Origin of the sequence: Nocardiopsis alba DSM 43377, assembly GCF_000341225.1 — a bacterium.
Taxonomy (GTDB): domain Bacteria; phylum Actinomycetota; class Actinomycetes; order Streptosporangiales; family Streptosporangiaceae; genus Nocardiopsis; species Nocardiopsis alba.
In genome coordinates this window covers 1-57,058 of sequence record NZ_ANAC01000002.1, presented here as the reverse complement: position 1 = coordinate 57,058, position 57,058 = coordinate 1, and the positions used below count along the sequence as shown (strand labels likewise).

53 protein-coding genes (1 of these 53 cut by a window edge) are annotated in these 57,058 nt (G+C 68.8%); 20 read left to right on the top strand and 33 right to left on the bottom strand.

Annotated elements, in window-relative coordinates; translation table 11 throughout:
- Positions 1-286, bottom strand: the start of a protein-coding gene (gene ptsP / locus D451_RS0101885; protein ID WP_017533220.1) for a phosphoenolpyruvate--protein phosphotransferase. Its footprint begins 1,427 nt before the window's first position; the window shows 286 of its 1,713 coding nt (coding positions 1-286); it begins with the start codon at positions 284-286; its stop codon lies beyond the left edge, outside the window.
- A gap of 462 nt (positions 287-748) precedes the next feature.
- Here ptsP and D451_RS0101880 point away from each other — a divergent pair, with 462 nt between their 5' ends.
- Complete coding sequence (locus tag D451_RS0101880) at positions 749-1,018, top strand: HPr family phosphocarrier protein (RefSeq protein ID WP_014909910.1); 270 nt, start codon at positions 749-751, stop codon at positions 1,016-1,018.
- Between the two features lie 45 nt (positions 1,019-1,063).
- On the opposite strand, the gene D451_RS0101875 is transcribed toward D451_RS0101880, so the two are convergent.
- The 3 genes from D451_RS0101875 to D451_RS0101865 form a co-directional block, all read right to left on the bottom strand.
- Positions 1,064-2,692: an AMP-binding protein gene (locus tag D451_RS0101875; protein ID WP_017533219.1), complete on the bottom strand. Its 1,629-nt coding sequence runs from the start codon at positions 2,690-2,692 to the stop codon at positions 1,064-1,066.
- A gap of 169 nt (positions 2,693-2,861) precedes the next feature.
- Positions 2,862-3,485, bottom strand: coding sequence for a dihydrofolate reductase family protein (locus tag D451_RS0101870; protein ID WP_017533218.1), 624 nt, complete (start codon positions 3,483-3,485; stop codon positions 2,862-2,864).
- A gap of 26 nt (positions 3,486-3,511) precedes the next feature.
- A complete protein-coding gene (locus D451_RS0101865) occupies positions 3,512-4,099 on the bottom strand; it encodes a dihydrofolate reductase family protein (RefSeq protein WP_017533217.1) in 588 nt (195 codons plus the stop codon).
- A 222-nt stretch (positions 4,100-4,321) separates the two neighbouring features.
- Between D451_RS0101865 and D451_RS0101860 the strand changes: the two genes are divergently transcribed.
- Positions 4,322-4,639, top strand: coding sequence for a heavy-metal-binding family protein (locus D451_RS0101860; protein WP_014913610.1), 318 nt, complete (start codon positions 4,322-4,324; stop codon positions 4,637-4,639).
- Positions 4,640-4,760: 121 nt separating this feature from the next.
- On the opposite strand, the gene D451_RS0101855 is transcribed toward D451_RS0101860, so the two are convergent.
- Positions 4,761-5,891: a PucR family transcriptional regulator gene (locus D451_RS0101855; protein WP_026124746.1), complete on the bottom strand. Its 1,131-nt coding sequence runs from the start codon at positions 5,889-5,891 to the stop codon at positions 4,761-4,763.
- 130 nt (positions 5,892-6,021) lie between these two features.
- On the opposite strand from D451_RS0101855, the gene D451_RS0101850 reads away from it, so the two are divergent.
- Together D451_RS0101850 and D451_RS0101845 are read left to right on the top strand one after the other, a co-directional pair.
- A complete protein-coding gene (locus D451_RS0101850) occupies positions 6,022-7,365 on the top strand; it encodes an MFS transporter (RefSeq protein WP_017533215.1) in 1,344 nt (447 codons plus the stop codon).
- Positions 7,366-7,409: 44 nt separating this feature from the next.
- Positions 7,410-8,693, top strand: coding sequence for an ArgE/DapE family deacylase (locus tag D451_RS0101845; RefSeq protein ID WP_017533214.1), 1,284 nt, complete (start codon positions 7,410-7,412; stop codon positions 8,691-8,693).
- A gap of 101 nt (positions 8,694-8,794) precedes the next feature.
- Here D451_RS0101845 and D451_RS0101840 read toward each other — a convergent pair whose 3' ends face one another.
- From D451_RS0101840 to D451_RS0101820, 5 genes are all read right to left on the bottom strand, one after another.
- Positions 8,795-9,049 carry a glutaredoxin domain-containing protein gene (locus tag D451_RS0101840; RefSeq protein WP_014909624.1) on the bottom strand — a complete coding sequence of 85 codons (255 nt, stop codon included), beginning with the start codon at positions 9,047-9,049 and terminating at the stop codon, positions 8,795-8,797.
- 774 nt (positions 9,050-9,823) lie between these two features.
- Entirely contained in the window at positions 9,824-9,991 is a 168-nt protein-coding gene (locus D451_RS0101835; protein WP_014908989.1) for a BldC family transcriptional regulator, read from the bottom strand.
- 114 nt (positions 9,992-10,105) lie between these two features.
- Positions 10,106-10,609 (bottom strand): helix-turn-helix domain-containing protein, encoded by a 504-nt coding sequence (locus tag D451_RS0101830; protein ID WP_017533213.1) that lies wholly within the window; start codon positions 10,607-10,609, stop codon positions 10,106-10,108.
- A gap of 140 nt (positions 10,610-10,749) precedes the next feature.
- Entirely contained in the window at positions 10,750-11,583 is an 834-nt protein-coding gene (locus D451_RS0101825) for an SAM-dependent methyltransferase (RefSeq protein WP_026124744.1), read from the bottom strand.
- A complete protein-coding gene (locus D451_RS0101820; protein ID WP_241463274.1) occupies positions 11,573-11,911 on the bottom strand; it encodes a hypothetical protein in 339 nt (112 codons plus the stop codon). Before D451_RS0101820 ends, D451_RS0101825 begins: the two co-directional genes overlap by 11 nt.
- An 802-nt stretch (positions 11,912-12,713) precedes the next feature.
- Here D451_RS0101820 and D451_RS0101815 point away from each other — a divergent pair.
- The 4 genes from D451_RS0101815 to D451_RS0101800 all read left to right on the top strand — a co-directional run bounded on the left by D451_RS0101815 (position 12,714) and on the right by D451_RS0101800 (position 14,363).
- Positions 12,714-13,547: a helix-turn-helix domain-containing protein gene (locus D451_RS0101815; RefSeq protein WP_014910936.1), complete on the top strand. Its 834-nt coding sequence runs from the start codon at positions 12,714-12,716 to the stop codon at positions 13,545-13,547.
- Between the two features lie 8 nt (positions 13,548-13,555).
- Entirely contained in the window at positions 13,556-13,747 is a 192-nt protein-coding gene (locus D451_RS27145; RefSeq protein ID WP_017533210.1) for a DUF397 domain-containing protein, read from the top strand.
- A 225-nt stretch (positions 13,748-13,972) separates the two neighbouring features.
- Positions 13,973-14,182, top strand: coding sequence for a DUF397 domain-containing protein (locus D451_RS0101805; protein WP_017533209.1), 210 nt, complete (start codon positions 13,973-13,975; stop codon positions 14,180-14,182).
- The gene (locus D451_RS0101800) at positions 14,175-14,363 is read left to right on the top strand and encodes a DUF397 domain-containing protein (RefSeq protein WP_017533208.1); all 189 of its coding nucleotides are present in this window, start codon (positions 14,175-14,177) and stop codon (positions 14,361-14,363) included. The genes D451_RS0101805 and D451_RS0101800 overlap by 8 nt, the downstream gene beginning before the upstream one ends.
- A 211-nt stretch (positions 14,364-14,574) precedes the next feature.
- Here D451_RS0101800 and D451_RS26990 read toward each other — a convergent pair whose 3' ends face one another.
- Positions 14,575-14,925, bottom strand: coding sequence for a hypothetical protein (locus D451_RS26990; protein ID WP_017533207.1), 351 nt, complete (start codon positions 14,923-14,925; stop codon positions 14,575-14,577).
- Between the two features lie 765 nt (positions 14,926-15,690).
- Here D451_RS26990 and D451_RS0101785 point away from each other — a divergent pair.
- Positions 15,691-16,632: an NADP-dependent oxidoreductase gene (locus D451_RS0101785; protein WP_241463273.1), complete on the top strand. Its 942-nt coding sequence runs from the start codon at positions 15,691-15,693 to the stop codon at positions 16,630-16,632.
- Positions 16,633-16,762: 130 nt separating this feature from the next.
- Here the strand turns inward: D451_RS0101785 and D451_RS0101780 are convergent, their stop codons facing one another.
- The 3 genes from D451_RS0101780 to D451_RS0101770 form a co-directional block, all read right to left on the bottom strand.
- Complete coding sequence (locus D451_RS0101780) at positions 16,763-17,605, bottom strand: phosphotransferase (RefSeq protein ID WP_026124743.1); 843 nt, start codon at positions 17,603-17,605, stop codon at positions 16,763-16,765.
- Positions 17,606-17,827: 222 nt separating this feature from the next.
- Positions 17,828-18,412 (bottom strand): HD domain-containing protein, encoded by a 585-nt coding sequence (locus D451_RS0101775; protein WP_017533203.1) that lies wholly within the window; start codon positions 18,410-18,412, stop codon positions 17,828-17,830.
- A 473-nt stretch (positions 18,413-18,885) separates the two neighbouring features.
- Positions 18,886-19,299: an NUDIX domain-containing protein gene (locus tag D451_RS0101770; protein WP_017533202.1), complete on the bottom strand. Its 414-nt coding sequence runs from the start codon at positions 19,297-19,299 to the stop codon at positions 18,886-18,888.
- Between the two features lie 289 nt (positions 19,300-19,588).
- Here D451_RS0101770 and D451_RS0101765 point away from each other — a divergent pair, with 289 nt between their 5' ends.
- Both D451_RS0101765 and D451_RS0101760 read left to right on the top strand, forming a co-directional pair.
- Complete coding sequence (locus tag D451_RS0101765; protein ID WP_017533201.1) at positions 19,589-19,855, top strand: AbrB/MazE/SpoVT family DNA-binding domain-containing protein; 267 nt, start codon at positions 19,589-19,591, stop codon at positions 19,853-19,855.
- A gap of 470 nt (positions 19,856-20,325) precedes the next feature.
- The gene (locus D451_RS0101760) at positions 20,326-20,682 is read left to right on the top strand and encodes a nucleotide pyrophosphohydrolase (protein ID WP_017533200.1); all 357 of its coding nucleotides are present in this window, start codon (positions 20,326-20,328) and stop codon (positions 20,680-20,682) included.
- A 95-nt stretch (positions 20,683-20,777) separates the two neighbouring features.
- On the opposite strand, the gene D451_RS27765 is transcribed toward D451_RS0101760, so the two are convergent.
- Both D451_RS27765 and D451_RS0101750 read right to left on the bottom strand, forming a co-directional pair.
- Positions 20,778-20,939, bottom strand: coding sequence for a hypothetical protein (locus tag D451_RS27765; protein ID WP_017533199.1), 162 nt, complete (start codon positions 20,937-20,939; stop codon positions 20,778-20,780).
- A 234-nt stretch (positions 20,940-21,173) separates the two neighbouring features.
- Positions 21,174-23,696: a tetratricopeptide repeat protein gene (locus tag D451_RS0101750; protein ID WP_026124742.1), complete on the bottom strand. Its 2,523-nt coding sequence runs from the start codon at positions 23,694-23,696 to the stop codon at positions 21,174-21,176.
- Positions 23,697-23,862: 166 nt separating this feature from the next.
- Between D451_RS0101750 and D451_RS0101745 the strand changes: the two genes are divergently transcribed.
- The 3 genes from D451_RS0101745 to D451_RS0101735 all read left to right on the top strand — a co-directional run bounded on the left by D451_RS0101745 (position 23,863) and on the right by D451_RS0101735 (position 26,931).
- Entirely contained in the window at positions 23,863-24,327 is a 465-nt protein-coding gene (locus D451_RS0101745) for a GNAT family N-acetyltransferase (protein ID WP_017533198.1), read from the top strand.
- Between the two features lie 159 nt (positions 24,328-24,486).
- The gene (locus D451_RS0101740; protein WP_017533197.1) at positions 24,487-25,842 is read left to right on the top strand and encodes an MFS transporter; all 1,356 of its coding nucleotides are present in this window, start codon (positions 24,487-24,489) and stop codon (positions 25,840-25,842) included.
- A gap of 51 nt (positions 25,843-25,893) precedes the next feature.
- The gene (locus tag D451_RS0101735; RefSeq protein ID WP_017533196.1) at positions 25,894-26,931 is read left to right on the top strand and encodes a nitronate monooxygenase; all 1,038 of its coding nucleotides are present in this window, start codon (positions 25,894-25,896) and stop codon (positions 26,929-26,931) included.
- Between the two features lie 21 nt (positions 26,932-26,952).
- On the opposite strand, the gene fes is transcribed toward D451_RS0101735, so the two are convergent.
- Complete coding sequence (gene fes, locus D451_RS0101730) at positions 26,953-28,305, bottom strand: enterochelin esterase (RefSeq protein WP_017533195.1); 1,353 nt, start codon at positions 28,303-28,305, stop codon at positions 26,953-26,955.
- Positions 28,306-28,340: 35 nt separating this feature from the next.
- Between fes and fepB the strand changes: the two genes are divergently transcribed.
- A complete protein-coding gene (gene fepB / locus D451_RS0101725) occupies positions 28,341-29,348 on the top strand; it encodes a Fe2+-enterobactin ABC transporter substrate-binding protein (protein ID WP_017533194.1) in 1,008 nt (335 codons plus the stop codon).
- Positions 29,349-29,692: 344 nt separating this feature from the next.
- Positions 29,693-32,152, top strand: a complete 2,460-nt coding sequence (locus D451_RS0101720) for a penicillin acylase family protein (protein ID WP_017533193.1) — start codon at positions 29,693-29,695, stop codon at positions 32,150-32,152.
- A gap of 142 nt (positions 32,153-32,294) precedes the next feature.
- Here the strand turns inward: D451_RS0101720 and D451_RS0101715 are convergent, their stop codons facing one another.
- The 9 genes from D451_RS0101715 to D451_RS0101675 all read right to left on the bottom strand — a co-directional run bounded on the left by D451_RS0101715 (position 32,295) and on the right by D451_RS0101675 (position 42,498).
- Entirely contained in the window at positions 32,295-33,167 is an 873-nt protein-coding gene (locus tag D451_RS0101715) for an oxidoreductase (protein ID WP_017533192.1), read from the bottom strand.
- A gap of 163 nt (positions 33,168-33,330) precedes the next feature.
- Positions 33,331-33,993: a leucine efflux protein LeuE gene (leuE, locus tag D451_RS0101710; RefSeq protein ID WP_014909903.1), complete on the bottom strand. Its 663-nt coding sequence runs from the start codon at positions 33,991-33,993 to the stop codon at positions 33,331-33,333.
- Positions 33,994-34,124: 131 nt separating this feature from the next.
- Positions 34,125-34,670, bottom strand: coding sequence for a GNAT family N-acetyltransferase (locus tag D451_RS0101705; protein ID WP_014913033.1), 546 nt, complete (start codon positions 34,668-34,670; stop codon positions 34,125-34,127).
- A gap of 82 nt (positions 34,671-34,752) precedes the next feature.
- Positions 34,753-36,066, bottom strand: a complete 1,314-nt coding sequence (locus D451_RS0101700; RefSeq protein ID WP_017533191.1) for a nucleotide disphospho-sugar-binding domain-containing protein — start codon at positions 36,064-36,066, stop codon at positions 34,753-34,755.
- Positions 36,067-36,121: 55 nt separating this feature from the next.
- Positions 36,122-37,516 carry an NDP-hexose 2,3-dehydratase family protein gene (locus tag D451_RS0101695; protein WP_014911243.1) on the bottom strand — a complete coding sequence of 465 codons (1,395 nt, stop codon included), beginning with the start codon at positions 37,514-37,516 and terminating at the stop codon, positions 36,122-36,124.
- Positions 37,513-38,634, bottom strand: a complete 1,122-nt coding sequence (locus D451_RS0101690; RefSeq protein ID WP_014911770.1) for a DegT/DnrJ/EryC1/StrS family aminotransferase — start codon at positions 38,632-38,634, stop codon at positions 37,513-37,515. The genes D451_RS0101695 and D451_RS0101690 overlap by 4 nt, the downstream gene beginning before the upstream one ends.
- 43 nt (positions 38,635-38,677) lie before the next feature.
- Positions 38,678-39,244, bottom strand: a complete 567-nt coding sequence (locus D451_RS0101685; RefSeq protein WP_014910516.1) for an LmbU family transcriptional regulator — start codon at positions 39,242-39,244, stop codon at positions 38,678-38,680.
- 613 nt (positions 39,245-39,857) lie between these two features.
- The gene (locus D451_RS0101680; protein WP_026124740.1) at positions 39,858-41,123 is read right to left on the bottom strand and encodes a nucleotide disphospho-sugar-binding domain-containing protein; all 1,266 of its coding nucleotides are present in this window, start codon (positions 41,121-41,123) and stop codon (positions 39,858-39,860) included.
- Between the two features lie 109 nt (positions 41,124-41,232).
- The gene (locus D451_RS0101675) at positions 41,233-42,498 is read right to left on the bottom strand and encodes an activator-dependent family glycosyltransferase (protein WP_020379929.1); all 1,266 of its coding nucleotides are present in this window, start codon (positions 42,496-42,498) and stop codon (positions 41,233-41,235) included.
- A 312-nt stretch (positions 42,499-42,810) separates the two neighbouring features.
- Between D451_RS0101675 and D451_RS0101670 the strand changes: the two genes are divergently transcribed.
- The 3 genes from D451_RS0101670 to D451_RS0101660 all read left to right on the top strand — a co-directional run bounded on the left by D451_RS0101670 (position 42,811) and on the right by D451_RS0101660 (position 46,438).
- On the top strand, positions 42,811-44,124 hold the full coding sequence (locus tag D451_RS0101670) for a nucleotide sugar dehydrogenase (protein ID WP_267880659.1): 1,314 nt from the start codon (positions 42,811-42,813) through the stop codon (positions 44,122-44,124).
- 5 nt (positions 44,125-44,129) lie between these two features.
- The gene (locus D451_RS0101665) at positions 44,130-45,110 is read left to right on the top strand and encodes an NAD-dependent epimerase/dehydratase family protein (protein ID WP_017533186.1); all 981 of its coding nucleotides are present in this window, start codon (positions 44,130-44,132) and stop codon (positions 45,108-45,110) included.
- 101 nt (positions 45,111-45,211) lie between these two features.
- The gene (locus D451_RS0101660) at positions 45,212-46,438 is read left to right on the top strand and encodes a class I SAM-dependent methyltransferase (RefSeq protein ID WP_017533185.1); all 1,227 of its coding nucleotides are present in this window, start codon (positions 45,212-45,214) and stop codon (positions 46,436-46,438) included.
- A gap of 58 nt (positions 46,439-46,496) precedes the next feature.
- On the opposite strand, the gene D451_RS0101655 is transcribed toward D451_RS0101660, so the two are convergent.
- From D451_RS0101655 to D451_RS0101625, 7 genes are all read right to left on the bottom strand, one after another.
- Positions 46,497-47,351, bottom strand: a complete 855-nt coding sequence (locus D451_RS0101655) for an ABC transporter permease (RefSeq protein ID WP_017533184.1) — start codon at positions 47,349-47,351, stop codon at positions 46,497-46,499.
- A complete protein-coding gene (gene lanKC, locus D451_RS0101650; RefSeq protein ID WP_017533183.1) occupies positions 47,351-49,906 on the bottom strand; it encodes a class III lanthionine synthetase LanKC in 2,556 nt (851 codons plus the stop codon). The genes D451_RS0101655 and lanKC overlap by 1 nt, the downstream gene beginning before the upstream one ends.
- A 145-nt stretch (positions 49,907-50,051) precedes the next feature.
- Positions 50,052-50,897: an SAM-dependent methyltransferase gene (locus D451_RS0101645; RefSeq protein ID WP_017533182.1), complete on the bottom strand. Its 846-nt coding sequence runs from the start codon at positions 50,895-50,897 to the stop codon at positions 50,052-50,054.
- A complete protein-coding gene (locus D451_RS0101640; protein WP_017533181.1) occupies positions 50,894-52,390 on the bottom strand; it encodes an aromatic amino acid ammonia-lyase in 1,497 nt (498 codons plus the stop codon). Before D451_RS0101640 ends, D451_RS0101645 begins: the two co-directional genes overlap by 4 nt.
- Positions 52,380-53,522 carry an AMP-binding protein gene (locus D451_RS0101635; protein WP_017533180.1) on the bottom strand — a complete coding sequence of 381 codons (1,143 nt, stop codon included), beginning with the start codon at positions 53,520-53,522 and terminating at the stop codon, positions 52,380-52,382. The genes D451_RS0101640 and D451_RS0101635 overlap by 11 nt, the downstream gene beginning before the upstream one ends.
- A 126-nt stretch (positions 53,523-53,648) precedes the next feature.
- Positions 53,649-54,644 (bottom strand): dTDP-glucose 4,6-dehydratase, encoded by a 996-nt coding sequence (rfbB, locus tag D451_RS0101630; protein ID WP_017533179.1) that lies wholly within the window; start codon positions 54,642-54,644, stop codon positions 53,649-53,651.
- Between the two features lie 2 nt (positions 54,645-54,646).
- Complete coding sequence (locus D451_RS0101625; RefSeq protein ID WP_017533178.1) at positions 54,647-55,546, bottom strand: sugar nucleotidyltransferase; 900 nt, start codon at positions 55,544-55,546, stop codon at positions 54,647-54,649.
- 275 nt (positions 55,547-55,821) lie between these two features.
- Here D451_RS0101625 and D451_RS26190 point away from each other — a divergent pair.
- A partial coding sequence (locus D451_RS26190; protein WP_017533177.1) for a nucleotide disphospho-sugar-binding domain-containing protein occupies positions 55,822-57,058 on the top strand: 1,237 nt, incomplete at its 3' end.

Here is a 57,058-nt window from a genome sequence, read left to right as displayed (position 1 = left end):
CCTGCCTGCGCAGCTCGGGATCGCGTGCCATCAGCGCCTGGGCGTTGAGCACCGCCGCGGCCTCGCCGTCGAGGCGGGCGGCCCGTTCCTCCAGGTCGACACCGACCCGATCCAGGGCGGCGAAGGCGGTCGACTCCTCGTGGTCGGGGTCGCCGACCTCCGGTTCGACCTCGGGCAGGGAGGGTGGCGCCGCCATCCGGGCGACCGGGGCCACCGCGGTTCCGGGCCCGGCGGCGATCCCCTTGAGCGACCGGTCGGGGGCGGGGGAGGTGTCCGTCTGCTCCATGCGTCTCTCCTGCGGCAGGTGGGTTCCGTGCGCCGGCGGTGGGGATGGGTTCCGCCGGAGCACCGGGGGGCTGTGTGTTCCCGTGTTCTCCACCCAACCCCGGATCCGTCTCCGGCACCAGAGCGAATCCGGGATCTGTGGACAACCGGCCGCGAAAGACGCGCGGCGGCGCCCACACGTACCCCCTCGAGACCGAACGGTTCACCGCCCACTCCAGGGAAGGCCTCCCCCGTAGGGCTTCGACGAACCTCGAACACCCACCGTCCACGTATGGCCACGGGACGTCCCTCGGAGTAGCGTGGCCCGGGGCCGTCCCGCACGGGCCCCTCCCGGGCCGCCGTGTCCGGCCCGACGTCATGACCACCGACGGCGTCGTCCCCGCGACCGCGCCGACCCCTGTGGCGGATCGAACGGATCCGGCCGATCCTCGACCCGAAGCGACGAGACCCCTCAAGGAAGACCATGCCCGAACGCACCGTTGTCATCGGTTCCCTCCTCGGACTGCACGCCCGCCCGGCGGCCCTGTTCGTCCAGGCCGTCAACGAGACCGGTCTGCCCGTGATGATCTCCCACGAGGGCCACGAGGCGGTGGACGCGCGCAGCGTGCTCGCCGTGATGTCCCTGGGCGTCTCGCACGGCCAGACCGTGACGCTGACCTGCGATGACGAGAACGCGGACGGCGCGCTGGACGGGCTCGTGGAGATGCTCGGCAAGGAACTCGACCCCCGCTGACCGGGGCGGTCGGCCCCCGCCGAGGCGCGGGGGCCGACCCTGTCCTCAGTCCAGGAGGCGGAGGGACTCCTCCCGCATCTGCACCTTGCGGACCTTGCCCGTGACCGTCATCGGGAACTCGTCCACCACGTGCACGTAACGCGGGATCTTGAAGTGGGCGATACGGCCCTGACAGAAGGCCCGGAGCGTCTCGGGCGTGAGCGGCTCGGCGCCCTCGCGCATCCGCACCCAGGCCATCAGCTCCTCGCCGTACTTCTGGTCCGGGACCCCGATGACCTGCGCGTCGAGCAGGTCGGGGTGGGTGTAGAGCACCTCTTCGATCTCGCGCGGGTAGATGTTCTCCCCGCCCCGGATCACCATGTCCTTGATCCGGCCGGTGATGCCCACGTAGCCGTCCTCGTCCATGACGGCGAGGTCCCCGGTATGCATCCACCGGCCCCGGTCGATCACCTCGGCGGTCTTGTCCGGCTCGTTCCAGTAGCCGAGCATCACCGAGTAGCCGCGGGTGCACAGCTCCCCTGGGGTGCCTCTGGGCACGGTGACCCCCGTGGCGGGGTCGATGACCTTGACCTCCAGGTGGGGGCCGACCCGGCCCACGGTGGACACGCGACGCTCCAGGGAGTCGTCCCGCCGGGTCTGGGTGCTCACCGGGGAGGTCTCGGTCATGCCGTAACAGATGGACACCTCGGCCATGCCCATCCGGTCGATGACCTGGCGCATCACCTCCACCGGACAGGGCGAGCCCGCCATGATCCCGGTCCGCAGGGTGGAGAGGTCGTAGTCGTCGAAGTCGGGCAGGGCCAGTTCGGCGATGAACATGGCCGGCACCCCGTACAGCGAGGTGCACTTCTCCGCCTGGACGGCGTCGAGCGCGGTGGCGGGTTCGAATCCGGGGCCGGGGATGACCATGCAGGCGCCGTGGCTGGTGGCGGCGAGGTTCCCCATCACCATGCCGAAGCAGTGGTAGAAGGGCACCGGCAGCGCGATCCGGTCGATCTCGGTGTAGCCCAGCAGCTCGCCCACCGAGAAGCCGTTGTTGAGGATGTTGTGGTGGGACAGGGTCGCGCCCTTGGGGAAGCCGGTCGTCCCCGACGTGTACTGGATGTTGATCGGGTCGTCCGGGGACAGGGTCGCCTCCACCTCGGCCACCGGTCCGCGGCCGTTCCGCTCCCCCGCCGCGAGCAGCGCGTCCCATTCGGGGCTTTCGAGGAGGACCACGTCGCGCAGGTCGGGGCAGTCGCCGCGCACCTCCTCGATCATGCCCGCGTAGTCGGAGGTCTTGAAGGCGGGCGCCGAGATCAGGACCGAGACGCCCGCCTGGCCCAGGACGTAGCGGAGTTCGTGGGTGCGGTAGGCCGGGTTGATGTTGACCAGCACCGCGCCGATCCTCGCGGTCGCGTACTGGACGAGCACCCACTCGGCGCGGTTCGGCGACCAGATGCCCACCCGGTCGCCCTTGACCACCCCGAGGTCGAGGAGGCCCGAGGCCACCCGGTCCACCTCCGCGTCGAACTCCCGGTAGGTGTACCGGAGCCCCAGGCCGCGGTCGATGAGCGCGTCACGATCGGGATGGGCGGCGGCGGTGCGCGCCAGATTCCCGCCGATCGTGTCGCCGAGCAGAGGGGTGGTCGAGGTACCGGAGGCGTAACTGGGACGGGGGTCGGTGTTGCTCAAGTCCGGGCTCCTTGCTGTACGGAGGCAGCGGTTCCGTGGCCGGTCGGGCGGTTTTCACCACCTTTCCCACCATGTAACCCGGATCACAGTTACCACGTCCCACGGCCCTGAGGGAAGCGTTCCACCCCTTCCCGACCGGCTCCGGTACCCCTTACGAGCGACTCCCCTCTCAGGAACCCCCGCTGCCCTCGTAGCTCCCGTACTCGGCCGCCCCGACCACCTCGTACTCCTGGACCGCGATCCCGCCCGGCGTGGTCCGGTTGCCGCGCAGGCGCAACCCGGACGGAACGCCGTGTTCCGGGAACAGCCGACGGCCGTCGCCCACGACCACCGGCGCGACCATCAACCGCAGTTCGTCCACCAGCCCCGCCGCCAACAGCGACGCCCCCAGACGAGCGCTGCCGTGGATCTGCAACTCCCGGCCGGGGAGCCGCTTGAGCTCGGCCACCTGGGCGAACACGTCGCCGGACAGGATCGTGGTCGGCTCCCACGTCGCCTCGGTGAGACTGTGCGAGGCCACGTACTTGGGCAGACCGTTGAGCTTCGTAGCGGCCGGGTCCTCCGCAGGGTCCATCGTCGGCCAGTCGCGGGCGAAGTTCTCGTAGGTGCGGCGACCGAACAGGAACGCGTCCGCCCCCTCCAACCAGCCCATGACGACGTTCAGGAACTCCTCGTCCATGTGCGGGACCAGCCAGCCTCCCCGCGCGAAACCGTCGCTGGTGTCCTCGTCCGGAGAACCGGGCCCCTGGGCCACTCCGTCCAATGACAGGAACTCCTGAAGAATCAGCCTCACGATGTCCTCCTTCGCGGTCGAAAGGGTCAGTGGTGCAGGGTGGGGCGGTAGACGAGCTCCTGGATCCGCCCGTCGAAGGTGTGGTGTTCGAGCAGTTCGAGGTCGAAGTCCTCGGCCCCCTTGAAGATCGGGGCGGTCCCGGACCGGCCGGTCAACACCGGGAAGATCGTCACCTGGACCCGGTCGACCAGGCCCGCGGCCATCAGGGCGCGGTTCATCGACAGACTGCCGTGCGAGCGCAACGGAACCTCGGACTCCTCCTTGAGCCGGGCGATCACGTCGACGGCGTCACCGCGCGCGACGTGGGCGTCCCCCGGCCAGTCGAGGGGTTCCTCGACGGTGTCGGAGACGACGGTCGTCGGCAGGTGCCGCATCCGCGCGACCCACGGGTCGTACACGCCGGTCTCCGCGGGGTCCATCTTCATGAGTTCGACGAACTCCCGGTAGGTGCCCGCCCCGAAGATCATCCGCTGGTCCGGCGTGTACTGGTCCAGCCGGTGTCGGAGGAACTCGGGGCCCTGCTTGCCCCAGTAGCCTCCCCAGTCACCGCCCTCGCCGTAGGAGCCGAAGCCGTCGAGGCTGGAGAAGACGTCGAAGGTGTAGGTGGTGGTCATGGTGCCTGCCCCTTGAGATGAGGTCGGATGGTCTCGACGATGTAGACCCGGCACCATCGTCGAACTCATCGCCGCCCGAGCCCCGTCGACAGGCCGATGAGAACGGTCATCCGACCACTCCTTTGAGGAGTCGCGCCCTTCGCTTCACGAGCCCCGGATCACCGGTGTACGGGGGGACCTGGCATGCTGAATCCCCCCTCCCCGCGAAGAAGAAGGCCTCCCATGTCCGAAGAGCACGCGCCGGAAACGGTCGAGGACGAGACCGACAAGTACCTGTCCACTCTCAAGACGCCCGTGGTCACCACCGAGCACTACTGCGACCTCGAAGTCGATGACATGTGGCCGGTCATGGCCACCATCGTCGACGACGCGGAAGAGACCATCATCAAGCTCAGCCAGGACGCGCGCGAGCAGGGCGCGGACGCGGTCGTGGGCATGCGGATCGTCGGCGGCGTCGGAGTCTCCGGTTCCTCTTACGTCTATGGCACCGCGGTGACCTTCGTCGACGACGCGGAGGACTCCGACGACGAGCTCGACTGAGCGACCCGCGTCGGAGCGACACCGCCCGCACGAGCTTCCGCCCGCCCCGGTGAGGCTCGGATCCGGCACCCCGTGGCCGGGTTCCTCGTCGGGGTGGTGCCCCCTCCTCTCGAACGCACCCCTAGCGGAAGGCGCTCAGCGCCAGGTGGGCCGCGGCGGCGTCCACCGGCTTGGCGACGTCGAGCCCGGTGGCCTCCGCGAACCTGCGGAGACGGTTGATCACCGTGTTGCGGTGGCAGAACATCGCCCGCGCCACCTCGGTGATGGAACCGATCTCGTAATAGGTCTCGACCGTCTCGATCTGTAGGTCGATCTCGCGCTGGGAGTACCTCCCGAGCGAGGACCGGACGTCCCGGGCGAAGGCCTCGGCGACCACCCCCAGGCGTGCGCCCGCCAGCCGGGTCCAATGATCCTCGAACCGCGCCGCCGCGCCGTCCCGCGCCCACTTCGCCAACTCGCAGGCCAGACGCCACATCTCGGCGATCTCCCCGATGCCGTGGGCGCTCGGAGAGATCCCGACCGGCCTGGCCGCCAGCGCCTCCCGGGCGGCGTCCGTGACCTCGGCGGCGGGAACGATCGCGAACTCGACCCCGTCCAGGCGCAGGAGGAACGCGCCGGGCAGGGCCTCGCCGACCCACCCCCTGAAGTCGCGCGCGTGGTTCTCGTTGGCCACCAGGACGATGTGAACACCGTCGGGATCCAGCCCGAGGGCCTCGGCCGCCTGAGCGTGCAGGCGCGCGTCCGTACCGAACCCGCTCAGCAGATGGCGGAGGAGGAACGCGTGCTCCAACTCCAGCTCCGCGCGCATCCGCGCGATCTCGTCCGTGTACCCGGTCTGCACGTGCGTCGTGTGCAGCTCCACCGCCTCCCAGATCGAGATGACCTCCTCCGAGAAGCCGGGGAAGTCCTCTTCGGGAACGTGCCCGCGCATCGCCTCCCAGAGGAAACGGAAGTCCATCCGCACGGCTCGCAGCAGTGACTCCAGGGGGATCCCTCGGCGGGCGCGCGACCGCCCGACCTCGACGGAGTGGGCGCGCAGCTCCTCGTGGCGTTCCCGGCCCCGCAGGAGTTCCAGGAGGAGTTCGAGCGTGGCCCGGGCGGTGCCGTACAGCTCGGCGTCATCGATGACGGTCTCCGCGTACCCGGTCAGCTCGCGCACCCTGCGGACGTAGGCCCAGGCGATGGCCTCCAGCTCCTCCAGGCACGCCTCCGCCGCGCGGGGGATGATCTCAGACTGCCCTGTTTTGTGCATGTGCACATTTTAGACGGCGTTCTCGTGGCGTTCTTCGCTTGTGAAGGTTGTGTTTTTCCAAGACGATGATCGACATCACACCTGGTCGTCGATGGTCCGCCCGACCGGTGCACATCTCCCGGAGGATCACATGTCACAGCCCCAGCCGACCACTCCGAGCGCGCGAGGCCCCAACGTCAACGCGACCGACGCGAAGCGCATCGCCTTCGCCGCCTTCGTCGGCACCGCCCTGGAGTGGTACGACTACTTCCTGTTCGGCATGGCCGCCGCACTGGTCTTCAACCGTCTGTTCTTCACCGACCTCGACCCGAGCGCGGGTCTCATGGCGGCGCTGGCGACCTTCGGCGTCGGTTTCGCCGCCAGGCCGATCGGAGCGCTGATCTTCGGCTACATCGGCGACCGCTACGGCCGGCGACCCGCGCTGCTGGCGACCATCGTCATGATCGGCTGCGCGACCGGACTCATCGGCGTGCTCCCCGACTACCTCGCGATCGGTATCGCCGCGCCCATCCTGCTCGCGGTCCTGCGACTCCTCCAGGGGCTGGCCGTGGGCGGCGAATGGGGCGGCGCCATCACCATCGCCATCGAACACGCCCCCGAACGGCAGCGCGCCCGGTACGCCGCCCTGGTCCAGATCGGATCCCCGGTCGGCACCCTCATCTCCTCCGCCGCCTTCGCCGCCGTGCTGGTGCTGCCCGCGGCCGAGTTCGACGCCTGGGGATGGCGACTCCCGTTCCTCGCCGCGTTCCCGCTGCTCGGGATCGCCCTCTACATCCGCTTCAAGGTGGAGGAGTCCCCCGTCTTCCAGGAGCTCCTGGAGATGGAGGACCGCGCCAAGGTGCCCGCCCTGGCCCTGTTCCGCGAAGCTGGAGGGCGCCTGCTCGTGGCGGTCGCCGCGGCTCTGCTGGGGGTCGGCGGCTTCTACATGATGACGACCTTCGTGGTCTCCTACGCCTCCACCGTCCTGGAGGTCGACCGACAGGCGGTCGTGAACGCGACGCTCGTCGCCGCCGTCTTCCAGATCTTCACGACCCTGATCGCCGGACGCGTGGCCGAACGCTTCGGCCCCGGCCGGATGACGGTGATCGGCGCCGTGACCACGGGTGTGGCCGCCTTCCCCCTCTTCCGGCTCATCGACACGGCCGAGCCTTGGGCGATCACCATCGCGGTGACCATCGGCATCTGCCTCATCACCTTGGCCTACGCCGTCACCGGCACGCTGCTGGCCGACCTCTTTCCGGCCCGGCTGCGCTACAGCGGCGTCTCCCTCGGCTACAACCTCGCCGGAACCCTCAGCGGTTTCCTTCCGCTCATCGCCACCGCGCTTCTGGTCGTGGATGACGGGGCGTCCTGGCCCGCGGTGCTGGTCCTCATCGGCATCTGCGCCATCACCGCGCTCGGCGGTGTGGCCGGCGAGCGGATCAGAGCCGCGGACACCCGGGCCGCCGAGAACGCACCGACGACCAAGGTGTGAAGCGCCCGTCCACACCCACCACGACCTCAGTACAGGAGATCCACTTGAACCTCGAACCCGAAGTCATCGCGCGTATCGAAGCGGCGGTCGACGAGGCCTTCGACGCCCAGCTGGCCTTCACCCAGGAACTCGTACGCCACCCCTCCCTGCGCACTCGGGAGTCCTCGGCACAGGACCTGATGTACGAGGCCATGGAGCGGCGAGGCCTGACCATGGACCGCTGGGAGCTCGACCCCGAGGAGATCTCCGCCCACCCCGGGGCCGGGAAGATCAAGGTCTCCTACGAGGGCGTCGAGAACGTGGTGGGCACGTACACGCCCGCCCAGGGCGGGGGTCGTTCGCTGATCCTCAACGGCCACATCGACGTGGTCCCCGAAGGCCCCGTCGAGGAATGGACCCGGTCCCCCTGGGACGCCCCCGTCATCGACGGTTGGCTGTACGGGCGGGGCAGCGGCGACATGAAGGCGGGGCTGGCCGCCAACCTGTTCGCCTACGACGCCGTGCTCAAGGCCGGGTTCATGCCCACCGGACGCATCCACTTCCAGTCCGTGGCGGAGGAGGAGTGCACCGGCAACGGATCGCTGGCGACGATCCAGCGCGGTTACCGCGCCGACGCCGTCCTGATCCCCGAGCCGGAGGAGGACATGCTGGTCCGCGCCAACGTCGGCGTCATCTGGTTCACCGTGCGCGTCGCCGGGCACCCCACGCACCCGAGGGAGATGACGTCGGGGTTCAACGCGATCGACGCGGCACACCACGTGATGGGGAGACTGCGCGAGCTCGAACGGCGCTGGAACGACGAGAAGGACCGGCACCCCTACTTCGAGGACCTCGACCACCCCATCAACTTCAACCTCGGTGGGATCACCGGTGGCGATTGGCCGTCCAGCGTTCCCGCCTGGTGCGAGCTCCAGGTCCGGGCGGCGCTCTATCCCGGGGTGAGCGCCGACGACGCCTGGGAGCAGATCGAGGAGGTTCTGCGGAACACCACCACGGACGATGCGGGGAACCCCATCCAGGCCGTGGGCGAACGGACCGGCTTCTACTCCGAGGGTTATGTCCTACCGGAGGGGACGGAGGCGGAGGACGTTCTGCGCGGAGCGCACCGGGCCGTCTTCGAGGAGGAGCTGAGGACCTTCACCACCCCCGGCTACCTGGACGGGCGTGTCTACACCCTGTACCAGGGGGTTCCCGCGCTGGTCTACGGGCCGATCTCCGAGGCCATCCACGGATATGACGAGCGCGTCGACGTCGAGTCCGTACGGCGGATCACCAAGTCCATCGCCCTGTTCATCGCCGCGTGGTGCGGGTTGGAACAGGCCTCCTGACACGGCTTCGGGGTAGGCCGGACCCACGGCCCCTCGTCGAGGACCTGGTCGAATGAAACGGCGCCGCACCCTTGCTTGCAGGGTGCGGCGCCGTCCTCATGTCAGAGCAGCGACAGCTCGCGGAGCTTCGCCTCGACCTCCGCGTTGGCCGGTTCGACCTGGTGGGAGCCGTCCGGGTAGACGACCACCGGGATGTTGGTCCGCCCCGAGATCTCCCGGGCCTGTTCCGTGGCCGCCGTGTCGTGCTCGACGTCGATGTACTCGAAGGGCACCTGAAGCTCGGTCAGCTGCTTCTTCGTACGTCGGCAGTCCCGGCACCAGTCGGCTCCGTAGACGCGGATCGCCGCCTCGTTCATCCGTCCTCCCTCGGGATGGTCTCCCCGCCAGTCTGCCCGACCGCCCCAAATGCGCCTCCAAGGGGCATACGGGGAGTGGAGTAGTCGCCCCTCATAGGGGCGATGAGGACTGCTTCAGGTGCCCTCCGCAGATCTAGATCAGATGTTGCTGCCCCTCGTAGGGGCGATGAGGGCTTGGCCAAACGCAACCAGCTCAAGGAACACCATTTGTTGCTACCCCTTGCAGGGGCGATGAAGGCATCCGGTAGTACATCCGCCCCCGGCGCCGCGCTGAAATCAGAGCTCTTCGGCTTCTCATCGAGACCCCCGGAATCGACGCGGGACCAGGACTCTTCAACCCGACCATCCCCGCCCTCTTCCCGACCTGTCAACGACACAGGTCGTAGAGCAGACCTTCTCCCTAGAGTTTAGAGCCCCACACCGACAAGAACCTCCCGGCACCTTGGCAGCCCCCACCCAAAAGTCCGCTTCACAAAAACGAGCGAAAAGCACCCCCACCACCTCTCCGTGTGACCCATGGGACGCGAGGTCGAAGCGCTCGGGGCATCCTGATCGGGCACTCGATGGCCAGGGCCGCACCCCGAAGGATGCGGCCCCGCGGAGGGTCCCGATCGGAGCCGGCGGGTCTCCAGTCCCGCGGCTCCGACATCCAGCCGGCCCTCACGTTCTTGTGTTGCTCCCGATCACGGTCTCGGTCATCACGGACCGTCCACCGCTGATCTATTCGGGAGCGGTCATGTCATCCCGTTTTCATTGAAATGTCTGTTCATGTGGTCATCGTCCGGGTTCGGTGAGCAGGCGTTGGACGTCGGCCTTGAAGTAGCGGCGATGTCCGCCCAGCGTGCGGACCCAGCGCAGTCTTCCTTCCTGGGCCCATAGGCGCACGGTCTTGGGATCCACCCGGAAGGCCTGGGCGACCTCTTGGGGGGTGAGCAGGTCCATGGGGTCGACATCCGGCTGCGTCATGTTCTTCTCTCAAAGGGGGTCGTCGGGGGTTTGGTTGTTCGAGGCGCCCATGTCGGAACACGAGCGCGTGGTCTTCGAGCCAGGGGACGATCAGCGTTCCCGTATACGTGTGCGTGCGGCGTGGAGCGCGGCCAGCACCTGGACCAGGCGTCCTTCGGCGTCGTCCAGCAGGGCGTTCCTGCGGGCGGGGCTGTTGCCGGCCCATTGGGCGCGGGTCAGGTAGCGGGCGGCGTCCTCGGCCGCGCTAGCCCCGGCCAGCAGGGTGGGACCGCAGGCCGGGCGGGCGGCCTGGTCCCACGCGGCGCGGGCGCCCTCGACCAGCCGACGTCGAGTCTGAAGCGGCAACTGGGCCTGATCCCAGAGCAGGTAGGCCTGCTCCCGCCCCTCCTGGTCGGCCTCATAGGCGTCCAAGAGCCTGGTCAGAAGCTCGTGGGAGGGGCGGATGCGTCCGGTCTCGATCCGGGAGACCGTCGACTGATCCACCCCCGACAACCGATAGCCGCTCAACCCGGCCGCCTTGCGCAACCGCTTCAGGTGGACGCCGAGGGCCTTCTTACTGTCGGCGCACAGGGAGTCCGCGTCATGTTCGTTCACTCGAAGACTCCAGATCGGAGAGGGGAAGCGGGTGATCGAGCCAGGCGGGCGGGCCCCGGAAGGGCGCTCGTGGGAGCGCCCCTCCGAGGCACCGGCCGAGTGTTCCGCACCTTGCGGCACAGGGCTTTTCCACAGCCGCATCAGCAGGACCGAGTGGTTCCGGTAAGAGTGGTCAGAGCGGCGATGGGCGGTTCTCCCCTGCCCGGGTCGTTCGGTGGCGAGGCGCGCCACCGCCACCCCGACGCTTCGAAGACCTTCCGCAGCCCGTCCGCCTCGCGTGCCACCAGCCGGGTGTCCGCGCCCTGCTCTTGGGCTTGGCCGGTGTAGACGTCGGCGGCGCCGTTCATCCCGGACAGGTGCGTGATCCCCCAGCCGCTTCCCGGTGCCAGTCGGGAGGCCAGCGCCTCCAGCAGACCCGTGACCTCTTCGTCTTCGAGGTGATCCAGGGTCAGGGTGGAGAGCACCCCCACCGGCACCGACAGATCCAGATGCTCGCCCAGAGCGTTGACCAAGGTTTCCGGGAACCTCAGATCCAGGTCGAGCACGTGCACGTTGCCTCCCCGAACCCGAGCCGGGTGCTCCCACCACGCCCGCGCCGCCGCCAGGGCGGCGAGATCGTGGTCGACATAGACCGTGCGGGCTCGGCTTCCCCACAGCACCCGGCCGCGTTCGTGCGGGGCGCGGCGCATCGTCGGCAACCCGCAGCCCAGATCGATCACCTGGGGGAAGGAGTGGCAGACCGCGTCGACCACGCCTTCGCGGGCTTTGCGGTGCACCAACATCTGCCCCGCCAACCCCGGCGACGCTTCGGCCATCTTGACGGCGACATGGCGGTCCTGGCTCCACGAGTCCTTGCCATAGTCCAGGTAGTCGAACGTCCGGGCCGCGTTGGTCAACGCCCATTCCTCACGATCCAACAAAGTGCCGCTACGGGCCGCGCCCCAGACAGGAGGCTTCTGCGTTTCAGCGCGCATCACGCCTCCTCCTGGTGCGCTCCACCGGCGGGCCGGGCGGCATCCCGTAGTGGGCACGCAGGCGCGATTCCAACTGTTCGGGGGTGGGTTCGATCTGGCTGCGCCACGGAGCGCGAGGGTGATGGTGGGTGGCCAGCCAGAACCGACCGGTCCAGGCGATCTTGTGCGTACGCCCCCAGCGGGAGGTGAGCTCGGCGAGCACTTGGGCGGGAGGAGCCCAGGTGTCGCCGTACTCGTCCATATGGGCGCCCTCGTGTGTTCGGGCGCGGACGCAGCGGCGGGTGCGTCCGGCCGAGGTCAGGTGAGCTTCTAAGCAGGACCTGTTCACGAGACGACCCCTTCGGCTTCGGTGAGCCGGTCGAGCATCGCGACCGCCCCAGTCAGATCACCGGAGGAAAGAGCCACCGACAACGCGGCCCGCGCCTGACACACCCGCGCCCGAAGAAGAGCCGGGTGATGCTCACCCAAATGCGCAGCGGGAGTGACAGCCGGGACTGAGGAGAGCGAGGAGCCAGCGGGCCCGGAACGAGAACGCGAGCAGAGGGGCACCGAAGGGCTGGGCGACCGAGACGATCCGGAAGTGCCGGCGGACCTGCCGGTCGTGGCGGGAGCGGGGAGTCGGAGCGCGTCGCTGAGCGCGGATAGGAACGCCTCGGTCTGGATATCCATCATGGTCACGCCACCTCCGGCAGGTTCCGCAGCCCGGTCAACACCCGCTCCAACAACGGGACCTCTGCCGTGCTGAGGGCTTCGAGAGGCCGACGCGGCCGAGGCACGAACACCGGAGTCAGAGAAGGAGCACGTGAGGGAGCGGGGGCCGAGGCGAGCAGGTCGAGGACGTAGCTCCTCACCCGCCGCGCCGCACGGCGATGTCGTCGGACAGGGGGCTTCAGGGAACGGGGCGCCATAGCGCACACCTCTTCTCAGGGAGCCGGATGGGAGGTCCGGCGGGAATAGGTGGAACCAGTGTCACCCTGAAGCTTCAGGTTTTCAAGTCTTCATGAGAAATTGCTTCAGGTACTCCATATTCAACTGGACTGTCTTCATGAGTAGAAGGTTCACAGATGAGCGATTCGCGTAGCCCTGAGGCCACCCGTAACATCCGAGGTCGAGACACTTCAGGAGGCGATATGGCGGACAACCGCAGGTCGATTCGACGCCGGCGCCTGTCAGTCGAGATCAAGAAGGCCCGCGTCGAGGCAGGCATGACCATCGAGGAAGTCTCGGAAGCCACCGAGTGGTCGATGGGCAAGATCAGCAACATCGAAACCGGTGTGCGGCTGAAGCCCACCGTCATGGAGATCCGAGGACTTCTCGATGTCTACGAAGTCACCGACGAGCGACGTCGGGAGGCGATCCTCAACCTCACCCGGCAAGCTCGTGAGCTGGGCTGGTGGTCTAAGTACACCGATGTGTTCACGGATGACTTCGTCGCCTTCGAAGGCGAGGCCCGCCGTATCAGGACTTATGAACTCGCACGTATCCCGGGATTGCTTCAGACCCCTCGTTACGTTGAGAGCTTGATGCGTGCCAGCCTCTACCAGAGTCCACCTGACATCGAGCGCGCCGTCGAAACCCGCCGACAGCGTCAGCAGATTCTCACCGCACCAGACGCTCCCGAGCTTTGGGCAGTGATCGATGAGGCCGCTCTTCTACGCATCCAACGCGAAGACGTTCTGAAGGAACAGGTGGAACATCTGATCGCGGTCGCTGAGGCCGACAACACCGTGACCCTTCAGATTTTGCCGTTCTCCAACGGCATGCACGCTGGCTTGCAAGGACCGTTCGTAATCCTGGAGTTCGTTCCTGGCGTCAGCCCCGTGGTGTACCTAGAGACCGACACAGACGGCCTGTACTTGGAAGAGCCCGATGAGCTGGAACGATATGGCCGGCTCTTTGACCATGTCCGGGCCTCAGCGCGTTACCCTGAGGCATCCCTTCAGATCCTGAAGAACCTGATCTAGGACCGACGATGAACCTATTCCCGACCGAAGCCCTGACCTTCCGCAAGTCCAGCTACAGCGACCGCAACAACTGCGTCGAGGTTGCGGACCTTCCAGGTGGCTCTGCTATGCGGGACTCTCAGAACCCGACCGATGGACACCTGGAAATCTCCGCTGGTGAGTGGAGCGCGCTGCTTGCTGGGGTGCGATCCAAGAAGTAGCCAGAAGCAAAGGAAGGGCGCCGGAGAGACTCCGACGCCCTTCACCTATTCCCAGGAGAACTCTACCCCTCTTGTCTCTTCCCGGGGAAGGACCAAGGACCTAAGCACTCGTTTCTGGCATCGGTCCAAGGGCACGGGAACCTGGTCTCGACTGTTCTCTACCTCTCCTGAACCCACAGGGTTACCCTGAGGCTCCCCCAGCACCCGACTCAGGAGCGATGAACCATGCCCCTCCCCCAGGCCGAAGCCCTCACCTTCCGCAAGTCCAGTTACAGCAGCTCCCACGGACAGAACTGCGTCGAGGTCGCCGACGTCCCCGGCGCCTCCGCCATCCGTGACTCACAGAACCCCACCTCAGGGCACCTCACCTTCAGCAGCAGCGAATGGACCGCACTTCTCACCACCACCCGCCGCACGGAGGCCCGCCATGCCTGAAACCACCCACCCCCTGAACTTCCGCAAGTCCAGCTACAGCGGATCCACCACTCAAAACTGCGTCGAGGTCGCTGACACCCCTGGCACCTCCGCCATCCGCGACACCAAGCGAAGGACGGACGGCCACCTGCCCTTCCCCACCGACGAACGGGCAGCCTTCCTCACCACCCTCACCCGATAACCCCCAAAACCAACCAGGCCCCGGAAGCACCAACTCCCGGGGCCCCACCATGCTCAAAAACAACCCCGCGCGTAGGGCCCAGGAGCGCGCCGAGCTACCTGCGGCCCGTGATGCGGTGGTGGGCCCGTATGAGCGGACCTCAGGAAGCCCCGAACATACGACCGCCCTGCTCACCTGTATGGCGAGCAGGGCGGGTTCGTCGTGTTCAGGGTCAGGCGGACATCAGATCCTCGAGGGGACCCGTCCGACCTTCCGTTCGAACCACGGTGGGCCACCCCGGCGTTCCGGCGCCGGCTGCATGCAATGCCGCACGCAGCGTCGCAAAGGCTTTCTCCGACGCCTCGAACTGGTCATCGGTTCTGACGACGATCTCCACCGTGAACAGTCGTTCGTCGGCGTCGCTGCTCACTGTGGAGTCGGTGATGCTGTTGTCGCACTCCTCCAGCGCGAGCAGCTCATCCATCAGCCGGGCGGCGTAGTCGTGGAACTCGTCCTGAGAGACCGGGTGAGAGAAGCTGACGTGAAGGTTGGTTCCCACCATCACTGCGAGTTGGCCGGTCACCGATCCTCCTCCTTCATGCAACTCTGCCGTTTGGCCCATCGGATGCTTTCTTGGAAGTACCTGGGGTTGCTGGGCGTGAGATGGATCGATCTGGCGTGACCACCGCAGGGGCACTTGACCCTGTAGTACCTGGGAGGGTTCTCGATCTTCCACCCCATGGCGTCGAACTCCTCCAGAGCCTTCTGCCCATCCGGCTTCTGGTGCTTCTTCCAGTACCCCAACCGAGCCGCCCAAGGTTCCCTCATTATGTACCCGCTGTCGAGAGCGCAACCTTAACCTTGACCTAACTCACACCGTGCGCAGATAGACGCACTGGCCGCTTGTGGCCATGTCCGTCCAAGAGGACGAGGGCGGTTTCGCTGCGCCTCAGGCGCCCCACACCGCATCCCGACGACCGGCTCCCTCCTCAGCCCCGTGAGTGCGTTGTGTACCTCCTGAAAACACCGCCCCACCCTGTGCCCGCGGAAAGCAAAGGGTGGAAGGGAGCGCCGACCAGATCGGGCGGGGCCCATCCCCGCGTGCGCGGGGGCAACCGGCCGGTGTCACTCCGGAAACGAGCGACCTGATCACCGGCCATTTCATTGAAGTCCGCCTTGAAGCGGGGGATGGTAGCGAACGTGGCCACCGGAGCCGAACTCGCCGTCGACGGCGCTTGGACGGCCGGGTCCGCCATGACAGAGCCGGGGCAGAACTCCGATTGAGCGGTCCGACCGCACCCCGAGGAGGCCCACGCCACGTGCGGATTTCCTCGGACCATGACGACACATGAGCAGAGAAGGGGTGGTCCACATGGCTCTCGCGGCCTTCTACACCGAATACGGCGATAGCGACGTCCTCCAGGTGTCCGAACTCCCGGTCCCCGAGCCCGGGCCGGGAGAGGTACAGGTCCGGGTCTCCTACGCGAGCGTCAACCCGGTCGACATCAAGATGCGTGCCGGGACGCTCGGCGACGGCGGCCCGCTCCAGGGCACCACGATCACCGGAATGGACGTCGCCGGGACGGTCGAACGGGTCGGGGCCGGTGTCACCGGCTTCTCCCCCGGTGACCGGGTGGCCGGCCTCTCCCCGAGCGGCGCGGCCGCCGAGCTGGTGAACACCTACGCGGCCACACTGGTACACGTCCCGGACTCCGTCGACCTGCGCGTCGCCGCGACGATCGGGGTCGGGGGCGGCACCGCGGTACGGGCCCTCGGACTCACGGGGGTGTCCCGTGGCGACATGATCCTGGTCGACGGCGCGTCCGGCGGTGTGGGCACCTTCCTCACCCAGCTCGCCATCGCCCGCGGGGCCACGGTGGTCGGAACGGCGTCCCAGGCCAACCACGCGCACCTGCGGGAACTCGGGGTCGTCCCGATCGAGTACGGGGAGGGCTGGCAGGCCCGGGCGCGGGCCGCCACGGACCGCCCCTTCGACGCGGCGTTCGACCTGGTGACCGGCGGGAAGTTCACGGACCTCCGGGCACTTTCGAGCGAGACGGCCCCCATCGCGACGCTCGTGGACCCCGAGGTCCCCGAGCAGGGCGGGATCCTCGTCACCGGTAGGGAGCCGGGCTTCGAGCACGCGCTGCAAGAGGTCATGGACGCCATCGCCGACGGCGGCCTCCGGGTGCCGATCGCCCGTGAGTTCCCGCTCTCGGAGATCGCCGCCGCCCAGGACCTCGTCGCCGGTGGTCACACGCGCGGCAAGGTCATCGTGTCGGTGTCCTGACCACACGTCGTTCGCGAGGGACGGGAGGGCTCCGATGGGCTCCGGGCGGTGGAGACCGCGCCGGGGCCCACCATCGCGAACGAGCGGCCGATAAGGGCCAGGAGGGCACGTAGAGCTCGGGACGCGGGGGCTAGCGGCTCTGATCGTCCAGGAGCTCGCGCGCCTTTCGGTGGAGCAGAGGCGCGGTCGCCGGGTCATCGCCACGCTCTATGCGCAACAACAGCCGGGTGATGACGAACAGTTGCGCGCGTACCCCGTCGGGGGTGTCGAGCAGGTCGACGAACGCCCGACGCACCCGTTCGGCGGTCTCGGGGTGGGTGAGGCTGTGGCAGTACAGGGTGGCGGCGTCCAGACCGGCCGGGCCGCTCCCCCACAGTTCCCAGTCCAGGACGCCCAGGTCGGGGCCGAGCAGGTTGTTCCAGTGCAGGTCGCCGTGGGCGGTCGTCCAACGGGTGACGGTCGGATCGATGGCGTCGCCGAAGAACACCAGCAGGCGCCGGGTGATGGTCTCCTGGTCGACGGCGACCCGATCCGTGTCCTGTTCGGCCAGGCGGTCGAGAGCGTCGCGTAGATCGCTCCACCAGAGTTCTCCCGCCTCGGGCCGCCCGTGCAGGAAGCGCGTGGTCGAGAGGACGTCCCCGGGAAGCAGGGTGGCGGCCTCGGCACGAACTCGGCGGGGAGGGTCGTCCCACTCGGTGACCTCGACGACCTCGGGCCGCGGCACCCCACTGAGCGCGTCGGCGTCGGAGTTACCGGTCCAGGCCCGACCAGAGGCCCAGGCGGGGAACTCGGTGGTGACCCGCACCCACAGGTCACCGTGCGGACCGCGTCCGGGAGCGCCGATGGTGCGATCCCGCCACCCGAACACCGGCTCCCCGACCAGAGTCAGACCGAACCCCTCGGCCGCCTGGACGAGCAGGTTCCGCATGTGGTCACGATGACGTTGGCCGGCGAGCTCCTGAGCTGTGGTCATGGGTCGACGATATGACGCGGGTGGCGACCCGAGTGGGACCTACGGCGACGCCGGTGGCGAGGTGGTGCGGGCCTCGCTTCGTGGGGTGAGAGCTGTGGGTGGTCGGGTGGGATGAGGGATCCCCGCATGCGCGGGGAGCAGGACGCGCCGTCCTGGCGTCTGACCTCAACATCGGGTCCATCCCCGCGTGCGCAAGGTTCAGGGTCCGTCCTACATGTCCGGCTACTTCGGGGGCTTGGAGTCCCGCGCCTCGTGCATCCATGCCAACGGCGACCGGTCCAACGCCAGTTTCGCGAGCCTCTGCGCGCCGTCGGTCTTCAACGCCGCGAGAGACGTGTCGATCCACGCCTGTGTGTCCGTCCCCTGCTCCCGGTACTCCACGGCCTGGAGAAGGCATTCGAGCTTGTCGGCGTCCTTCGCGCATCGCGCCTCCGCCGACTCCTTGGCCTCGTACTCCGCTTCCGCACCACCGATCAACCGCGCGAGACCCTCCGGCATCCCCGCTGTCTGATCCGCGGTCACCTCCGCGTTGCTGGAGGCCTTCAGGTACCGCTTCCCGATGTAGGGGATGTCCGTCAGCCGAGTCTCCTGAGTGTCGTGGAACAGGGCCAGGAACGCGGCGCGCTCTGGGTTCGCGCCTTCGAGCTCCGCGATGACGGCCGCCGTGAGGGCGGTGCGGTGCGAGTGGTCCGCTATCGACTCCGGGTCAGGGACACCGGCAACGACCCAGCCGGTCCGCTTGTAGCGTTTGAGGAGACCGGCCTCGTACAGGTAGTCCAGTGCCCGCACGTCCTGCTGCTCGCCCATTCTGGAAACCCTTCCAGCGCCGTTGAACCGTGCGAAGAGCGTAAGACACCTCTTCGAGTTCGCGCTTCGACCGGGGCGAGATCGCGCCCTCCGAAAGCATCCGGGCCACCGACCTCATCAGGTCGTCCGCGATCCTCTTCGTTGGCATACCTGGCTTACGGATGAGGGGTAGGGACTGTCATGAACGTGGACAGGAGTGAGGTCCAACCCCGCGTGCGCGGGGAGCACCCCACGACCAAGGCGACCGAGGGCCACGACGAGGGTCCATCCCCGCGTGCGCGGGGAGCAGTGCGGGTTCTCGTCCAGGTACGCGGTCACGTAGGGTCCATCCCCGCGTGCGCGGGGAGCAGTCTTTCTGACCTGCAACGCTATCCCGGCCGACCCGTCATTTCTGCATGTTGTCGAGAAACAGACAAAACCGACACCCCTCGCCCTCCCGTTCGAAGCCGACCGCGTTCAGGCCAACGCCGTGGTCAGGAACGATCCTCCAGATAGCGATAGAGCGCGGTACGGATGAAGGGCGGCATCAGCAGGGTGTCGAGAAGATCGGGGGCGACCCAGGCGAGCTTGACCCCCTCGGTCAGCGGCAGGGCCTCGGCGTCTCCGTCCCACACTCCGGCGTAGAAGGTGAGAAGCCGCCCGGACCCGTGAACATCGGGGACCTCGAACAGCTCGACCAAGTCCTCGACGACCAACCCGGCCTCCTCGTCCAGTTCGCGCACGATCGTCTGACGTGGGCTCTCACCCGGATCGCACCCACCGCCCAGCACCGACCAATGACCGGGCCAGGCGATCTGAGGAAGGTCATCGCGCAGATGCAGCAGGAGGTCTCCGCGGGCGTTGGCGATGATGGCCACCGCGCCACGAGACCGGTCGTCGACTCGCATGCGGCCACAGTAGACGTCTTCCGTCGGCCGCCGGAAGACGAACGGGTGCGCCGAGCACAGGTGTGAGCACCGCTCCGATCGTCATCCGGAGAATGCGGTGGCCGTCGATCACGGGGGTGAACGACGCTCGCAGACTCGGCAGGTCCAAAGTGAATCGCCAAGGCTTCGGAAAATCCGACTTTCTGACTGTAGGATTGAGACAAGGTGCCGCCGGTTGGGGAAGCGGCGCAGCACGACAGAGAGGTCCTCGAAAGTGAAGGACACGAAGAAGAGACGTCGACGTTCGGTGATGCGTCGTAAGAACCAGCTCACTCTGCCTCGGGAGGTCACCGAGGCGCTGCACATCCGTGAAGGCGACGAGGTCGAATTCGAGATCGGTGAGGACGGTCAGGTCGTACTGCGCGGCATGACCGTGGTCCCGGCTGATCAGGCCTGGTTCTGGGACCGGGAGTGGCAGCAGGGTGAACGGGAGGCCAGTGAGCAGATCGCTGCCGGTCGGACCGAGGAGTTCGAGGACGCGGAGTCGATGTTCGACGCTCTTGAACAGGAGCGCTGAAGATCCGTTGGCCACGTTCGCTACCACCCCCCGCTTCAAGGCGGACTTCAAGAAACTGACCAGGGAGCAGGTCACGCGCTTTCGGCGTGTGGTCACGGGCGAGTTCGCGCCCGATGTACAGAAAGGGGAGTTCCGCCCCAGCCTTCGGGTCAAGGGCGTCCAGGGCGCTCCGGGTGTCTACGAGATGACTTGGGCACCTGATGGTCGAGCCACATGGGAGTACGGAGACGAACGCTTCCCAGGCAAGCCGCACGTGATCTGGCGTCGGGTCGGCACTCACGCCATCTTCAGCCCAGGCCCTCCCTGAGCTCGAAACGTAAGGAGATCTGAGTGGGTGTACCCACTCAGATCTCCTCAGGTCATGTCGAAGACCCGTGCCCGGACCTCCGAGCCGCCAGGACGTCCGGACACTCCCTCCCCCTCTCCGGTCCGAGTGGGCCGTCCCCGCTCAAGCGTGATATCCCTCGACCATGTCCATCTCCTCGCTTCAGCTCGCCCTGGCCGACTTCGCGCGGCGGCGGGACTGGGAACAGTTCCACACCCCCAAGAACCTGGCCATGGCGCTGGCCGGTGAGGCGGGCGAGCTCGCCGCCGAGTTCCAGTGGCTGACCCCCGAACAATCCCAGACGGTCATGGAGGACCCCGCCAAGGCCGAGGCCGTACGCCAGGAGATGGCCGACGTCCTCTCCTACCTCCTGCGCCTGGCGACCGTCTTGGACGTGGACCTCGAACAGGCCCTGAAGGACAAGATCGACCTCAACGACACCAGGTACCCCGTCGACCGCGCCTACGGCACGGCCACCAAGTACACCGACCTCGACCGGTAGGAACAGTTTCCCGTCCGGGCTCGCCCGCTACTTCTCACAGCGCGTGGATGCCTCCGCGACACCAATCCGGCACGAAGCAGGTGGACGTTCCGCCTTCAGACCTGCGGCCGCGCCGGCACGGAACGGCCGGGGGCCGAGACACGTGTGTCGAACCTGGTACTGGCCAAGGCGCGCTCGGCCATCGTGATCAACTCCAGCACCTCACGGGCCAGGTAGGCGGTCGCGCCGCGCGGACCGGGGCACGCCGGAGGCCACACTGGACTGCCAGTGCTCCTCTTCCCATGTGGCCATCGGTGCTTTCCTTTCACAGAAATACGATCCATTAAAGTATAAAGCTTTAAACTTTAATAGATGAGTGCTCTGTTCAAGGATTTCCCCTCACAGGAACCGACGATCTCAAGACTCTGCTGAAAGAGACCTGTCATAGGAAAGAGACCGACCGGTAGGAACAGTTTCCCGGCCGGAAGGTCCCGCGCCCACGGCGCAGGCGGTCACTCGGACGGGCTCGTGTCCCTCTCCTTCTCCCCCTCTTCCTCGTCGTCGACGGAGCCCAGGTCGACGACAAGGTGCTCGGACATCGCCCTCAGAGCGAAGGGGACCACGGGCACGGCGAGAAGCAGCCAGGCACCGGCCTCCGGCCCCAGGATCAGAGCGGGGGCCAGGCCCACGATCGACGTACCGACCGCGGCCAGGGTCGCCACCGGTCGGGGCAGGAAGAACCCGCCCCTGCGGAACAGGTAGGGGACGGTCAGGACCACGAGGAACACAGCGAGGCCGGCCACCAGGAGCGGCGTTCGAACCGGATTCGTGTCCTGGGAGGTCAGCGCGCCCAACAGCAGCGCCTCGGGAACGAGGAACGCGGCGCAGGCACAGATGACGTGGAGCCTGACCTTCCTGTAGTAGCTCTTGTACCTGGAGCGGAACCACAGGTTCGACCACCCACGCCCCATGAACCTGCTGTCGGTGTGTTCCAAGCATGAGGAGAGGAGCAGCATCGCGTCCTCGTCCCCCTTCATGGCGAGGCCTCTCACCTCCGCGATCGCCTCTTGGTGGCGCTCTCTCCTGTGGAGAAACCACCCCAGGCCCACACGCGGCCCCGGTTGATCGGGGGCCGCCTCCGCCGCGGCACGCCATAGTCGTTCCACGTCGTCCCACCGTTCATGGAAGTACATGATCGGTCCGAGGACCTCGGCGATCTCGACGATCAGCTCCGCTCGCTCCGCTTCGGGAACACTCTGACGAAGCCGCTCGGCCTCATCGTGATCTCCGTCCTGGAACATCAGCTCGGCCAGAGCCCAGGTGGCGAGAGCATAGCCGTTCGCCGAGGCCTCCCTGAGGCGACCCACGGCCTCCTCTCGGTCTGCGTATCGGAGTAGGTGGATGCCGAGTTCGTGCATCTGCGAAGCGCCCCCGGCCTCGGCCGCCGCCCGGTACCACTTCTCGGCCTCATCGGGGTCCTTCTCACGCTCGGCGTACAGCGCCGCCAGGGTCATGGCCCTGACGTCTCCGCCCTCTGCCGCCCGTAGGAACCACGGCCGGGCCTCCTCATAGCGCTTGCGGAGGAACAGGTAGAGGGCGAGCATGCTCATACCGTCGAGGTTCCCGTGCTCGGCGGATCTGCGTAGGATGCCGATGTTCTCGTCCGTGGGCCCCTCATCCCAGTAGTGGAGCGCGACGTAGTAGTGGGCGGTGCCCGCGTCAATGTCCAGTGCCAGGTCGAACGCCAGTCTGGTCATGTCGGTGTGCCCCCTCCTCCCCGCGATGACGGCCGCCCGGACCAGCTCATCGACGGGGAGCGGTCGCAGCGCCCGTACGCAGTACTCCTTCCGGTCATGGGCCACGGCCCGCATGCCGTAGGAGATGCGATCGGTGACCTCTCGAAGCCGTCCCTCGGCGGCCTCCCACACCTGTTCGGGGATCTCCTCCTCATCGAATCGGTGCGCCGTCTCCAGGAGGTAGTAGTAGGGGTCCCACAGGCCGGGCCCGGTGTCGTCCGGAACGAGCAGGCGGGCGACTCCGTACCGTAGCTCGCTCACCCAACGCCAGGCCTCCTCCAACGGTTCGGGGTCGGTGTCCTCCCTCAGATAGAGGTGGTGCAGCTCCTCCAACAGCTCTCGTGACAGCGGCCTCCACAGCCCGGTCTTACGCAGATCGAGCGCCGCGGCCACCAGGGCGTACCCCCTGGGGTGACCGTCGTCGCCGGGTTCGCGGGCCACACGCCAGTCCCGCAATACCTGGGGGCCCGCCACCAGATACTCGGCGACGCGTGGGCTCCCCTCCTGCGCGGTCAAAGCCGCCTCCAAGCGCTCATCCTTCGCCTCGGAGACCCGATCGACCTCGTCCGCCGTCCAGACCTGCCCGATCGGCAGAGGGTCGGCGGCCCTGAGCAGGCGGACGGTGTCGCTCGTCCCATCGACCCGATCGAACTGTGCCTTGAGCGCCTTGTTGTTGATGGTGGCCACCACGGTGACCCGGGCCTCGATCAGCCGGTTCAGGAGGGACAGGTTCACGGAGTCGCGGGACAGATAGCGGTTGAGGTCGTCCAACCACAGCACCAGACCCGACCGAAGCCGACGGGTCCCGGCCAGCGCGGGGAGTCCGCTCAGATCGGCGTTCTCGGCCGGGGCCAGGAAGGTGTGGCGGGGCAGCTCCGCCCGAACGGCCTCGAACGCGGCACGGGTCTTCCCCACGCTGGAGGGTCCGGTGACCAGTACGAACCCTCCCCGCTTCGCGTCCCGGATCCTCGCGCGGAGTTCCCGGTCCGTCTCCCTGAGCACGTACGGCGGGAGAGGTGGGAGCCCCTCACTCTGTCTGGTGGGGTGCACCCCGACCGTCTCGGGCGCCGTGTCCCCGCACCGGGGCCATTCGTGCACGGGAGGGAGCGGGACGGTCTCGTCCGGCCGCTGTTGGTGAAGGTGGATCTCCCCGAACTGGTCACGCATCTGGATGACCAGCCCACCGTGGACGTCCCTCATCGAGTTGGAGACGGAGCGATCCGAGGAACCGTCGAGCATGGTGGCTTCTCCTGGCCGGGGGGCGGGGACCCTTACGAGTATGCTGACGCGCTCCCGAACACGCGATCCCGGCCCGTACGCGGTCGGAAGGGTCGTCGGGTCTCATCTCGAACGCCCGCGGCCACCTGCTCGCCGGCCGCGGAGGCCCGGGTGATCTACTCGGACCATGAGCATCAGCACCACCTTGAACAAGGTGAGCGCGCACGACGCCCCGGCGCTCGCCGAGTTTCTCCAGGTCGTGGACCTGACCCTCAGTGGACTCGACTCCCCCACCGTCCGCCTGTGGGTCGAGCGTGACGACGACGGCGCGATCATCGCCAGTACCGGCTACGAGATCGGCGACGACCGCGCCCACGCGCTCATCAGAAGCGTCGCGGTCCACCCCGCGCACCGTTCCTCCGGCAAGGGGAGCGCCCTCGCCCGGTTCGCCTTCGAGAAGGCCGCGGAGGAGGGCGCCTCCACCGCCTGGCTGTTCAGCCGCCGCTCCGGCCCCTTCTGGCGGAGCCTGGGCTGCGCGCCGGCCGACCGGTACGAACTCGCGAACGTCCTGAGCGAGACCCACCAGGTACGGCTGTTCAAGGAGACCGGGCAGCTCGACCGCGAGGTCGCCTGGTCCCGGCCCCTGACCTGAGCCACCGTTCTCAAGGGACTCGACCGGGCGCCGAGCGGCCGGCTCTTCCGGACCCCTCCCTCGGGCATCTGAAAACACGTGGAGTGCCGGGACGGGCACTGTTACCGTCGGCGAAACCCGCACGGCCCGAGCACGGGTCCCGACGGAAGCGGTCCGGCCATGACCACGTCCCCCCGACACGAGACCCCGGGTCCTTCCACCTCCGAGCCCGCCACCCCCACGGCCTCCCCCGGCGACGGCAGGGTCTCCCTCCTCGCCCGGCTGGGCGTCTACACGAGCCTGTCCACCCTGGCCGACTTCGTCTACGGCGCCGTCTTCGTCACAGTCATCCTCGCCCGCGGCGCCGACCCGTGGATGGTGGGCGCGATCATCGCGGCGGGCCAGGTCATCGGGCTGTTGATGGAGGCCCCGAGCGGCGCCCTGGGCGACCGGTACGGACACCGTCGTCTGCTGACGGTCGGCCTCGTGTTCTGGGGCGTCGGGCTCCTCACCATCGGTATGGCCTCGGGCCTGGTCCTGACCCTGGTGGGCATGTGTCTGGGCCACGTCGGTGCCTCGCTGAAGTCCGGCACCCTGAGCGCGATCCTGGTCAACCGGGTCGGCACGACGGACCGCACCGCCCGTATCGAGCGGATCGTCCGGATCTCCGCGGTCTCCACGCGGCTGGGTTCGGTCCTGGGCGCGGCCTCGGTGATGATCGCCGGCACGTGGCTGTCCGCCGGTCCCCTGGTGGCCGTGGGCGGCGTCCTGCTCCTGGTCCTGGCCCTGCTCGCGCCGAAGTGCTTCCCCACCACGCCGGTCGACCCGGACCGTCGGGTCGGCGCGATCCTCGTGGAGTCGGTGGTCCTGGTCGCCTCGCGCCGTTTCCTCCCGCTGGTACTGCTCGCGTCCGCGCTGATGGTCGCGACCATGCTCCTCGTGGTCGCCTGGCAGCCCCTGTTGGCCGCCGAGTACGGCGGCGAGGACGTGCGGCTGAACGGTCTGGTCCTGCTGGTGATGAGCCTGGCCCTGATGGCCGGCGCCGCCTGCGCGCGCTGGGTGGACCGGGACCGCCCCCATCTGTGGGGGCCGGTGGTGGCGAGCGGTATCGCCCTCCCCCTGCTCTTGGCCGCCTATGACGTGATCCCGCTGGTGGTGGGGCTGGTGCTCGCCGAGTTCCTGATCGGTCTGGGCGGTGTGCTGTCGGGGGTGTGGAGCCAGCTCATGTTCACCGACGCGAACCGGAACACGATGTTCTCGGCGGTGACGGTGGTGACCCTGTTCGGCGCCGCGGTCACGACCGGCTCGTTCGGGCTGCTGTGGGACCTGTGGAGCATCCCCACCGCCGTCGCCCTGCTGTCCGTGCTCGCGCTGGTGGTGGCGATGGCCTCGCTGGTCCTGTCCCGACTGGTCCCCGAGTCCATCGACTTCACCTGGGCGGTGCGGCGGAACGCGGAGGCCGAGGAGCTCGACGTGGAGAACGGTGAGCGCTCCGAGGACACGCGTTCTCGGGAGGAGTCGCCGAAGGGCCCCTGACCCTCGACCTGTTAGCCTGCGCCCGAATCGACCTGGGGGGAACGAGTGACCATGGACCTGTCCGAACTCCTGCGGGAACGCCCGATCGTCCAGGCGCCGATGGCCGGAGGGGCGTCGACCTCCGAGCTGGTGACGGCGGTGGACAGCGCGGGCGGGCTGGGTTCGCTGGCCGCCGGCTACCTGGGCGTCGAGGCGTTGGCCCGGTGGATGAAGGAGGTCCGGGGCGCGGGCACGACCGTGTTCGGGGTGAACGTGTTCGTCCCCTCCGAGGCCGCCGCCCCCGAGTCGGTGACGGAGGCCTACCGCGCCACGCTCTCCTCGGACGCGCTCCGTTACGGCGTGGAGGTGGGCGAGGCCCTGTACGACGATGACGGCTGGGCCGCCAAGATCGACCTGCTCGTCCAGGCCCGGGTGCCGGTCGTGAGCTTCACCTTCGGCTGCCCGTCGGCGGAGGTACTGGCCGGGTTCCGGGAGGCGGGGTCGGCGACGATCGTCACCGTCACCACGGTGGCCGAGGCCCGGACCGCCGTGGAGCGCGGCGCGGACGGGGTGTGCGTTCAGGGGCTGGAGGCCGGCGGTCACCGGGCCACCTTCGACCCGAAGCGTGCGGACGACCGCCCGCTGCTGGAGCTGCTGCCGGAGGTGGTGGCCGCGGTGGACGTGCCGGTGATCGCCGCCGGCGGGATCATGGACGGTTCCGACGTCGCCGCGGTGTTGGCCGCCGGTGCCGCCGCGGCGCAGTCGGGCACGGCGTTCCTGCGCTGCCCCGAGAGCGGCGCGCAGCCGCTGCACAAGGCGGCGTTGGCCGGGTCCGACTTCGCGGAGACCTCGCTGACGCGGGCCTTCACCGGTCGTCCGGCCCGTGGGCTGACCAACCGGTTCATGGCCGAGCACCGGGACGCGCCCGACGCCTACCCCGAGGTGCACCACATGACGAAGCCGCTGCGCGCGGCGGCCGCCCGGATGGCCGACCCGCAGGGCATGGCGCTGTGGGCGGGCACCGGTTTCGCGCGCTCGCGGGAGCTGTCGGCGGGCGAGCTGGTGTCGACGCTGCGGGCCGAGGCCGTGGAGGCGGGCGCCCGTATCTGAGTGCCGCGCGCCCGCCCCCGGTCAGCGGGCGTGGTCCTCGGTGAGCGCGATCAGCCCGTGGGGCAGGTCGACGCGCCAGCACGCCTTGTCGTGTCCGCCGTTGTACTCGGTGAAGTCCGCGAAGTCGCCGGGAAGTCCGAGTTCCCGGCCGCGTTCGATCAGGGCCTCGTGGACGCGGCCGTTGGTGCCCAGGAGCGCCCATTCGTGCAGGCCGGCGCTGAGGTGGACGTGTTCGGGCAGTGCGTCGGCCTCGCGCACCAGACGCACCGTGCGTTCGGTCTCTCCCCCGGTGACGGCGGGGTTGGGCCACCAGTAGGAGCCGGACTGGGACAGCACCCGTCCGAAGCGTCCGGGCCGGCGCAGCGCCGCGTAGAGGGCGGTGAGTCCGCCCAGGCTCTGGCCGGCGATGAGCGTGCGGCCGGGGTCGTCGGTGACGGGGTGGAGCTCACCGAGCCAGGGCAGGAGTTCGGTGTCGAGGAAGTCGACGAAGAGGTCGTGGCAGGCCAGCTCCCTGGTGCGGGTGGCCTGGTCGAGTGAGTCGACCATGACCGTGAGCATCGGTGGCAGGGTGCCGTCGGCGATCAGGCCGTCGAGCAGCGGGGCCAGGGGCAGGTCGTGCCAGGTCCGTCCGTCGAGGAGGATCGCGACGGTCCAGGTGCCGTCGACCGGTTCCCGTGCCGGTCGGTGGATCCAGACGTCGCGGGTGTTGCCGAGCCGCTCGGAGGCGAGCGTGCGCCGGGTGAGGGTTCCGCGCGGGGCGTCGGGGTCGTGCCGGAGTCGGGGCGGCGCCTCGGGTAGGGAGACCACCGAGTGGTGGGCGTCCAGCGCTTCGCGGGCGCGGGGGTCGGGGCGGGCGTGGGCGAGGGCGTCGAACCATCGGGCGACGGCGGGCCGGTCCTCGGGGTCGGAGAGGGCCAGGGCGCGTTCGCGGCGCGTGCGGGTGGTGGCCGACAGGGCGTTCTCGGGGGCGGGCGTGCCGTCGGCGGGGACGGGGGCGACGCTGTAGGAGGCCCGCCAGTCCGAGCGCATCAGGTAGGTGAGGTGCCACACGTCGGTGCCGGGGATCCGCTCCATGCGGTTGCGCTCGTAGGAGTCGGCGGCGGCGATCCGGTCGGCGGTGAGGATGACGTCGGCGAGCTCGTCGCCGCCGCGCCAGAGGAAGGTGGCGGTGCGTCGGCCCTGGTCGTCGCGTTCTCCGACGATCGGTGTGCCGGTCCGTTCGACCCGTTCCCAGAAGGCCTCGGTGTCCGTGTCCCCCTCGGCGGCGGCCCGTTCGAGGTCGGTGATGAGCGGCGAGACGCCTCGCGGAGGACGGGTGGCGCGCTTGAGACGGGGCGGGACGGTCATGAGGGTCGGGTTCACATCGCGTGACATTGACATAAGGATAGCCTTACCTAAATATTGCTCCCATGAAGCTAACGCACTCCAGATCCACGCTGGTCACCGGGGCCTGCTCCGGCGCCCTCGCCCTACTCGTGCTCGCCGCCTGCGGGACCGACCCCGGCGACACCGACAGCCCCTCCACCACCGAGGGTGAGGCCTCCGGCACCCGGACCGTGGAGCACGTGTTCGGCGAGACCGAGATCCCCGCCGACCCCGCCAACGTGGTCTCGGTGAGCGTCACCAGCACCGCGGTGCTTCTGAGCCTCGACATCCCCGTCACCGCCTCCTCCACCACCAGCCCCTCCGCCCTCACCGACGACAACGGTTTCTTCGCCCAGTGGGCCGAGGTCGCCGTCGAACGCGGCGTCGAGCCCCTGCCCGGCCCCGAGGTCTCCCTGGAGGCGGTCGGTGCCGCCGCCCCCGACCTGATCGTGGGCAACGGCTTCGGCGCCGACGCCATCGACCAGGACACCTACGAGACGCTGTCGGAGATCGCGCCCACCGTGGTCTACGGCGAGTCCGACACCCCCTGGACCGAGCTCACCGAGCAATACGCCGAGGCCTTCGACCGCGGCGACCGGGCCGACGAGATCGCCGAGGAGTACGAACGCCTCGTGGCGGAGACCTCCGAGGCCCTGTCCGCCGAGGAGGACGTGGTGGTGCTCACCGGCACCCCGGACGGGTTCAACGTCTTCACCTCCGAGTCCGCGCAGGGCCGCCTGATCGACGAGCTCGGTCTGACCCTGCACGAGATGCCCGAGGACCTCGCCGCCTCGGGGAACCAGGGCGGGCCCGAGCGGGCGGACATCGTGCGCCTGTCCCCCGAGCGCGCCTCCGACTTCGGCGACAGCACGCTGCTGTTCGTGAACACCCAGGGCGAGGAGCCGGCCGACTACGCCGAGACCGCGCCGATCCTGGAGAGCACCCCGGCCTACGAGGAGGGACGCGCCTTCACGCTGGGCGCGGAGGCCTTCCGGCTGGACTACTACAGCGTTCCGCTGATCGCCGACCGGCTGGTGGAACTCCTGGGTTGATCGCGCGAGCCCCGAGCCGACCCCAGGGCTCGGGGCCGCCACGATCACGGCGACGGCCAAGGATCCGGTCGGGGCCTTTCCGCCTCCAGGGGGCGCCGATTCGTGGGGCCCCCGACCTTCGGGAACACCCTCCGGAACCCCTCTCCGGGCACGTCACGGGGCGGGCGCTCGACTCGGGCCGATCCCGCCCCGATCTCCCCTTACCTACCTGTTGGTAACGATTGAAACCGGCAGGTCGTGAGGCCTGGAACACGTGACGCGGCACACTCTATGGTTCCGCCATGGGTGTATTGCGGAAAAATGTCCTACTTCGTGTCCTTTTGTGGTTTATAGCGACGATCGCCGTGCTGGCCCTCATCGCCTCCCTCCTGGGGGTGTGGGCGGTACGCCGGTCCTTCCCGACCACGGACGGAGAGCTCTCCCTCCCCGCCCTGGGCTCCCCCGTCACCGTGCTGCGCGACGAGTACGGGGTCGCGAACATCTACGCGGACGACGCCGAGGACCTCTTCGTCGCCCAGGGCTTCACCCACGCGCAGGACCGCTTCTGGGAGATGGACTTCCGCCGTCACGTCACGGCCGGGCGCACCGCGGAACTCTTCGGTGAGGCCCAGGTCGAGACCGACGTCTACCTGCGCACCATGGGCTGGCGCCGGGTCGCCGAGCAGGAGTACGACCTCCTCGACGAGGACTCTCGGAGCTACCTCGACGCCTACGCCGCCGGGGTGAACGCCTGGCTCGACCAGAACGACGGGCTCTCCGCGAGCCTGGAGTACGGTCTGCTCGGCATCACCGCCGACGACTACAGCATCGAGCCGTGGACCCCCACCGACAGCCTCGCCTGGCTCAAGGCCATGGCCTGGGACCTGGGCGGCAACCTCCAGGAGGAGACCGACCGCGCCCTGCTGCTCGCCAACGGTCTCGACCGCGACCTGATCGAGGAGCTGTACCCGGCCTACCCGACCGAGCGGCACGTCCCGATCACCGACACCGACGAGCACGACGGCGCCGCCCCCGACGCCGACCTGGCCTCAGCCCCCGAGCTTCCCGACGAGGCCCTCGACGCGCTCGCGAACCTGTCCGGCGTCCAGGACACCATCCCCGACCTCATCGGCCCCTCCGGCCACCCCGACCTGGGCTCCAACTCCTGGGTGGTCTCCGGCGAGCACACCGACACCGGTTCCCCGCTCCTGACCAACGACCCCCACCTCGGGGCCTCCATGCCCTCCACCTGGCACCAGATCGGCCTCCACTGCACCGAGGTGAGCGAGGCCTGCCCCTTCGACGTGAGCGGCTTCGGCTTCTCCGGTCTGCCCGGCGTGATCATCGGCCAGAACGACTCCATCGCCTGGGGCTTCACCAACCTCAACCCCGACGTCATGGACCTGTACCTCGAGCGGATCGAGGGCGACGAGTACGTGGTCGACGGCGAGAAGCGCCCGCTGGAGATCATCGAGGACACCATCGAGGTCGCCGGCGGCGAGGACGTCGACATCACCATCCGCGCCACCCACCACGGGCCGATCATGTCCGACACCGGGCTCGGCGCGAACCTGGCCACCATCGGCGAGAACCCCTCCGAGGGCGACGACGCCCCCTACACGGTCTCCCTCAGCTGGACCGCGCTCCAGCCCGGGGCCACCGCCGACGCCATCTTCGCCATGAACCGCGCCCGCGACTGGGACGAGTTCCGGGCCGGCGCCTCCCGCTTCGAGGTCCCCGCGCAGAACCTCGTCTACGCGGACGAGGAGGGCAACATCGGCTACCAGGCGCCCGGCCGGGTGCCGGTGCGCGGCGAGGGCGACGGCCGTTGGCCCGCCCCGGGCTGGGACTCCGACTACGACTGGGACGAGGAGTACCTGCCCTTCGACGAGCTGCCCAGCGTGCTCAACCCCGAGTCCGGGTTCATCGTCACCGCCAACCAGTCGGTCGTGGACGAGGACTACGAGCACTTCCTCACCACCGACTGGGACTACGGCTACCGGAGTCAGCGGATCAACGACCTGTTGGCGGAGCGGATCGCCGCCGGTCCGGTCACCGTCCAGGACATGGAGGACGTGATGATGGACTCGCGCCACGAGGCCGCGGTCGACATCACCCCCTACCTGTTGGACGTCGAGGTCGACGGGGTCACCGCGAAGGCCCAGGAGGAGCTGGCCGACTGGGACCACGTCAACGACACCGACTCGGCGGGCGCCGCCTTCTACAACGCCACCTGGCGCCACCTGCTGCCACTGCTCTTCGACGAGCTGGGCGACGTGGACATGAACACCGGTTCGCGCGGCATGTACGTGGTGGGCCTGCTGCTGGAGGACCCCGAGTCCTCCTGGTGGGAGGGTGAGAAGGCCGACGGCCGCGAGGAGGTGCTCGCCACCGCCATGGACGAGGCCGCCGAGGAGCTCACCGACCTGCTCGGCGACACCCCCGCCGACTGGCGTTGGGGCGATCTGCACACCCTCACCGCCACCCACGAGTCCTTCGGCAGCTCCGGGATCGCCCCGGTGGAGTGGCTGTTCAACCGCGGCCCGGTGGAGAGCTCCGGCGGTTCGAGCATCGTCAACGCGACCGGCTGGAACGCGGCCGAGGGGTACGGCATCACCACCGTCCCGTCCATGCGCATGGTCGCGAACCTGGCCGACCGGGACGCCTCCACCTGGATCCACCTCACCGGTAACTCCGGGCACGCCTTCCACCCCAACTACGACGACCAGTTGGAGCTGTGGGCCGAGGGCTCCTCGCTGCCGTGGGCGGTGACCGAGGAGGCCGTCCGCGAGGCGAGCACGGACGAGCTCACCCTCACCCCCTGACCGGTCCTTGAGGCGCGCGGCCCCGGATGGTGTAACGCCATCCGGGGCCGTCGGCGTTTCAGCACCGCGTTCTCCCCGCCCGGAGGTGGCCACGGGCCGGGGTAACGCTGTACATGTTCTTCGGCGTTACACCGATCCGGCCTCACAACGGGAAGGAGACCCCGGTCAGTTCTTCGGACAGATCCCACAGCCGGCGGGCGGCCTCGGCGTCCCGAGCGGCGGAGGAGCGACTCGACGGGCCGGGCGCGCCGTTCATGAACAGACCCGTGGGACCGGCGAAGAAGGCGCCGGGCACGTCCTGGGTGGCGGCGTGGATCGTGGGGAGGGCGCCGTGCGCGGCGCTCTGCGCGACGACCTTGTTCAACACCCCCATGGCCCGGTCCTCCAGAGCGTTCCCGGTACGCCCCTGAAGGTTGGTGGCCGCGTAACCGGGGTGGGCCGCCACGGCCAGGACCGGCGATCCGACCTCGTCGAGTCGGCGCTGCAACTCCAGGGTGAAGAGCAGGTTGGCCAGCTTCGACTGCCCGTACGCCCGGTAGGGGGTGTACCCCTTCTCCAGGTTCACGTCGTCGAAGTGGATACCGCGCGAGAGCCGGTGCAGCCCGGAGGAGACGGTGACCACCCGCCCGGTGACGTGTTCCAGCAGCAGATTGGTGAGGGCGAAGTGGCCCAGGTGGTTGACGCCGAACTGGGTCTCGAAGCCGTCCTCGGTGGTGGACTTCGGGACCGCCATGAGCCCGGCGTTGTTGATCAGGAGTTCGAGGTCGCCCTTCCACCCCTGCGCGAAGGCGCGCACCGAGGCCAGGTCGGCGAGGTCGAGACGGCGGACCTCGGTCTCGCCCTCGATCGACCGGGCGGCGGCCTCCCCCTTCCCGGTGTCGCGCACGGCCAGGACCACACGGGCCCCGAGTCCGGCCAGGACCTTGGCGGTCTCCAGGCCGAGGCCGCTGTTGGCCCCGGTGATGACGGCGGTGCGACCGTTGAGGTCGGGCATGGAGATCTTCTCGGCGCTCATCTCCTCAACGTTAGGGCGATCATCCGAAGATCGTCGACCCTCTCGACGGGACGCGTCGGCCCGGTCCCCGAGAACCCGCCGCCCGGGAGCGTGCCCCCGGAAAGGACGAGGCCCGGCCCTCATGAGGAGAGGACCGGGCCGAAGCGGTGATGGGCGGCCGAGGTCAGGCGGTGCTGAGGGAGAGCTTCACCGCGAACCCCAGGAACAGGGCGCCCGCCACCGAGGTCGCTCCGGCGGAGAGACGCCGACGCCGGGAGAAGGCCGCCGCCAGCCGGGTGCCGCTGAAGATCAGGGCGGACAGGTACAGGAAGCTGACCAGCTGCAACAGCAGCCCCAGGACCAGGAAGGACAGCGCCGGGTAGGCGTAGTTCGGGTCGACGAACTGCACGAAGAAGGAGATCAGGAACAGGATCACCTTCGGGTTGAACAGAGAGACCACCAGCGCCCGTCGGTAGGGCCGCTCTCCGGTGCTCGGCGCCGGGGCGGCGTCGGCGGCGCGCTGCTCCTCGGCCCGCTGATGCCGGGAGGTCCACATGGCGTGGGCGGTGCGCAGCATCCCGATCGCCATCCACACCAGGTAGGCGGCGCCCACGAACTTGACGACCGCGAAGACCAGCGGGTTGGTACCCAACAGCGTGGCGGCGCCCGCGGCGGCGAGGATCATGAGCACGGCGTCGCCGGTGAAGACCCCCGCGGCGGCCGTGTACCCGGCCCGGGTGCCGCTGCGCGCGGCCACGGAGAGCACGTAGATCGAGTTGGGCCCCGGGAGGAGCACGATGAGGATGAGACCGGCCAGGTAGGTGGGCAGGTCGATGATGCCGAGCATGATCGCAGTGTTCCACCCGGTGAACGGCGTCCACCACCCTGTTCGTGGGTGGTGAGCCCCACTCCGCGGTATCGGACGTCCGGGGCGGGGGCTCCCCGCCCCGGACGGTTCCGTCCGCTTCCGTCAGGCTCCTACCGAGGGACCAGTCGTTCCAGGACGGGGGCGCCGCCGCGCTCCCACTCGTCACGGGTCACCGCGTAGTAGTGCATGTCCCACAGCCGACCGCGGAAGAAGGTGTGGTCGCGCAGGGTCACCTCGCTCCGGAGGGAGGACAGGGCCGCCCCGAAGCGGGCGATGCTCGCCTCGGTGCTCTCGATGTACACGCGCCGGATGTGGTCCCACCGTGCGAACCCGTAGTTGGCCAGCAGGAGCATCGCCTCGGCCCCCTCACCGTAGGAGAGCATCTCCGTGTTCATCGAGATGCCCATCTTCAGGTGGCCGGCCGGGTCGCGGTCCCGCAGGCTTCCGAAGCCCACGAACCTGCCGTTGGAGCGCAGGCAGATCGCGAAGAGCGTGAAGTCCTCCTGTACCGCCATCTCGAAACCGCTGCGGAAGTCGTCGAGGGCGGGCAGCGTCTCCAGCCCCGCGCGCAGCAGGCTGTCGTACAGGTCGTCGGCGCTGTCCGGAGTGGCGGTCCGGAACACGACGCGCCGGGTCTCCAGGTGTGGAACAAGCAACAGGTTCTCCCGATGTTCGTTGGTGGTGCTCTCCGAAGGGGACGCCCACGACCGAGGCGTTTCGGAGACGGCACGACCCGTGTCAGGCGGTGGGCACCGGATCGTCCGGCCGGACGCCCCCCATGACGAGCTCCTCGACCCGCCGGGCGAACTCCGCCGGCGTGGGTGTGCCCAGCATCCGTTCGCGCAGCAGGCCCGCCCCTCGACGGAACCCCGAGCCGGCCAGGAGCGACCGGAGGGCCTCCCGCGTCCTCGCGGGCGTCACGTCCTCACCGGAGAGCTCGATGGAGGCGCCCTGGGCGGCGAGTCGCCCGGCCAGGACCCGTTCGTCGAACTGGTACTTGGGCATGACCAGGTCCGAGATGATCAGCTGCGGAACGCCGAGCGACATCGCGGTCAGACAGGTGCCGGCGCCGCCGTGGTGGACGACCGCGTCGCAGGTCTCCAACAGGGGTTGCATGGGCACGTGCGAGAAGATCCGGACGTTGTCGGGCAACGTCCTCAGTTCCTCGCTCTGTTCGTCCGGCAGGGTCGCGATGATCTCCACGTCCAGCTCGGCCAGAGCCGCCAGGAAGTCACCCAGATGGTGGTTGCCGTCGAAACGTTCCATGCTCGACGACCCCATGGTCACGCACACGCGGGGATGGTCGGGCCGGGAACGCAGCCAGGCGGGCACCCGCGCCGCGCCGTTGAAGGGAACGTACCGGATCGGTCGACGGGACGTCCTCGTCCCCAGTTCCAGCTGGACCTCCTCGGGGAAGGGGTCGAGCGTGACCTGGCCGTGGACCAGCGATTCGCCGAACTCGACGCCGTAGCGGGCCGCCCGGCCCGCGAGCCAGCGCGCCAGGTTGTCCCTCTCCCACGCCTGCTCGGGGTCGGGGGTCCTGTCCTCGATCTCGATGCGCATCTGCGTCAGTACGTCCATGCCCCAGAGGAAACGGGCATGAGAGGCGCCCGCGGCCTCGGCCGCGATGCCGCCCGCGTAGGTCTTGGGCTCCCAGATCACCAGGTCGGGCCCCCACTGACGGCACAGGGCGACCAGGTCGTCGAGCATCAGGTCGTTGACCATCCGCAGCCAGTAGTTCACGACGCCGCCGTACAACTCCAGCAGCTCGTCGGTGTCCATACCGTCGAGGTCGACGGTCACGCCCAGGCCCGCGCCGGCCTCACCGTCGACGTGCTGGCTCTCCAACGCCTTGAAGGCCCGCAGATACTGTTCGAGGGCGTAGGGAGGACCCACCGCGCAGAACGGCAGACCCGTCTCGACGACGGCCTCGCGCAGGTCCGGCTGGCTCGCCACCCGGACCTCGTGGCCGGCGGACCGCAGTGCCCAGGCGAGGGGGACCATGCTGAGCATGTGCGTCTTCTCGGCCTGGGTCACGAAGAGGATGCGCATCCGGCATCTCGCTTTCTATGCTCGTCCGTCCACCGCCGGCGGCGGTGGACGCTCTTCACCAGAGGCCGTGCAGGCAGGCCAGCAACGTACGCGCCTCGATGGTGAGGTAACCACCGTGGCGGACGAGTTCGGTGAGCTGTCCCACCGTCGCCCAGCAGTGGCCCTCCGGCGCCCGGTCGGGCAGGATCCCACCAGCGTCGATCACCCTGTAGCGGGTCCGTGCCGCACGGAACCGGCCCCCCTCCTCGGAGAGCACGACGTCGCGCCGGACCCGCTCGGGGTCGTCGAGCGCGAGCGCCTCGGCGAACCCCTCGGGAAGCCCGGGGTCCTCCTCCGGCGAACGCAGACGCACCGTGGGACCGAACTCCACCATGTCCGCCAGCCCGGGTTCGGCCCGGGTCGCGAGCAGTACGTGGAGCACCCCGCCGATGTCCTTGGTCAGGAACACCGCCGTGTGGACGTCGTGAGGTTCCAGGAGGGGCTGGGTCCATCGACCCACCTCTCGCCCCTCGGCCCGCACGTCGACGGCCATCACCCGGAACTCCCGGCGGGCGTCGTCCACGATCTCCTCGTCGGTGATCGACCACCCCTCGACCTCGGTCAACGGAACGAGCCGCCGGTCCCGGGTACAGGCGACCTTGACGTCGGTGAGCAGGCCGACGATCCCGGCCAGCGTGTTCGCCGCCGCGGGATCGTCGTCCTTCACGTGGTACGAGCGTCGCAGTGCCCGGACGAAGGCGTCGTCGGGCTCGCCCGGGCCCGGTTCCTCGGCGGGTGCCAAGGGCAGGCAGGCCAGCACGGTCCGGGCGTCCATGTTGATCACGTCGTCGGTGGCCATCAGCCGGTTGATCTGCGCGAGCGTCAGCCAGCGGAAACCCTCCCGCTCCTCGACGTCACCCTCGACCTCGACCACCATGTTCCGGTTGCGCTTGCGCCAGAACCACTCGCCCTGCTCGGACTGGAGGACGTCGACCAGGACGCGTTCGCGGGGCGCGGAGCGGAAGTGCTCCACGTAGGGGGTGGCGCGCCCGTTGTGCACGCCGATGTAGTTGCTCCTCGTCGCCTGGACGGTCGGCGACAGCTGTCGGACGTTGAGGTTGCCGGGCTCGAACTTCGCCTGCATCAGGAAGTGCGGCGTCCCCCCGATGTCCTTCATCAGGAGACCGAGGATGCCCACCTCCGGCTGGTCGATGATCGGCTGGGTGATGACACCGTCGTCGGTGTCGATCCTCAGCCCTTCGATCGAGAAGAACCGGCCGCTGTCGTGGACCAGGTTCCCCTTGTCGTCGAAGCCCCATCCCCGCATCCGGTCGAAGGGGATCGGGGCGACCTCGAAGGCGTCCTCACGCGGTAGCCCCGTCCACCACTCCCAGATCTCGTCGTCCGTGCTCTGGGAGGTTCCGTGGCCGGAGGCCGACCCGGTGAAACGAGCGGCGTCCCTCCCGGTCACAGGGATTCCACGGTCGTACGCAGGGCCTCGATGATCTCGGCCTGCTTGGACTCGCCCAGGGAGGGGAACATCGGCAGCGAGAAGATCTCGCCGGCGACCTCCTCCGTGTGCGGCAGGTCCCCCTTCCCATAGCCGAAGCGGGAGAAGCCCGTCATCGTGTGCACCGGCCACGGGTAGCTGATGTTCAGGGAGATGTCATAGGCCTTCATGGCCTCGATGATGCGGTCGCGCTCCGGGTGCCGGACCACGTACAGGTAGTACGAGTGCTCGTTGTACCCGACGGTCTCGGGCAGGATGAGCCCGCTGTCGAGCAGGTCCTTCAGGCTCTCGTCGTACCTGGCCGCGATGGCGCGGCGGGCCTCGATGTAGCCGTCGAGACGGGTGAGCTTACGGCGCAGGATCTCGGCGTGGACCTGGTCGAGGCGGCTGTTCTGGCCCCCCTGCTCCACGACGTAGTACTGCTGCTCGTCCATCCCGTAGTAGCGCAGCCGGCGCAGTCGCGCGTCGATCTCCGGGTCGTCGGTGATGGTCGCGCCCGCGTGGCCGTAAGCGCCCAGGACCTTGGTCGGGTAGAAGGAGAAGGCGCCCGCCTGCCCCATCGAACCGGCGATCCGACCCTTGTAGCGCGCGCCGTGGGCCTGGGCGCAGTCCTCGAGCACGGGGATGTCGTGAGCGGCGGCCAAGGCCTGGAGGGGATCCATGTCGACGCACTGCCCGTACAGGTGGACGGGCAGGATGCACCTGGTGCGCGGGGTGATCGCCGCCTCCACCAGGTCGACGTCCATCAGATAGGTCTTCGGGTCGATGTCGACGAAGACCGGTACGGCACCGACCATGTCGATCGCCAGAACGGTCGGCGCGGCGGTGTTGGAGACGGTGATGACCTCGTCCCCGGGGGAGACGCCGAGCGCTCTCAGCGCCAGCACGATCGCGTTCGTCCCGTTGTCCACACCGGCGCAGTGCGCGACACCGTGGTAGTCCGCGAAGTCCCGCTCGAAGGCCTCGGCGAAGGGACCCCACACCAGTTGACCGGACTTGAAGACGGTGTCCACCGCGTCGAGCAGGTCTTCCCGCTCCTGCGCGTACTCCTCCAGGTAACCCCAGACGTACGTGGTCAAGATCCTCACCCTTTTCCTTGAACGGTCGAATCGCTCAGTTGTTCTACTGGGCTTCGGCCTTCTCCACCACCGAGGTCAGCGCGTGTTGCGCGGCGGTGTCGAGAGTGGTACCGATCCAATCCACCAGTTCCATGCCGGAGCTCTCGGCCGCCTTCTGCCAATGCTCCTTACGGGAACCCCTCACGTTCACCTGCACGGAGGAGATCTGAGCGGGTGTACGTTTCGCTCCGGCCTGGGTCCGTCTCCGAAGTTCGTTCCTCGACCATCCCTCGGCCTCGGCCTGGGAGAGCCAGTGCTCCTGCTCCTCCAAAGAGAGGCCGGCGACTTCGGCGTGATGCTGCATACTCAGCTTCTCGCGCCGACGCTCGGGAACGAATTTGCGCGCCACCCACGCGTAGTTGCGCAGTGTCTGATAGTCCAGAGAGGTAGCCGCGATGGCACACTTGTAGCGGTTCGGATAGTTTTCCTGGCCGTAGACCAGCCAGTCACCCAGCCACCATCCCGAGGAATCGGAGATCACGAATATGTGATGCCCGATGGCCTCCCAATCGTCGATCGGCATCCCGGTGGGGAGCAGGAGTGTCGTCCTGCGTGTGGTCACTCCCCGCATGGCGATTCGACCGTTACGCCGCGAGTTGCGACCGATACTTTCTGTATGGCTTTTTACAGGCATCGCTACCTTGACCATGGGAGATGAATTACTTCCTCTTGCACGATGAGCGATGTAAGGGGGTGGCGGTAATTTACCAGCTTTCACTCGATTAACACACCCCTCGGGTCATATATCCGATTCATGGATGCCCATAACCCACCCCCGAGCGCCACCGCCCCCACAGGACACAAGGCCGGCCCGAAGGTGGGGTGCAGAGAAATGGAACTCCGTTCCATAAAGAGGGGTCGACAGGTTTCAACTGGTCAGAGGTGCTTCATGACGACTCTTCGCCCCTCCATCGAGCCACCCGGAGAAGGATGGACGGCCATGCCCACGAGCAAGGAAGAGGCCGACCCGAAACATGAAATGCGAGGATGGACATCAAGATGCTCGCCTTCTCCCGGCCACCACGCCGACCAGAACCACCGACAGGGCGATAGGCGGACCCCGGAGCCCCCGAACCCACCGCGAATGTAAACGTTTACTTCACGTCGGCGGGATCGAATCGATATCGAAAAACCTTGTTTCGAGTTCGTGTACATTCCGCAGTCATTCGTTCACGCGATTGATTTCACGGAACGTGTGCGATCCGTTCCAATTCGGCGGCCACCGCGGCGGGGGTGGGCCGGGTCCTTATCCACTCGCCCAGCGATGCCGACCTCTCGGTGAGACCGGTCTCGGTCAGGGCCCTCTCCGCCGCGCGGAGGAAGTCCTCCGGTCCGGCGGACCCGGACTCCAGGAGCACGGCCGCGCCGGCACCGGTGATCCGCCGCGCCAACTCAGGGGTGTCGAACATCCGACGGTCGGTGAACAGCACCTGCGGGAGCCCCTGTTCCAGGCAGGTGAGGGCGCTGCCGAAGCCGCTGTGGTTGATGGTGGCGGTGCTGGTCGCGGCCAGAGCGTGCAACGGCACGTAGTCCACCAACCGCACGTTCGAAGGCACCGCACCCAGGTCCTGGCGGGCTTTGAGCGGGACGGTGGCCACCACCTCGGCGTCCACCTGGCCCAACGCCTCCAACACCTCGCCCAACGGCAACGTGTACCCACCGAACCGATCCGTGGCGCTGGTCCCCAACGTCAAACACAGACGCCGACCCTCAGGACGCTCACGCAGCCAGTCCGGTACCACCGCGCGACCGTTGTAGGGAACGAACCGCATCCCCAGATACCGCACCCCCAACCGGTCATTGACCGGTATCCGCAACACGTCCGGAACCTGATCGATGGTGGCCTGACCCACCACCAACTCCTCGTCGAACTCCACCCCGTAACGGGCCGCCAACCCCGACAACCACTCACCCAACGGATCCTCACGGACCTCGGGGACCTGCTCCTCCATCCGCCCCAGGTAGGAACCCCTCATCCGGGCGAAGGTGTCCACACCCCACAGGAAGCGCACGTGCGCGGCCCCACAGGCACGCGCCGCCACCGGGGCACACAGGGTGATGGGGTCCCACACCACGAGGTCGGGTTTCCAGGTGCGGCACAGGTCCACGAGGTCGCCGACCATGGGCTCATTGACCATCCGCCACCAGAACGTCACCATGTGTCGCATGTGTGTCGAGAGTTCGGACCACGGCAGCTCCCAGGTCCGCGCGTCGTGCCAGTCGACGGCCTCCATCGTTCCGGAACGGCCCCGCAGCCGGCGCAGCACCCGGGCCAGGACGTCCCCCCGGCCGACCGGGGCGAAGGGCAGCCCGGCGGCGGAGACCGCGCCGGCCAGCTCCGGCTGGCTGGCCACCACCACCTCGTGCCCCGCCGACCTCAACGCCCACGCCAACGGGACCACCGCGAGAAAGTGACTTCGTTCGGCGATCGTCGCCACGACAACACGCATAACCGTCTCCGTACCGAATCGTCCCGATCCACCGGCGGGACGGACCCGCGGCACGCCGGGGAGATGTCCACGATCGGGGTGTCCTGCCGGCGGGACACCCCTGCCGCCGTCAGGTCCGCCCGTCGGTGACGTGTCGTTCCAGACGGCCGACGAGAGCGGACGGGCCGCCTTGAGAGCGCATACGTCCGCGCAGCTCCGCCGCCCCCCGACGCGTTTCCTCGTCCTCCAGGACCCGCAGGGCCGCCCGGCGCAGATCATCCGGGCCGACGCGGTCGGCCTCCAACGAGATCCCGCCGCCCGCCTCCGCCACTCCGCGCGCCAACAGTCGTGTGTCGAACAGCCGGGAGTCGGCGACCATCACCTGGGGGAGACCGTAGGACATCGAGGTGAGCACGCTGCCGGGGCCTCCATGGTTGACGGCGGCGGTACTGGTCGCGGCCAGAGCGTGCAGCGGCACGTAGTCCACCAGCCGCACGTTGGAGGGCACCGTTCCCAGTTCCTCCCTCGCCTTCGGAGGGACGGTGGCCACCACCTCGGCCTCCACCTCGCCCAGCACGTCGATGGAGGACCGGATCAGAGAGGAGTCCCCGCCGTACCAACCGGTCGAACTCGTGCCCAACGTCAGACACAGACGAGGGCCCTCGGCGGGCCGGCGCAGCCACTCGGGCACCACGGCACGACCGTTGTAGGGAACGAACCGAGACCCCTCGTACCGGGCCCTTTCCCCGACGTCCAAGCGCATCCCGGGCGGGATCTGGTCGACCGTGAGCTGTCCGACCACCAGTTCCTCGTCGAACTCCACCCCGTAACGGGCCGCCAGCCCCGACAGCCACGTGCCCAGCGGATCCTCACGGGAGTGGGCGGGCTGCTCCGCCATACGTTCCAGATAGGAACCCCGCATCCGGGCGATCAGGTCCAGACTCCACAGGAAGCGCACGTGCGCGGCCCCCGTGGCGCGCGCGGCCACCGCCGCCGCGAAGGTCGTCGGCTCCCACACCACGAGGTCGGGTCTCCAGGTACGGCACAGGTCCACGAGGTCGTCGGCGAGGAGTTCGTTCATCGCCTTCCACCAGAAACCGACGATCTGTCGGTAGTGAACGCGCAGCACGTTCCACGGCAACCGCCAGGTCCGTTCGTCGCCCCAGTCGACCGCGTCGGCCGCTCCCGGCAGGCTGTACAGCCGACGGGTGAGTTCCCGTAGACGGTGGTCCCGTCCGACCGGGGCGAAGGGCAGCCCGGCGGCGGAGACCGCACCGGCCAGCTCCGGCTGGCTCGCCACCACCACCTCGTGCCCCGCCGACCTCAACGCCCACGCCAACGGAACGAGATTCAGGAAATGTGTTCGCTCCGCGGGAGTCGCGATCACCACACGCATGTTCACGCCTCCCTTATCATCGGCGCACTCACGATATTCAACCTTGTTCCCCTCTCGAATGAAGAACTCCCGGATCTCTCATAACGTGGACCTTCATCCGCCGGGGAATCCTCGGACCGCGCGAAGTCAACATACTCTCGCGGCATGTGCACACCTCTCCCCCGGTGTAGCCTGCCCCGCGAACAGCCTCTCCCCGAATCTCTGGTCCATTCATCGATGCGTGGATCCGATGGCCCCTATTCCGCCTTCGAATGCACACTGAACGGAGTTCGCATGCGTTTCCTGCCGGTTGGAAGAGGTCCTGTCGTATCCGTGATCGGCATGGGATACGTCGGCTCCTGCCTCGCCGCGACTCTGGTCGAGAGCGGGCTGGAGGTCACCGGCGTCGACAAGGACGAGAAGACCGTCTCCGGGCTGCGCGAGGGCGTGAGCCGCTTCCGCGACCCCGGACTCCCCGAGATGATCGCCCAAGGCGTGGACACGGGCAGACTCCGCTTCACCACCGATTACGGCGCGGTGTCCGACTCCGACGTGGTCCTGATCTCGGTGGGCACCCCGACCCGCGACCACGGCCGTCTGGTGGACGACCAGCTTCGCGGCTGCTGTGAGGAGCTCGCGCGACACCTGCGCCCCGGTCAGCTGGTCATCCTCAAGAGCACGATCCCCCCGGGCACGACCCGACGACTGGTCGTTCCGCTGCTGGAGAGCGGCGGTCTCACCTGTGGCGAGGACTTCGGGCTGGCGTTCTGCCCGGAGCGTCTCTCCCAGGGCGCCGCCCTCGACGAACTGCGCAGCCTGCCGGTGATCGTCGGCGGGTGGTGCCGGGAGAGCTCCTCGGCCGCGGAGGAGTTCTGGCGGCGTGGTCTCGGGGCCCACGTGGTCTCGTGCTCCTCCCCCGAGTCCGCCGAACTCGCCAAGCTGGCCAACAACTGGTGGGTCGACCACAACATCGCCCTCGCGAACGAGCTGGCCCAGGTCTGCGCTTCGTTCGACGTGGACGTCATCGAGGTCATCGAGGCGACCAACTCCATCCCGAAGGGGAACGGACGGGTCAACATCCTCCTCCCCGGCGTCGGGGTCGGCGGATCCTGCCTGACCAAGGATCCGTGGATGCTGTGGCGGGCCGCCCGTGAGAACGGCGTCGACCTGGAGATGATCAGCGCCGCCCGTAAGGTCAACGACTCGATGCCGGAGCTGACCGCACGGCTGATCCTGGACGAGCTGGCGCGGGCCGGAAGGGCCCCGGAGGAGGCGCGCGTCGCCGTCCTGGGGCTGGCGTTCAAGAACGACACCGGTGATCTGCGGGAGACCCCGGTCGCGCCCGCGGTCGCCTACCTTCGCGCGGCGGGGGTGGACGTGCGCCTGTACGACCCGTTGACCGAACCGACCGAGGTGGAGCGGATCTTCGGCTCCACGCCGTGCGCGTCGCTGGACGCGGCGGTCGAGGGCGCCGACTGTCTGGCGCTCCTCGCCTGGCACGGAGAGTTCCGGCGGATCGACTTCACCCTCCTGCGCGACAAGGTCGCCCCGAACTGCGCCGTCGTCGACGGACGCGCCCACCTCCCCGTCCCCGCAGTGGAATCGCTGCGGGAGGCGGGCTACTCCTATCGCGGGATCGGACGGTAACGAGCATGGCCAAAGTCATCGTCACCGGGGGACGCGGTTTCCTCGGCAGTCATCTGGTCGAACACCTCACGGCCACGGGCGACGAGGTGATCACCTTCGACACCGACCGTCACACGGACCACCCCTCCCCGGAGGGAGACCGTTTCGTCGCGGGCGACGTCCGTGAGAAGGAACAGCTGGCGAAGGTCATCACCGACGGCGTCGACACCGTCTACCACCTGGCGGCGGTGGTCGGCGTCGACAACTACCTGGGCCGCCCCCTGGACGTCATCGACGTCAACGTCGTCGGTACGCGCAACGTCCTCGAACTGGCGGGCGAGGTGGGCGCGAAGGTGGTCTTCGCCAGCACCAGCGAGGTCTACGGCAAGAACCCCGACGTCCCGTGGCGGGAGGACGCCGAGCGCGTGCTGGGTCCGACCACGGCCGACCGGTGGGGCTACGCGTCGAGCAAGGCCCTGGCCGAGCACTACGTGTTCGCCTTCATGCGTCAGTACGGGGTGCGGGCCTCCATCATCCGCTACTTCAACCTCTACGGGCCCCGGCAGCGTCCCGCGTTCCTGGTCAGCCGGAGTCTGCACCGGGCGTTGCGCGGTATCGCCCCGGTCGTCTACGACCAGGGGAAGCAGACGCGGAGCTTCACCTACATCGAGGACGCGGTGCAGGCGACCGCTCTCGTGGGCCGCTCCTCCGTCGCCGACGGCGAGTGCTTCAACATCGGCGGTTCGGAGGAGATCTCCATCCGCAGCGTGATCGAGCTGATCATCGAGTCGACCGGACTCGAGGCCGACATCGCCGACCTGGACACCGGTGTGAGCTTCGGTTCCGCCTACCAGGACCTGAACCGCCGCGTCCCCGACGCCTCGAAGGCCCGTTCCCTGTTGGGCTGGAGCGCGACCACCCCGCTCCAGGAGGGGATCGAACGGACGACCGAGTGGGCCCGGTCCAGCCCCTGGTGGCTGGCCCGGCCGGACAGAGCACCCGAATAGCACGGCGACCGCATCCGCGCACGTCCCCGTAACGGTTCTCCCCCTCCAGCGGCGGGCGGCCTGTGGCCCGCCCGCGGCGACCGAACGACAAGGAGTAGTTCATGGCCCGCACTTCCGAGTGCCGCATCTGTTCAGGTCTCGTGACCGAGTTCATCGACCTGGGACGACAGCCCTTGGCGGACGCGTTCCGGCTGCCGCAGTCCCCGGAGCCCGAGTTCTTCTACCGTCTCGCCGTGGGCACCTGCGCCGACTGCCAGATGGCCCAGCTCATGGAGGAGGTCCCCCGCGAGCGCATGTTCCACGAGGACTACCCGTACCTGTCCTCCGGGTCCACGGTCATGCGGGCGCACTTCGAGGGGATCGCGACCAGGCTGTTGGAGACCGAGATGAGCTCGGACGACCCCTTCGTCGTCGAGATCGGCTCCAACGACGGCGTGCTGCTCAAGACGGTCGCCGCGGCCGGCGTGCGTCACCTCGGTGTCGAGCCGTCGGGCGGCGTCGCCGACCTCGCCGCGGCCGAGGGGGTCTCGGTCCGCAAGGACTTCTTCGAGGAGTCCGTCGCCCGGGAGATCCTCGCCGAGCACGGCCACGCGGACGTGATCTTCTCGGCGAACACCTTCTCCCACATCCCCTACGTCGACTCCGTCCTCCGGGGGATCAAGGCCCTCCTCGGCCCCGACGGCGTGTTCGTCTTCGAGGACCCCTACTTCGGGGACATCGTCGAGCGCACCTCGTTCGACCAGATCTACGACGAGCACTTCTTCTTCTTCACCGCGCGGTCGGTGGCGAGGATGGCCGAGCTCAGCGGGATGGAACTGGTCGACGTGGAGCACCTGCCCACGCACGGCGGCGAGATCCGCTACACCCTGGCGCACGCCGGAGCCCGTGAGGCCTCGGAGGCGGTCAAGCTGCTCATGGTCGAGGAGGAGCGGCGAGAGCTGACCTCGCCCGCGACCCTGGCCCGTTTCGTGGAGAACGTGGAGCGCGTGCGCACCGACCTGCTCGCGGAGCTGCGCCGGATCAAGGAGCGCGGTGAGCGGGTCGTGGGCTACGGCGCCACCGCCAAGAGCGCGACCGTGCTGAACTTCTGCGGCATCGGCCCCGACCTGGTGGAGTTCATCTGCGACAGCACCCCCGCCAAGCAGGGGCGTCTGACCCCCGGGACGCACATCCCGGTGCGCGGGCCCGAGGAGTACCGCCGCGCCTACCCCGACTACGCCCTCCTGCTGGCGTGGAACCACGCCGAGGAGATCATGGCGAAGGAGACGGAATTCCAGAAGGCCGGCGGCCGATGGATCCGCTACGTCCCCGAGGTGAGCGTCTCCTGATCGGCCCGCCGGCCTCGCGTGTACGCGTGTGATGGTCGGTGGCGGACGGGTCTTCGGTTCAGACCGTCATCCTGGCGAACCTCCTGACCGCCAGGGCGAAGAACAGCAGCCCCGCACCACCGACCATCAGGACCTCGACCGCCCCCGGCACCTGCCAGGAGAACCAGGTGACGCCGGGGTTGAACAGGGCCTCCGCCTCCGGGGTGGTCTCCACCCTCTCGAACACCGCCCTGCGCATCGGGTCGACCGCGTAGGTGATCGGGTTGACCAGCGCCATGGTCTTGAGCCAGGCCGGCAGGTTCGCGATGGGGAACAGGGCCCCGGACAGCAGGACCAGGGGCATGATGGCCATCTGCGAGATACCGAGGAAGGCCTCGGGGTGGCGCACGAGGGTCGCGGTGAGCACCCCCAGCGCGGAGGTGGTGAAGGCCAGGACGAACATGAGTCCGGCCAGTTGCAGGAGCAGCACCGGGTGATAGGGGACCCCGGCCAGACCCGCCATGATCAGGAGCAGGCTGCCCTGGAGCAGGGCCAGAACGGAACCGCCGCACACCTTGCCCAACGCGATGGCGCCGCGCCGGGCCGGTGAGGCGAGCATCTCCCGCAGGAAACCGTGCTCCCGGTCGGAGACGACCGACCCCGCCGACGCGATGGCGGTGCTGATGACCAGCATCGCGATCACCCCGGGGAACATCACCGTCGTCAATTCCACCCCGCCGGGCGCGTCGGGCATGAGCGACCCGAAGCCGACCCCGATCACGAAGAGCATCATGAGGCCCTGGAGAAGGGTCGCCATGGCACGACCGACGTCGTACAGGAAACGCATCAGGTCCCGGTAGAGGACCACCTTCACCACGCGCAGGTCGTGGGACAGACCTCGATTGACCACCCGCTCGGACACGGCCGCACTCATCAGGCGCCTCCGACCCCGGTGTCGGTGGAGAGGTCACGGAAGAGGGGGAGGAAGGGGCCTCCGTTCCCTCTCGCGGTGGCCAGGGCCAGCAGCAGACCGGCGCTCCCGGTGGCCAGGTCCATGGACAGACGGAACCCCCGTCCGCTGGGCAGGGCGAGTCCGCCCTTGTAGGGCACCAGGAAGCTGCGGAGTTCGTCGACGCGGTCGTCGACGGCGCTCTTCTCGGCCCCCAGGCGCGCGAGTGCCGCGATCTGGCCTCCCTTGCCGAACATCAGGTCGCCTCGCACCGTGAGGACGGGGTGGGCCGAGCGGGCCAGATCCGGGATCGACTCCCTCAGTCGCCCGTCCTCCCGATACGCCAGGATCTCCTGGGCGACCAGCGCCAGCCCGAGTCCGCCGCCCTCGATATGCGGCAGGCCTCGGATCCCTCGATCACTGACCAGCAGGGCCCCGTCGTCGTTCTCCGTGCACTGGTCGAGGTCGCGGTGGAGCGCGCGCACGGCCAGGTCGAGGCAGCCCTCGTCCAGGGTGCGCTCGTAGAGCCGAACGTAGAAGAGCGCCGCCCCGGTCCATCCGCGCATGAGTCCGGCGCGCAGTTCGGTCCCGGTGCCCGCCGACCCCGGAAGCCTGACACCGGTCACCCGATCGCCGATCTCGTCGGCGAGTTCGAGGGCCTTGTCGAGGAACCGGGGCTCGCCCCCGTCCCGGGACAGGTGCAGCAGCGACGCCCCGATCCCGGGCAGGCCGGAGAACAGGGAGAGGCCGCCGGTCGGGGTGTCCGAGTGGCGGTCGATCAGCTCCACGGCCTCCTTCCGGTATCCGAGGTGGTCCAGCGTGTACGCGATGCCCGCCACGCCGTCGTAGAAGCCCGGGGCGAGGCGACGCTGCCGGAACACCGAGGAGACGAACCATTCCTCGTACTCCGGGCGTCGACCGTGACCGCACACGTCCAGGGCCCAGAGGATCCCGGCCGCGCCGTGGGCGAACCCGTACCCGCCGGAGACGCACTGCTCGATGTCCCCGGGGAAGAGGCGGTCCTCTCGGTCGGGTGTCGCGGCGGCCCTGATCCCGGCCGCCAGGAGGCTCTCCAGCTCCGCGGGGGACTCGATGTCCCGTGCGGGGTCGGTGCCCTCACCGCCGGCCGTCAGCTGCTCGACGCTCGGTCGTGTCCAGCCGCGCGGCACCGGGAACGTCCGCTCGACCAGGTCGGCGTAGGACCGGATCTTGCCCGGGGCCATCGTCGAGATGGGGGCGAAGGCGAGGAAGGCCGTCAGACGGAGCAGCGCCAGGCTGTGCTCGTCGATGCCCCGGCCCTCGCGGTGCGCGACCATGAACCCCGGGGCGCCCAGCCCCGGCGTCCAGTCCTCGCCCACCTCGAACGACTGCTCGAAGTCGATGACCGTCACCTGATCGTCCGGACCGACCAGCACGTTGTTCAGGTGCAGGTCGCCGGCGACCATCCCCCGATCGTGGATCGCCCGGACGATCTCCTCGACGGTCCGGAGCACCTTCAGCATCCGCTCGGTGAACTCCGCGATCTCCTCCCGCGAGGGGTGGGCCCGGAGTACCAGCGGATGGTGGGCGGCGCACCAGGAGTACATCGGCAGGCCCTCTCGGTACTCCTGTACCAGGAAGCCGTGCCCGCCCATCGTGAACTCGTCGTACAGACGAGGAACGCCCGGGATCCCGTCGAGGCGGCGCAGGGCCCGCTTCTCACGTTCCTGTCGGACGATCGCGTCCTCGCCGTTGCCGTCGACACCGGTGTGCGGCCGCGCCTCCTTCAGCACGACCCGCTCCCCATCGCTGAGGCGTGTGGCCAGGTAGACGCCGCCGGAGTTGGAGAAGTGCAGCGCCTTGTCCACCCGATAGGGGCGGGCCTCCTCCGAGCCGCCCCGAGCCCGCATCTGGCGTTCGAGGAACTCGGGCGGGCTCACCCAGGGAGGCACGGAGAACCCGGGGCGCCTCCGGTCGGGGACCAGTACGCCGTCCGGCCGCCGCATCGCGGGGACCGGACGGCCGTCGATGTCCAGGCACTGGAGATCGGCGAAGGCCCCGTACCGCACGTACAGCGGACCCTGCTCCCAGCGCAGGTCACTGAGGATGTAGGGCCCCTCGTGACCGCCGACCCGCTCGCCCAGCCCGGTGAGGACCTTCTCCAGTTCCTCCTCGTCCCGGGGGTAGATCGTGATCAGTTTGCCGCTGGAACCGCGAGGCGCGTACTTGGAGTTGCACAGGTACTGGATCCTGCGATCCAGCAGGTACTTGAAGGGCAGACCCTCGGCGACGCAGTAGTCCCAGACCTCGTCGCAGAGCGCGTCGCCGTTGTCCAACGTCGCCGACACGTGGATCTTCCAGCCCTGCTCGGGAAGCACGACCCCGTCAGGGGAGACGTGGGTCCACAGGCCGTGGTCCCGGCGCGACCAACCGTCGGGGACCCGCCGTTCCGACACCGAGAAACCGTGGGTCTTCAGAAAGGGCGGCCCCTGGACCCAGCGGCGGGGGTCCTCATAGAAGAGGGGGTCCGCCTGGATGTAGATCTCCATGTTGTCGAACACCGGGTCACACTCCGTTCGGTGGGTCCCGGCTGCGGGAGCGGTGGCCCCGCGGCCAGGGGAGGATGGGTGGGCGAGGAGGCCTGAGGGCACCGCTGTGACGCGCGCCGCACAGGAATGCCCCGGTCTCACCGCGGGGCGGGGGCGGTCACCGCGTCCGGGGCTTGGCGGCCCAGTCCGGGCGACGGCCGGTCAGAATACTCAGCGGCAGGGGGAGCGGCCTCAGCAACAGGGTGGTGAAACCCAAGGTCCCCCGTATCTCGCGCAGCCAGGCGTCCCGATAATCCGCCATGAAGCGAAGGATGCCCGCCCTCTGCTCGTGGGGGGCGTCGTCGAGGCCCCACTCGGCCAACGCGCGGACGCAGGCCCACATGTACTCGTCCCATTCCGTGATCGTGCTCACGTGGACGTCGATCGGCAGCCCACCCCCGGCCATCACCCGGTCATAGACGCCGTCCGCGTCCGGGTAACGCTCGGCGGACACACCGAGGGCACGCTGGGCGACCTGGTTCGGCGGCCGCTCCCAGAACGGTTCGCCCAGCAGGATCAGGCCTCCGTCCCGGAGCCTGGGCCGGATCAGCTCCCGCAGGACCTTCTCCGTACCACCGAGGGGGTCGCTCAGACCCACACAGATGACGAGGTCGAACCCCTCCTCGGACAGGTCCATGTCCCAAGCGTCGCCGACGTGCCCGACGAACCGTTCGCCCAGTCCGCGGCGCTCGGCGTCGGACACTGCGCGATCCATGTACTTGCGGGAGATGTCGATGCCCACCCCGTGAGCGTCGGGGTGCAGTTCGAGGGCGCGCAGGATCCAGGCTCCGAGACCGCACCCGATGTCGAGGATCCGAGGGGCGGACCCCAGGCGCGCGCTGCGGATCAAGCGATCGATGGTGGTGTCGGAGAAGGGGCCGAGGGGCAGGTGGGCGGCGTCCAGCCTGCTCCAGACGGCCTCGTCGGTGAAGGCGCCGGAGTCACCGTTCGTCTCGGGTATCACGGCGTTCCCTCCTCGAGGACCAGCTCACGGCCCCATTCCCGGACCAGTGTCCTGGCGGCGACGACCTCGGCGGCCAAGGGCCGGTCCGCCTCCAACGGCGGGCAGATCCGGGCCAGGTCCCGCCACCGGTCTCCGTCCGCCGGAGCCGACTCGGTCAGGGCCGCGCACTGGGCCAGACCCACGGCCAGGGACCCCAGGACGTTCCACGCGTGCTCCACGGCCTCGGAGACGGCGTTGGCCCCGTTGAGGGCCATCGGGACGTGGTCCTGGTTGCCGTTGTTGCACGGGAGCGCCGTGAGCGAGGCCGGGGTGACGAGCTGGCGGATGCGGCTGACGAAGGAGGTCGTGCTGATCTGCACTCCGGCCAGACCGCTTCCGGCGCCGGGCCGGGGGGTGAGCATCGGCGGGAGCCCGCCGTTGGTCTCGGGGGTGCACAGGAGCGAGAGCTGCCGGTCGGCCAGGAAGGCGACCTGTTGGAGGCACAGCCCCAGCTGGTCCGAGCTCAACGCGACGGGCATCGCGTGGAAGTTACCCCCGTGGAGCACCTCGCCGTCGACCAGAACCGGGTTGTCGGTGACCCCGACCGCCTCGCGCAGAAGGATCGGCTCCATCGCGTCCAACTGGTCCAGGACCGCGCCCAGCACCTGAGGGGCGCATCGGAGGCTGTAGGGCTCCTGAAGCGGGCGCGAGGGCGCGCGGACCGCGGACTCCGGCATGTACGAGCGGATCCAGCCCGCCACGGTGGACTGGCCGACCTGACCGCGCACCATCGACAGGTCCGGGTGATAGGCGACCGGATCGGCCCCCAGCAGCGTGGCCATCCTCCCGGTCAGGAGGGCGCCCACACGGAGCAGGGAGAGGACCTCGCGATGGTTGTGCACGGTGCGGGCCAGGCCGACCGACGTACCGTTGACGAACGCGAGCGCCTCACGGGCCGGCCACCGGACGGGGTCCGCGCCGAGCTCGGCCAGGACCTCCGCGGCCGGGCGGGGCACGAGGGTCCCGTCGTCCTCGCGGTGCCAGCACTCGCCCTCTCCGGCGAACGCGGAGGCCGCCGAGGACAGGGGCTGGAGGTCTCCACTGGCGCTCACCGTGCCGTCACGGGGGATGACCGGGGTGAACCCGCGGTTCCACAGGTCGGCCAACCCGCCCCAGAGTTCGGGGGAGACCGACGAGTATCCCGAGCGCATGCTGTTCAGCCGGATCCATACCGCGAGCCGGCTCACCTCCGCGGGGAGCGGCTGTCCCTGGGCCGTGCCCAGGTGCGCGATGAGCCCTCTGCCCTGCTCGTCCACGGACTCCGAGGCGCTGAACTCCACCAGTGCCCCGTAGCCGCGATTCATCCCATAGACGAGTCGTCCGTCGGCCAACGCCTTCTCCAGGGCGCCCACGCTGGAGCGCATCCGGAAGACGTCCTCCTCGTCGGCCTCGATGGAGGCCTCCCAGTCCGCCGCGCGGAGCAGGGCTCCCAGGCTCGGGGGTCTACTTTGCACTGATCCTCCTCAGCTCCAGCCCGGGGTCGGGTTGGAGACGCCTCAGCTTGCCGGTGTCCGACCGGTCGATCCCCTCGACGACCGCGATCCGGCGAGGGCGGCAGGGCAGCCGCGACAGCAGCGTGGTCGGGTCGATCCGCGCGGGGTCGTCCCCCGGCCTCGGCACCAGGAGCAGGTCGAAGTGCTCACCGATCACGGGGTCGGTCACCGGAACGCAGGCCAGATCCGAGCACGGGAGAGCGGACCTGGCCAGCTCCTCCAGCGCGTCGAGATCGAACCTGCGGCCGTTCACCTTCACGAGTCGGCCGCGCCGGTAGGTCATCTCGATCGTTCGCCCGTCGAGCGCGGTCACGTAGTCGTCCATCCGCCACTCGGTCGGCGCTCCCCCCTCGGCCGGGCGCGCGAGCCGGGGACCGCTCACCACCAGGGGTTCCTCGCCGTCTCCGGGGCGGGGCCGCACCAGTTCGAAGTCCGGGCAGAGCCGCCAGTGGCGGTCTCCCGAGCGAGAGTGCCTGGTCGCCACCACACCGGTCTCGGTGGAGCCCAGCAGTTCGAGGATCGAGCCCGAGTCCCCGAGTTCCTCCAGGAGTTCCACGGCCTCGGACGGGAGCTTGGCGGTGCTGTGCACCAGGCTCAACCGCCGCATACGACGGGTCCAGGACGACCGCCGCCTCAGGATGCGGTAGGTCCAGGGGATGGCCATGACGGCCCAACGCTCGTGCGAGGTGCCCTCGGGCATGGGGGCGAACTGCGGCCGGTACCAGACGGGGAGCCCCAGCCGGGCCGGAACGAGCACCGAGACGATCATGCCGTACAGGTGTCGGGGCGGCGCGAAGGACAGGACGGCCTCGGGATCGTCCCCGGCCAGCATGTCCGCCACCAGGCCCGCCTCGTCCCACAGCTGTTCCCGGCTCCGGACCCAGGTCCGGCCCTCGCCGGTGGTGCCGGAGGTCCGGAAGCGCAGCTCCTCGGGCATCGCCTCCAGGAGCAGGTCCCGCGCGGTCCGGGCCTCCAGGTCCCACCGCACGACCCAGGGCCGTTCGGTGAACCGAGGGGCCTCCAGGCCCTCGGAGAGCAGCCGGGCCGCCGTGATCCGCTCGTATCCCGTGCCGCCTTCACCGACCACGGTCATCGGTCCTCCCTCGTGCTCCTGCCACATGTCGAATCGGGTGCTCGGGACGGACGGCGCCCATGATGGGGCCGCACTCGTCCCGCCGGCGGGACGAGTGTCCCGGCCGCTCCCCGACCCTCCGGTCGTTCACGCGCCGTTCTCGGCGGTCACCGCCATGCGGTGCTTGAGCGGTTCCCACCAGTCGCGGCGTTCGGTGTACCACCGGACCGTCTCCTCCAGCCCGGAACGGAAGTCGATCCTGGGCCGATATCCCAGCTCGCGTCGGATCAGGGAGAAGTCGACGGCGTACCTGCGGTCGTGCCCCTTGCGGTCCTCCACGTAGCGCACGCGGGACCAATCGGCGCCCATCGTCTCCAGCAACATCCCGGTGATCTGCTCGTTGGTCATGCCCTTGGAGGCGCCGATGTTGTACCGCCGTCCCGGGGCGCCCTCCAGGGCGACCAGGGCGATGCCGTCGCAGTGGTCGTCCACGTGGATCCACTCCCGCACGTTCGTACCGTCCCCGTAGAGAGGGACCGTCTCGCCGTCGAGGAGGTTGGTGATGAAGAGCGGGAGCAGCTTCTCCGGAAACTGGAACGGGCCGTAGTTGTTGCAGCACCGGGTGATGTTCACCGGGAGCCCGTAGGTCTTGTGAAAGGCCCTGACGATCAGGTCGGAGGCACCTTTGGAGGCCGAGTACGGGGAGTTGGGTTCCAGCGCGTCGGACTCGTCCCAGGCCCCCGTGCCGATGTCCCCGTACACCTCGTCGGTGGAGACGTGGACGAACTTGCGCACACCCGCCCTGAGCGACCGATCGAGCAGGGTGAACGTCCCGTTCACGTTCGTCGTCACGAAGTCGGACCCGTCCGCGATCGAACGGTCGACGTGGGTCTCGGCGGCGCAGTGGACGACCACGGACACCCCGGAGAGCACCTCGTCCAACGTGTCGGCGTCGCGGATGTCCCCGTGCACGAACCGGACCCGCGGGTCATCGAGAACGGATTCGAGACTCGTACGTGTTCCGGCATAGGTGAGTTTGTCGAGCACGACGACCTCGACGTCCCCGAACCCCGGATAGTGACCCGACACCAATCGTCGGACGAAATTCGAGCCGATGAATCCGGCTCCGCCGGTGACCAGCACTCTCAAAGGACTTCACCTTCGCGATATTCTCTGTCGAGACTTCGGGCCACGTCTACCACGTATCGGCCATAAGGCGAGTCGCCCATCTCGCGTCCCAGACGGAAACACTCCTCCGCGTCGATGAACCCCATTTCCAGGGCCACCTGTTCCACACAGCCGACCCGGAGGCCGTGTTCGTGCGTCAACCGGCGTACGTGCGCGCCCGCGTCGAACAACGACTCCTCCGTCCCGGTGTCGTACCAGAGGAAGTCGTCGTCGAGCGGAACGAGGTGTGCGCTCCGCTCCTCCACGTAGAAACGGTTCACGTCCGTGATCTCCAGTTCACCGCGGGGCGAGGGGCTCAGCTCCGCGGCGATCCGGGAGGCCCGATCGTCGTAGAAGTAGAGGCCGGTCACGGCCTGTTTCGACCTGGGGTTCTCGGGCTTCTCCTCGACGGAGACCAGTGCCCCGTCCTCGTCGAACCCGGCCACGCCGAAGCTCCGCGGTTCGGCGACCTCCTTGCCGAACAGGACGCACCCGTCGAGGTCCGCGGCGGCCTTCCGCAGCCTCTCCCCCAGCCCCGGACCGTGGAAGATGTTGTCGCCCAGCATCAGGGCGCAGTCGCCCCCGGCGATGTGGGGTTCGCCGATGACCAGGGCCTCGGCGATCCCCCGAGGCCTGGCCTGGGCCGCGTAGGAGAGTTCGAGCCCCAGGTGCCGGCCGTCCCCCAAGAGAGCACGGAATGCGCTCATCGCATCCGGGGCGCAGACAATCAATATCTCTCGGATACCGATTTGCATCAGCACGGAAAGTGAATAGTAGATCACCGGTTTGTCATAGACCGGAAGCAACTGCTTGGACGTTGCCCGAGTCACCGGCTGGAGCCGGGTTCCTCGTCCTCCTGCAAGGAGAATTCCCCTCATGTTCGCTCCTGTTCGGGGTCGAACGACGGCGACACAGTACAAGAGAATGGGGAAGGGAAGACCAAGGCCGAATCACCGACCTATCCGCGGTGGCGGGGCCGTGCTATTTTCACCGTTCGACACCCGCGTCCCGACCCTCTTCCACCCCGGGGCGGTCGGGCCCCGGGCGACCGCCGCGCTCCCCGCGCGCCGCGCCCGGATGACGATCGAAAGGGAACTGGTAGAGCGTGCGTGTCCTCATAGCGGCCAACGGTTCACGGTCGAGTCTTTTCAGCATGGTCCCCCTGGGTTGGGCCCTGCGGGCGGCGGGCCACGAGGTTCGTGTGGCCACCCGCTCCGCACTGGTCGACGCCGCGGCCGACACCGGCCTGACCGTGGTCGCGGTGGGCGAGGAGACCTCGGGCGAGGCGCCCGGATCCGCCGACGCGACGAGAACGGCCACGGGCGTACGCGATCTCCTGCCGGACCCCGGCGAGATCGCGGACCTGTCCTGGGAGAGCCTGCTCTCGGTCCAGAGGACCCTGGCCGACGAACGGTTGAGGGCGGTCAACGAACCGATCCTGGACGACCTCGTCCTGCTCTGCCGGCAGTGGCTTCCGCACCTGGTGCTGTGGGAACCGACGACGGTCGCCGGCGCCGTGGCCGCCGAGGCGTGCGGCGCCGCTCACGCGCGTTTCCTGTGGAGCCCGGATCTGCACGGCGCCCTCCGTGAACACTTCCTCTCCCGGCGGGCCGAGCCGGAAGCGGACCGGAGCGAGGATCCGCTGCGGGAGTGGCTGGCCCCCCACGCCGAGCGCCACGGCGTCGGTTTCGGCGAGGAACTGACACGAGGCCGTTTCTCCCTGACCCCTCTGGTCACCGTGCTGGACGGAACGCAGGACGGTCCCGAACGTCTACGCCACATCCACTACGGGGGCCAGACCACCATCCCCACCTGGCTGCGCGACAGGCCGGGAGAGACCCCGGCCCCGGACGCCCCTCGGCGGGTACTCCTGGATTGGCGCGCCACCGGGGCCGCCGGAGGAGACCCCGACGACAAGGCCCTGCGCCGGGTACTGGACGGACTCGGAACACTCGAGAACACCGAGATCGTGCTCGTGCTCCCCGAAGGGGAGGACGAGGACGCGGAGATGCCGTCCGGCGTCACCCGGGCCGTCGGGCAGGGGGCGCTGCACGCCTTGGCCCCCACCTGCTCGCTCGCGGTGCACGCGGGAGGCATCGATACGTTCTGCGAGGTGGGCCGGCACGGGGTGCCCCAGCTGGTCCTGCCCGATCCGGGACTTCCCGACGCGGTCGCGTCGGCGGAGCGCCTTGCCGCGCTCGGCGCCGGCTCCGTCCTGCCCCACGGCGAGGCGGAGTCCGACTCGGTGGCCGAGGAGGCCGTCCGGCTGATGACGGACCCGGAGGCGGCCCGGGCCGCGGAACGACTGCGCGAGGCGTTGGACGCCGCCCCCACCCCGGACCGGCTGGTGGAGCGGATCGAGCGACTGACCGCCGAGCACTCACGGTTCG

Excerpts from the sequence above, each read along its gene's own strand:
- D451_RS0101775 (WP_017533203.1), bottom strand. The coding sequence starts at position 18,412 with ATGGGCGAGCAGCAGGACGTGCGGGCACTGGACTACCTGTACGAGGCC.
- D451_RS0101680 (WP_026124740.1), bottom strand. The coding sequence starts at position 41,123 with ATGCGTGTTGTCGTGGCGACGATCGCCGAACGAAGTCACTTTCTCGCG.
- D451_RS0101770 (WP_017533202.1), bottom strand. The coding sequence starts at position 19,299 with ATGCGAGTCGACGACCGGTCTCGTGGCGCGGTGGCCATCATCGCCAAC.
- D451_RS0101880 (WP_014909910.1), top strand. The coding sequence starts at position 749 with ATGCCCGAACGCACCGTTGTCATCGGTTCCCTCCTCGGACTGCACGCC.
- D451_RS0101735 (WP_017533196.1), top strand. The coding sequence starts at position 25,894 with ATGGACCTGTCCGAACTCCTGCGGGAACGCCCGATCGTCCAGGCGCCG.
- D451_RS0101855 (WP_026124746.1), bottom strand. The coding sequence starts at position 5,891 with ATGCACAAAACAGGGCAGTCTGAGATCATCCCCCGCGCGGCGGAGGCG.
- D451_RS0101785 (WP_241463273.1), top strand. The coding sequence starts at position 15,691 with ATGAGCAGAGAAGGGGTGGTCCACATGGCTCTCGCGGCCTTCTACACC.
- D451_RS0101865 (WP_017533217.1), bottom strand. The coding sequence starts at position 4,099 with ATGACCACCACCTACACCTTCGACGTCTTCTCCAGCCTCGACGGCTTC.
- fes (WP_017533195.1), bottom strand. The coding sequence starts at position 28,305 with ATGTCACGCGATGTGAACCCGACCCTCATGACCGTCCCGCCCCGTCTC.
- D451_RS0101715 (WP_017533192.1), bottom strand. The coding sequence starts at position 33,167 with ATGAGCGCCGAGAAGATCTCCATGCCCGACCTCAACGGTCGCACCGCC.
- D451_RS0101750 (WP_026124742.1), bottom strand. The coding sequence starts at position 23,696 with ATGCTCGACGGTTCCTCGGATCGCTCCGTCTCCAACTCGATGAGGGAC.
- D451_RS0101625 (WP_017533178.1), bottom strand. The coding sequence starts at position 55,546 with ATGAGGGGAATTCTCCTTGCAGGAGGACGAGGAACCCGGCTCCAGCCG.
- D451_RS0101815 (WP_014910936.1), top strand. The coding sequence starts at position 12,714 with ATGGCGGACAACCGCAGGTCGATTCGACGCCGGCGCCTGTCAGTCGAG.
- D451_RS0101665 (WP_017533186.1), top strand. The coding sequence starts at position 44,130 with ATGGCCAAAGTCATCGTCACCGGGGGACGCGGTTTCCTCGGCAGTCAT.
- D451_RS0101780 (WP_026124743.1), bottom strand. The coding sequence starts at position 17,605 with ATGACCACAGCTCAGGAGCTCGCCGGCCAACGTCATCGTGACCACATG.
- D451_RS0101760 (WP_017533200.1), top strand. The coding sequence starts at position 20,326 with ATGTCCATCTCCTCGCTTCAGCTCGCCCTGGCCGACTTCGCGCGGCGG.
- D451_RS0101740 (WP_017533197.1), top strand. The coding sequence starts at position 24,487 with ATGACCACGTCCCCCCGACACGAGACCCCGGGTCCTTCCACCTCCGAG.
- fepB (WP_017533194.1), top strand. The coding sequence starts at position 28,341 with ATGAAGCTAACGCACTCCAGATCCACGCTGGTCACCGGGGCCTGCTCC.
- leuE (WP_014909903.1), bottom strand. The coding sequence starts at position 33,993 with ATGCTCGGCATCATCGACCTGCCCACCTACCTGGCCGGTCTCATCCTC.
- D451_RS0101835 (WP_014908989.1), bottom strand. The coding sequence starts at position 9,991 with ATGGACCTGCTCACCCCCCAAGAGGTCGCCCAGGCCTTCCGGGTGGAT.
- D451_RS0101635 (WP_017533180.1), bottom strand. The coding sequence starts at position 53,522 with ATGACCGTGGTCGGTGAAGGCGGCACGGGATACGAGCGGATCACGGCG.
- D451_RS0101825 (WP_026124744.1), bottom strand. The coding sequence starts at position 11,583 with ATGCGCGCTGAAACGCAGAAGCCTCCTGTCTGGGGCGCGGCCCGTAGC.
- D451_RS0101675 (WP_020379929.1), bottom strand. The coding sequence starts at position 42,498 with ATGCGTGTGGTGATCGCGACTCCCGCGGAGCGAACACATTTCCTGAAT.
- D451_RS0101745 (WP_017533198.1), top strand. The coding sequence starts at position 23,863 with ATGAGCATCAGCACCACCTTGAACAAGGTGAGCGCGCACGACGCCCCG.
- D451_RS0101860 (WP_014913610.1), top strand. The coding sequence starts at position 4,322 with ATGTCCGAAGAGCACGCGCCGGAAACGGTCGAGGACGAGACCGACAAG.
- D451_RS0101850 (WP_017533215.1), top strand. The coding sequence starts at position 6,022 with ATGTCACAGCCCCAGCCGACCACTCCGAGCGCGCGAGGCCCCAACGTC.
- D451_RS0101660 (WP_017533185.1), top strand. The coding sequence starts at position 45,212 with ATGGCCCGCACTTCCGAGTGCCGCATCTGTTCAGGTCTCGTGACCGAG.
- D451_RS0101800 (WP_017533208.1), top strand. The coding sequence starts at position 14,175 with ATGCCTGAAACCACCCACCCCCTGAACTTCCGCAAGTCCAGCTACAGC.
- D451_RS0101685 (WP_014910516.1), bottom strand. The coding sequence starts at position 39,244 with ATGCGGGGAGTGACCACACGCAGGACGACACTCCTGCTCCCCACCGGG.
- D451_RS0101805 (WP_017533209.1), top strand. The coding sequence starts at position 13,973 with ATGCCCCTCCCCCAGGCCGAAGCCCTCACCTTCCGCAAGTCCAGTTAC.
- D451_RS0101655 (WP_017533184.1), bottom strand. The coding sequence starts at position 47,351 with ATGAGTGCGGCCGTGTCCGAGCGGGTGGTCAATCGAGGTCTGTCCCAC.
- D451_RS0101700 (WP_017533191.1), bottom strand. The coding sequence starts at position 36,066 with ATGCGCATCCTCTTCGTGACCCAGGCCGAGAAGACGCACATGCTCAGC.
- D451_RS0101765 (WP_017533201.1), top strand. The coding sequence starts at position 19,589 with ATGCGTCGTAAGAACCAGCTCACTCTGCCTCGGGAGGTCACCGAGGCG.
- D451_RS0101840 (WP_014909624.1), bottom strand. The coding sequence starts at position 9,049 with ATGAACGAGGCGGCGATCCGCGTCTACGGAGCCGACTGGTGCCGGGAC.
- D451_RS27145 (WP_017533210.1), top strand. The coding sequence starts at position 13,556 with ATGAACCTATTCCCGACCGAAGCCCTGACCTTCCGCAAGTCCAGCTAC.